The following is a 57,671-nucleotide window of genomic DNA, read 5'->3' on the forward strand; positions in this document are numbered from 1 at the left end:
TCTCTCCGCTCTCTCCGCTCTCTCCGCTCTCTCCGTGCTCACGCCCGACCTCCTCGTCGCCGCCTACCGTGCCGGCGCGTTCCCGATGGCCGACCCCGACGACGGCGACCGCGTCGGGTGGTACGCGCCGGACCCGCGCGCCGTGCTCCCGCTCGACGCGTTCCACGTGCCGAAGACGCTCGCGCGGACCGTCCGGGCGGGGCGGTTCCGAGTCACGACCGACACGGCGTTCGAGGCCGTCGTCCGCGCGTGCGCCGCGCCGGCGCCGGGCCGCGAGGAGACGTGGATCTCGGACGAGATCGTCGCCGCCTACACGGCGCTCCACGAGCACGGGCTCGCCCACAGCGTCGAGTGCTGGACCGACGGGCCGGAGGGGGCGCGGTTCGCGGGCGGCCTCTACGGCGTGGCCCTGGGCGGGGCGTTCTTTGGCGAGAGCATGGTCTCGCGCGAGCGCGACGCTTCGAAGGTGGCGCTCGTGTGGCTCGTGCGGCGGCTCCGGGCCGGCGGGTTCGTGCTCCTCGACACGCAGATGTCGACGCCGCACCTCGCGCGGTTCGGGGTCGTCGAGATTCCGCGCGCCGAGTACGAGCGGCGCCTCGACACGGCCCTCGCCGTCCGCGCCGACTGGCACGCGCTCGACGCCGCGGGCGGGGCGGGGTAACACGGCGGCCCGCCGCGCGTTCTCACGCCGCCCCGCCCCCGCGCCCGTCCATGCCGACCTCGCCGCCCGTCCGCCTCGCCCTCGTCTTCAGCCTGACCGCGCTCGCCGCGTGCGGCTCCCGCCTGGACGAGGCGCCCCCCGCCCCGCCCGCCGAGGCGGTGGCGGCCGAGGTCGTGCCCACTGCGGCGCCCGCCCCGCCCTCTGCGGCCGCCCCGCTCGCCCCGCCCGCCGAGGCGGCGCCCCTGGCCGCGGTGGACTCGGTCGAGGCGCCGGACCCCGAGACGGCCGCCGCGTTCCGCCAGATCCTCGCCGACGCCCAGGCGCAGGACGTCGCCGCGCGCCCGTTCGGCGAGGTCGTGCAGTGGGTGGGCGAGCAGCTGATCGGGCGGCCCTACGTGGCCGGCATGCTCGACGCCCCGCCCGAGGAGACGCTCGTGGTCGACCTGCGGGCGTTCGACTGCGTGCTCTACGTCGAGAACACGCTGGCGCTGGCCCGCGCCGTCGCGCTCGGCCAGGACGACTACGCCGACTACGCCCGTCACGTCGAGGCCATGCGCTACCGCGAGGGCCAGATGGACGGGTACTGCTCGCGGCTCCACTACTTCTCGGACTGGATCGACGAGAACGAGCGGGGCGGGCGCGTCCAGAACGTGACGGCGGCCGTCGGCGGCGAGCCGTTCGACAAGGAGGTCACGTTCATGACCCAGAACCGCGACGCCTACCCGAAGCTGGTCTCGGACGAGACGTTCGCGTGCGTGGCCGACATGGAGGCCGGGCTCCGCGGCGTCGAGCTGTTCTACGTCCCCCAGGACCGGATCGCCGAGGCGTACCCGCTCCTCCAGGCCGGCGACGTGATCGCGACGGCCACGTCGATCGGCGGGCTCGACGTGACGCACACGGGCTTCGTGCACCAGACGCCCGAGCACACCGGGTTCATGCACGCCTCGCTCTCGTCCGACCGCGTCAAGATCTCGGACGACCTCGCCCGGTACGTCCAGGGCATCCCCAGCCAGATCGGCGTCGTCGTCGCGCGCCCCGTCGACCCGCGCCCGACGGCGGGCTCGTAAGGGGCGGGGCGGCTTCGGGCCGACGGGGAGACCGCCCCGCCCCAGGGCGCGGCGGGCGGGGTGGCGTCCGCTCGCCTCGCCTTTTTCTCGTTTCCTCGTCCCCCGGCCCCTCGGCTCCGGCCCCGCAGGGCGCTCCGCGTGCGACCTTCCGAGGCCACCCCGCCCCCGCCTATGACGTCCCACGAACTCACCCGCATCGGGGTCTTCACCTCCGGCGGCGACGCCCCCGGCATGAACGCGTGCATCCGCGCCGCCGTGCGCCGGGCCGTCGCCGAGGGGCTGGGCGTCGTGGGCATCCGGCGCGGCTACGCGGGGATGATCGAGGGGGACTTTGTCGAGATGGACCGGCAGTCGGTCTCGAACATCTTGCAGCAGGGGGGCACGATCCTCAAGAGCGCGCGGAGCGACGAGTTCCGGACGCCCGAGGGCCGCGCGAAGGCGGCCGCGAACCTGAGGGCCGAGGGCATCGACGCCCTCGTGGCCATCGGCGGCGACGGGACGCTCCAGGCGTCGACCCACCTCGCCACAGAGCACGACGTGGTCGTGGTGGGCTGCCCCGGCACGATCGACAACGACCTGTTCGGGACCGACGAGACGATCGGGTTCGACACGGCGCTCAACACGGCGCTCGACTCGATCGACAAGATCCGCGACACGGCCGACGCTCACGACCGCCTGTTCCTCGTCGAGGTCATGGGCCGCGACACCGGCTTTATCGCGCTCGCGTGCGGGATCGGGGGCGGGGCGGAGCTGGTCCTGATCCCTGAGATGCTGACCGACGTGGGCGCCATCAAGGAGCGGATCCTGTCGCTCATGGCCGCGCAGAGCCGCTCGTCCATCGTGGTCGTCGCCGAGGGCGACGAGCTGGGCGGGGCGCACATGATCCGCGAGGCGCTCTCCGAGGACCCGGCGTTCGACCAGATCGACACGCGCGTGTCGGTGCTCGGCCACATCCAGCGCGGCGGCTCGCCCACGGCCCGCGACCGCGTGCTGGCCTCGCGCCTGGGCGCCGGCGCCGTCGAGGCGCTCCTCGAAGGCCACGCCGGCGTCATGGTCGGAGTCGTCAACGGCGACCTCAAGCTGACGCCGATGCGGAACACGTGGAGCCGGAAAAAGACGATCGACTACGATCTTGTCCAGCTCTCGGCGCTGCTGAGCTGAGGGATGGGGCGCGCGGGCGGGGTGGCGCCCGTTTTGTTCCGCCCCGCCCGTGGGGCCAGCGAGCAGGGGGCGGGGCGGTCAGCGTGGAGGTGGACCCGAGGCGGCGTCGGTCCCCCTCCTGGTCACCGCGCAGCGTCGGCGCAGCCAGGAGGGGATAAGGGTGGTTGTCGGGCGGGCGGGGTGGCCTGACTCCGCCCAGCGCCGCGCCGCCCGTCCTGCCCTGCCTACGGGCGACCGCCGGTCGCCCCTACGGGTGCCCAACGGCGTTGCGACGGCGGCCGCCCCGCCCGTACCGTGGGCGGGGCGGTGATCTTTGCTGCCCGCTGCCCGCTGCCCGCTGCCCGCTGCCCGCTGCCCGCTGCCCGCTGCCCGCTGCCCGCTGCCCGCTGCCCGGCAAAGCACGGAGGCGTGGGCTCGCACGACGGACCGCGCCCGACGCGGAGGCTCCTATCCCGCGCTCTGGCCCCGCCCCGCCCGGCGGCGGGTAGTTTCTCCACCCCGCGACCCCGCCCCACGTTGACAGACGCCCGCCCCGCCGCGCCCGACGACGGCGACCGCCCCGACGACGGGAGCGCCGGTCTCCGCCCGGCGGGCAGCCCGGCGGGCGAGACCGAGGGCGGGGAGCGGCTCGCGCTCGCGCTCCGGGCCGGCCGCATGGGGACGTGGCACGTCGACGTGGCGACCGACCGGGCGACGGTCGACGCCCAAGAGGCCGAGCTGCTCGGGCTCGCGCCCGGAACGCAGACCATCGCCGTCGCCGACTTTTTCGCCTGCATCCACCCCGACGACCGCGCCCAGGTCGCCGAGGCCGTCGCCCGGTCCGGGGACCGCGACCAGGACTACCAGGCCGAGTTCCGGGTGGTCCGCCCCGACGGGAGCGTCCGGTGGCTGAGCGCGGCCGGCCGGACGCTCCGCGACGCCGGCGGCCAACCCGCGACGGTCGTCGGGATCAACGCCGACGTCACCGAGCGGAAGCGGGCCGAGGCCGAGCTCCGCCGGGTCTCGGCGCGGCTCGTCCAGGCCGGCGAGGACGAGCGGCGGCGGATTGCCCGCGACCTCCACGACGAGTTGGGCGGCCTACTCACGTCGCTCCAGATGAGCCTCCGCATGAACCCGGCCCGGCTCCCCGAGGCCCGCGCCGAGCTGGCCGAGTCCGAGGCACTCGTCAAAGCGATGGCCCGGCGCGTGCGCGAGCTCTCGCTCGACCTCCGGCCGAGCCTGCTCGACGACCTCGGGCTCGGCCCCGCGCTCGACCAGCTGACGGCCCGGTTCGCGCGGCGCACCGGCGTCGCCGTCGACCTCCGGTGCGAGGTCGAGTCCGGCGAGCGGTTCGCGCCCGAGGTCGAGACGACGGCGTACCGGATCGTCCAGGAGGCGCTCACGAACGTGGCCCGCCACGCCGGGGCGGACCGGGCGCAGGTCCTCTGCCACCGCGAGCCGAGCGGGCTCGTGGTCCACGTCGTCGACGAGGGCCACGGGTTCGAGGAGGGGGCGGGCGGGGCGGCGTCCTCGACCGGGCTCTCGGTCATGCGCGAGCGGGCGGCGCTCGTGGGCGGGGCGTGCGAGGTGGTCTCGGACCCCGGCGCCGGCACGCGCGTGACGGCCCGGCTCCCGCTCCCGTGACCGCCCCGCCCCTGCGCGTCGTGCTCGCCGAGGACCACCGGATCGTCCGGGCCGGGTTCCAGGCGCTCCTCGCCGCCGAGCCCGGCGTCGAGGTCGTGGCCGAGACCGGCGACGGGGCCGAGGCCGTCGCCCTCGTCGCCGAGCACCGGCCGGACGTGCTCGTGGCCGACCTCGCGCTGCCGGGGCTCGACGGCGTCGAGGTCATCCGGCGCGCGCGCGCGGCCTCGCCCGGGACGGCGGCCGTGGTCCTCTCGATGCACGACCACGAGGCGTACGTGGCCCGCGCCGTCGGGGCCGGGGCCTCGGCGTACGTCCTCAAAGAGTCGGGGCCGGAGGACCTCGCCGCCGCGCTCCGCGCCGTCCGCGCCGGCGGCCGGTTTTTCAGCGACGGCCTCGCCGACCCCGCCGGGCGGGGCGGCTCGCGGCCGCTCGACCGCTACGACGCGCTGAGCCCGCGCGAGCGCGAGGTGGTGCACCTCGTGGCGGAGGGGCTCACGGCGCCGGACGCCGCCGAGCGCCTGTTCCTGAGCCCGCGGACGGTCGAGACGCACCGGGCCAACGCGATGGCGAAGCTGGGGCTGGGCTCGCAGGCCGAGCTTATCCGGTACGTCCTCGAGCGCGGGCTCGTCCCGCCCCGCCGGCCCGAAGCGTAGCGCCCCGCCCCGCCCACGCGTTCGGCCGCCCCGCCCGTTCGGGTAGGACTACGGAGGCGCCGGGGCGGGGCGGCCCCTACCCTGGCGCCAGTTCTTGGCCCCACCCCGCCCGGCAATGACTGCCCCTGCCGTCCTCCTCGTCGACGACGACGCCACGTTCCTCCAGCACGCCGCCCGGTTTCTCGGGCAGGGCGGGGCGGTCCGCGTCGTGGGGACCGCCCGCAGCGCCGATGAGGGCGTCGCGCTCGCCCAGTCGGTCCGGCCGGACGTCGTGGTCCTCGACCTCTCGATGCCCGACACCGACGGGTTCGCGGCGCTCCCGATCTTCCGCGCGGCGGCGCCCGGGGCCGCCGTCGTCGTCGTCACGACGCACGAGGGCAGCCACTACCGGACGCGCGCGCTCGCGCTCGGCGCCGCCGGGTTCGTCCCGAAGCGGCGGCTCGTCGACGACCTGCTCCCCGAGATCGTCCGTCTTTGCCCGCCGCTGCCCCGAGCGGCCCCCGCCCCGCCCGCGCTCGGCACCGCCCCGCCCGCCCGCCCCGCCTAAGCCATGGCCCCCCAATTCCCCGACCGCGTCCCGCTCGGCGTCGCCGGCCTCGATCACATCCTCCGCGGGGGCGTGCCCCGCGACGAGGTGTACCTCGTCCAGGGCGGCCCGGGCACGGGCAAGACGACGCTCGCTCTCGAGTTCCTCCAGGCCGGCGCCGCAGTCGGAGAGGCGGCCCTCTACGTCACGCTCTCGCAGACGCGGCCGTCGCTCGAACGGATCGCCTGGTCCCACGGGTGGAACCTCGACGGCGTCGAAGTCCGCGAGGTGGGGGTGACCGAGGACGCGGCGCAGACGGTGTTCCACCCCTCCGAGGTCCAGCTAAGCGAGACGCTGGCCGCGATCCGGGAGGCCGTCGAGGAGGTCGGCCCCGCCCGGCTCGTGATCGACACGGTCGCCGACCTCCGCGTGCTCTCGGTCGACCGGACCCAGTACCGGCGCGAGCTGTTCGGGCTGAGGCGGTTCCTGTCCGAGCGGTCGTGCACGGCCCTGTTCCTCGACGACTCGCCCGAGAACGGGGGCGACCGCGAGCTCCAGAACCAGGCCAACGGCGTCCTCTCGCTTCGCCAGGAGTCGCCCGAGTACGGCGAGGTCCGGCGGTGGCTCCAGGTCGTCAAGATGCGGAGCACGCCGTTCCCCTCGGGCGGCCACAACTTCCGCATCCGAACCGGCGGGCTCGCTGTGTTCCCGCGCGTCGAGGCCGACGGCGAGAACGGATACGAGACGTGGGAGCCGCTGTCGAGCGGCGTCCCCGAGCTCGACGCCATGCTCGGGGGCGGGCTCCGCGAGGGGACGACCTGCCTCGTGGCCGGACCGACGGGGAGCGGGAAGTCGGCCGTCGCGTTCCGGCACGCCCACGCAGCGGCCGAGCGGGGCGAGACGGCCGCCGTGTTCCTGTTCAACGAGCGGCTCGAAACCTTCTACATGCGCGCGCGCGGGCTGGGCATGGACATGGAGGCCCACGTCGAGGCCGGCCGGCTCGTCGTGCGCCAGGTGAACACGGGCGCTCTGGCCCCGAGCGAGTTCGCCCAGCAGGTCCGCGAGGCCGTCGAGGACGACGGCGCGCGCGTCGTCGTGATCGACTCGCTCAGCGGGTACATCAACGCCATGCTCCGGCGGGACCTCCTGGTGTCGCAGCTCCACGAGCTCGTGACGTACCTCAGCCAGCACGGCGTGCTCACGCTCCTCGTCGTCGACCGCCACGGGACGCTCACGGGCGACGACCCGGCCGGCCCGGCCCACGTGAGCTACCTCGCCGACAGCGTGCTCCTGCTCGGCTACCACGAGGAGGACGGCGTCCGCCACCGGACGATCACGGTCCTCAAGCAGCGCCACGGCGACCACGCCAAAGACGCCCGCGAGCTCCACCTGAGCGCGGCCGGGCTCGCCATCGGCGACCGCATCGGCGGCGTGGGGCTCACGCTCGACCCGCACCTGTTCGCCACCCTCCACGCCGCCGACGGTCCGAGCAATGGACGCCCGCCCGCCCGCGCCTGACTCCGAAAGGCCACCCGGCGGCCCGCCCGGCGGACGCCCCGCCCCGCCCTGGGACGAGCGCGTGGGCGTGGCCGCGCCCGTCGGCCGCGACGGGCCGCTCATCGCCTCGCGGCTGAGCGCCGCCGGCGTGCCGGCCGAGGTGTGCGCCGACCTGGGCGCGCTCGGCGTCGGCGTGGGGGCGGGGCGGCTCGGCGTCGTGATCCTGACGACCGAGAGCGTGATCGGGGCGAACGGGGCGGCCGACGCGTTCCGCCGCACGCTGGCCGAGCAGCCGCCGTGGTCTGACGTCCCGGTCCTGCTCCTCGCCGCGCCGGGCCAGACTGCCGGCGACAGCGCCCGCGCGCTCGGCCGCGCCGTGCCGTCCGGCGCGACCGTCCTCGACCGGCCGCTCTCGTCGTCGTCGCTCGTGGCCGCGGCCCGGCTCGCCGTCCTCGCGCGGCGGCGCCAGCTCGACGTCCGCGACCTGCTCGTCGCGCTCGGCGACGCCAACGCCACGCTCGAGTCCCGGGTCGAGGCGCGGACGGCCGAGGTCCGCCGGCTGGCCGCCGCGCTCACGCTGGCCGAGCACGAGGAGCGGCGGCGCGTGGCCCACCTGCTCCACGAGGACCTCCAGCAGCGGCTCTACGGGCTCCAGATCAAGCTCGGCCTGCTCGGCCGGCACGTGGCCGCCGACGGGGCCGCGCTCCTGGACGAGGCCGAGCGGGTGCTCGACGAGGCCGCCCGCCTGACGCGGACGCTCTCGCACGAGATGGCCCCGCCCGTGCTCGGCGGTGGCGACGTGGCTGAGCTTCTCGAATGGCTCGCCGAGCAGGCCGGGAGGCTCCACGGGCTCCGCGTCGATGTCGACGTGGCCGACGGCCTCATGGTCGGCGAGGACGACCTCCGGGTGCTCCTCCACCGGGTCCTCCAGGAGCTCCTGTTCAACGTCTCGAAGCACGCCGGGACCGGCCGCGCGCGCCTGACGGCCGAGCCGGTCGGCGGCGCGGGCGGGGCGGTCCGCGTCACGGTCTCCGACGACGGGGCCGGGTTCGACGCCGCTGGCGGGCGGGGCGGGCTCGGGCTGGCGTCGGTCCGCGAACGGGTCGGGCTCGTCGGCGGCCGGCTCGCCGTCGACTCGGCGCCCGGGGCCGGCACGCGCGTGACCGTCGAGGTCCCGGCGGGCGGGGCGGACCGGGCGGTCTCCTGACGCGCCGCCCCGCTCGACCACCCCGCCCCGCCCGCTCCTGCCCCCGACTCCGGTGTCTCCCGGCGCCTCCCTCGACCCTTCTGCTCTCGACAACCCCGCGTTCCGCGCGCGCTCAGTCGCCGCGCGACGCCCGCGGGGAGTGGGTCTGAATCCGGGCCGCCTCCGAAGCGGCCGGGCGAGGCGGGCGGCGGGCCGAGGCCGCGATGGGCGACAGGGTCCGCTGTCCGCTGCAATGAAACCGGGGCGAAGCCTCCTAGGCGGTCCCTTGCGCCCCGCCCCGCCCCGTACTTTCTACGTTCGCCGCAGCCGCCGAAGGAGCGGGGCGGTGCCACCACTTTTGCGGGAGCCGAGCCGCCCAGAGCGCCGGCGTTTGCACCGCCCCCAGCTATGGCAAAGAAAGTAGACGGCTACATCAAGCTGCAGATCAAGGCCGGGCAGGCCAGCCCCGCCCCGCCGATCGGCCCCGCGCTCGGCCAGAAGGGCGTCAACATCATGGAGTTCTGCAAGGCGTTCAACGCCGCCACGCAGGACAAGATGGGCCTCGTGATCCCGGTCGTCATCACGGTCTTCGGCGACAAGAGCTTCACGTTCGTCACGAAGAGCCCGCCGGCCGCCGTCCTGCTCAAGCAGGCGGCCAAGGTCCAGAAGGGGGCCGGCGACCCGCTCCGCGAGAAGGTCGGCAAGGTCTCCTGGGACCAGTGCCGCGACATCGCCGAGCAGAAGCTCGAGGACCTCAACGCGACCGACCTCGACAACGCCGCCCGCATGATCGCGGGGACGGCCCGGTCGATGGGCCTCACCGTCACCGGCGCGCCCGTCGCTTAGGGTTTGAGGGTCTGTGGGTTCGGAGTTCAGGGTTTGACCCCTAAACCCTGGACCGTTCGACCCTGAACCGTTTCACCCCGCGGGAGCCGGGCATCCGGCGTCTGCACCGCACAACCCACACGCATCATGGCAAGAGGCAAGCGTTACCGCCAGGCGGCCGAGCTCGTCGCCGCGGCGACCGAGGAGGCCGGCGGCCCGCTCCCGCTGGAGCAGGCGGCAAAGCTGGTCAAGGAGACCGGCCGCGCCAAGTTCGAGGAGTCCGTCGACATCGACATCCGATTGGGAGTCGACCCCAAGCACGCCGACCAGATGGTCCGCGGCTCGGTCGCCCTCCCGCACGGGACCGGCAAGTCGGTCCGCGTGCTCGTCCTCACGAACGAGGGCAAGCAGGCCGAGGCCGAGGCCGCCGGCGCTGACATGGTCGGGCTCGACGAGTACGTCGACAAGATCCAGAACGAGGGGTTCACCGACTTCGACGTCCTCATCGCGTCGCCCGACGTGATGCCGCAGGTCGGCCGGCTCGGGCGCGTGCTCGGCCCGCGCGGGCTCATGCCGAACCCGAAGTCGGGGACCGTCACCAACGACCTCACCGAGGCCGTCGAGGCCGTCAAGGCGGGGCGGATCGACTTCCGCGTCGACAAGACCGGCATCGTCCACACGTCGATCGGGAAGTCCACCTTCACCGAAGACCAGATCCGCGAGAACGCCGACGCCTTCCTGAAGGAGATCGTCCGGCTCCGCCCGGCGGCCGCCAAGGGCGGCTACGTCCGCAGCGTGACGCTCTCGACGACCATGGGGCCGGCCGTCCCCGTCGACCGCGGCGCCGCCGTCGTCTCCACCCGCTAACCCGAGACCCCGACACACCATGCCGCTCACCAAGCAGCAGAAGCAGGAGGCGCTCGGTGCCATCGCCGACCAGTTCGAGGGCGCCAACACCGTCTACCTCACCGACTACCAGGGCCTCTCCGTTGAGCAGGTCACGGACCTCCGCCGCGCCTTCCGCGAGGCCGACGTCCAGTACAAGGTCCTCAAGAACACGCTGCTCCGGCGCGTGATGGAGGAGCGGGGCGGGTTCGACGAGCTCTACGACGAGCTCCACGGGCCGACCGCCGTCGCCTTCACGAACGACCCCGCCGGGCCGGCGAAGGTCATCAAGAAGTTCCTGGACGACAACGACCTCGAGATCCCCCGCTTCAAGGGGGCCTACATCGACGGGTCGGTCTACGGCAACGACCAGCTCGACGTGCTCGCGAAGCTCAAGAGCCGCGACGAGCTTCTCGCCGACATCCTGGGCCTCCTCATGGCCCCGATCACGAACGTCGCGTCGGCCCTCGGCGCGCAGGGCTCCGGCCTGGCGAGCGTGATCCAGCAGATCGCAGAGAAAGGGGAAGAGGGATAGGGGAGGAGGTGAGGGGGCACGTTCCCCCTCGCTGACCACCCCGCCCCGCCCCGCCCATTCCCTTAATCAGCGGCGCAGCAGCCCGGTCCGACTCGCGGACCGCCGCCGAGACCGCCGCAGGAACACCCCAAAAACATGGCAGACGTCAACACCATCGCCGAGAGCCTCGTCAACCTGACCATCAAGGAGGCCAACGAGCTTCTGACGGTCCTCAAGGACGAGTACGGCATCGAGCCCGCCGCCGCCGCCGCCGTCATGGCCGGCCCGGCCGGGGGCGACGGCGCCGCCGCCGCCGAGGAGCAGTCGGAGTTCGACGTGATCCTCTCTGGCATCGGCGGCAACAAGATCGCCGTCATCAAGGAGGTCCGCGGCATCACCGGCCTCGGCCTCAAGGAGGCCAAGGAGCTCGTCGACAACGCGCCGTCCCCCATCAAGGAGGGCGTCTCGAAGGACGAGGCCGACGAGGTCAAGGGCAAGCTCGAGGGCGCCGGCGCCGAAGTCGAGCTCAAGTAGTCCGGCCACCCCGCCCCCGTCTCCCCGCGTCCGCGGGCGGGGCGGGGTGGTCCCGCCGTCCGCCCGCTCTCCCCGGCCCAGCCGTGCGGAGGGCGGGCGGTCGCGGCATAGGCGCATGCGTTCTTCGCAGGCGTCTCCGCACGGGTCGCGGCGTCACGCCGTTGATCTCTGTCGCGCCGGGCGGGGTGGTCCGAGTCCGCCCCGCCCGTCGGCCGGAACCCCGGGTTCCAGCCCGAGTCCTAGCCCGCCCCGCCCGCACACATCGTGCCGGACCAGGCGGCCGCCCCGCCCGGGCGCATACGGGCGCCGCCCCCAGAGCCTCGGACTCTGCGCGGGCCTCTCGCACGAACGGTCACCAAACCCAGGGTACGCCTTGAGCAAAAGCAACGGCACCACCGTCCAGAACACGCCGGCGCCCAGCGGCGAGTCCACGCGCCAGTCGTTCGCCGACATCGCGCCGGTCCTCGACTTCCCGGACTTCCTCGAGATCCAGCTGAAGAGCTACCACGAGTTCCTCCAGGCGGAGCTCGTCCCCGAGGAGCGGGACGGCAACCGCGGGCTCGAGTCGGTCTTCCAGGAGCACTTCCCGATTTCGGACACGCGCGAGCGCTACACGCTCGAGTACCTCCACTTTACGCTCGAAGCGCCCAAGCACTCGATCGAGGAGTGCCTGGCCCAGGGGCTGACGTACGCGCTCCCGCTCAAGGCCAAGCTCCGGCTCTCGGCCAAGGAGGACGAGGACGAGGACGAGCCCGAAGAGGCCGTCCAGCAGGACGTCTACCTCGGCACGCTCCCGGTCATGACCGACAAGGGGACGTTCGTGGTCAACGGCGCCGAGCGCGTCATCGTCAGCCAGCTCCACCGCTCGCCGGGCGTCTTCTTCTCGCAGTCGGTCCACCCCAACGGGACGGACCTCTACAGCGCCCGCGTCATCCCCTTCCGGGGGTCTTGGATCGAGGTGTCGACCGATGTCGCGAACGTGATGTGGGCCTACATCGACCGCAAAAAGAAGCTGCCGGTCACGACGCTCCTCCGCGCGCTCGGGTACTCGTCCGACGCCGAGATCGTCTCGCTCTTCGACCTGGCCGACCAGGAGGAGATCACGAACAAGCGCGACTTCAAGAAGCTCACCGGCCGCACGCTCGCCGCCTCGGTCACGGTCGAGATCAAGCACGAGACGATCGACGAGGACACGGGCGAGGTCCTCGACGAGACCGTTGAGCGCGAGGTGATCCTCCCCGCCGAGCACGTGCTCGAAGAGGACGACTACGGCACGCTCAAGGAGGCGAACGTCCCGTCGGTCATCCTCCGCCGCGAGGCGTCCGAGGACGACGATGACCAGGGGCTCGACATGTCGACGCTCCTCAACACGCTGAAGAAGGACCCGACGCACTCGTCGAACGAGGCGCTGATCTACCTCTACGAGCAGCTCCGCGGGTCCGAACCGCCGGACGTCTCGGCCGCCGAAGCGCTCCTCGACCGGCTCTTCTTCTCCGACAAGCGCTACGACCTGGGCGACGTCGGCCGCTACCGCATGAACAAGCGGCTCGGGCTGGACGGCGAGAACACGTCGGTCACGCTGTCCAAGGAGGACGTCGTCGCCATCATCACCGAGCTCGTCAAGCTCCAGAACGGCAAGAGCACGGTCGACGACATCGACCACCTCGGCAACCGCCGCGTGCGGACGGTCGGCGAGCAGCTCGGCCAGCAGTTCTCGCTCGGCCTCGCGCGCATGGCCCGCACCATCAAGGAGCGGATGAACCAGCGCGACGCCGACAAGTTTACCCCGCAGGACCTGGTCAACGCGCGGACAGTGTCGTCCGTGATCAACACGTTCTTCGGGACGAACCAGCTCTCGCAGTTCATGGACCAGACCAACCCGCTCGCGGAGCTGACGCACAAGCGTCGGATGTCCGCGCTCGGGCCGGGCGGTCTGACGCGCGAGCGGGCCGGGTTCGAGGTCCGCGACGTCCACTACACGCACTACGGTCGGCTCTGCCCGATCGAGACGCCGGAGGGGCCGAACATCGGCCTCATCTCGTCGCTCTGCACGCACGGCGTCGTCAACCAGTTCGGGTTTATCGAGACGCCGTACCGGAAGGTCAAGAACGGCAAGGTCACGAAGGAGATCGAGTACCTCTCGGCCGAGGACGAGGACCGCTACGTGATCGCCCAGGCCAACGCCCCGCTCAACGACGACGGGACGTACGCCAACGATCAGATCCGCGCCCGCATCTCGGGCGACGTGCCCCTCGTGGCGCCGGACGAGATCGACTACATGGACGTGGCGCCGAACCAGATCATCTCGCCGGCCGCCTCGCTCATCCCGTTCCTTGAGCACGACGACGCCAACCGCGCGCTCATGGGCTCGAACATGCAGCGGCAGGCCGTCCCGCTCCTCCGCCCCGAGTCGCCCTACGTGGGCACGGGGCTCGAGGGCCGGATCGCCCGCGACAGCCGCGCCGTCCTCGTCGCCGAGGGCGCCGGGACGGTCGAGTACGTCGACGCCACGCAGATCACGGTCCGCTACGACGAGACTCCCGAGGACGCCGACGCAGCGTTCGAGGAGCCCGTCCGCACGTACCACCTCGTCAAGTTCCGCCGGACGAACCAGGACACGTCGGTCACGCAGAAGCCGCTCGTCAACGCCGGCATGCGCGTCGACAAGGGCGACCTCCTCGCCGACGGCGCCTCGACGGACAAGGGTGAGCTCGCGCTGGGCAAGAACGTGCTCGTCGCGTTCATGCCGTGGAAGGGCTACAACTTCGAGGACGCCATCGTCATCTCGGAGCGCGTGGTGTCCGAGGACGTGTTCACGTCGGTCCACATCGAGGAGTTCGAGCACCAGGTCCGCGACACCAAGCGCGGCGAAGAGGAGCTCACGCGCGAGATCCCGAACGTCTCCGAGGAGGCGACCAAGGACCTCGACGAGCGCGGCATCGTCCGCATCGGGGCCGAGGTGGGGCCGGGCGACATCATCGTCGGCAAGATCACGCCGAAGGGCGAGACCGACCCGACGCCCGAGGAGAAGCTGCTCCGGGCCATCTTCGGCGACAAGGCCGGCGACGTCAAGGACGCCAGCCTCAAGGCCAAGCCGGGCATGAACGGCGTTGTGATCGACACGATGCTCTTTAGCCGCCGCAAGACCGACGCCATCACCAAGAAGGCGGAGGAAAAGCGGCTCGAGGAGATCGAGAAGCAGCTGGGCCGCGAGATCGACTCGCTCCAGTCGTCGTTCTTCGAGCGGTTCTACGCCCTCATCGGCGGCCTGAAGGCGGGCGGGGCGGTCGAGCTCCGCGACGGGACCGTCGTGGTCTCGGAAGGCGCCAAGCTGACCAAGAAGGCGTTCTCGGCGATCGAGCCGGCTGATCTGAAGATCCGCCAGGCGTTCACCCAGGACGACGAGACGAACCGGCAGGCGTGGAAGCTGCTCGCTAACTACCAGCGGCGCCACCAGGAGATCACCGGGGCCGCTGAGCAGGAGACGTACCGGATCCAGATGGGCGACGAGCTCCCGCCGGGGATCGTGTCGCTCGCCAAGGTCTACATCGCCAAAAAGCGCAAGCTCCAGGTCGGTGACAAGATGGCCGGCCGCCACGGCAACAAGGGCGTCGTCGCCCGGATCGTCCCGCAGGAGGACATGCCGTTCCTCGAGGACGGCACGCCGGTCGACATCTGCCTCAACCCGCTCGGCGTCCCGTCGCGCATGAACCTGGGCCAGATCTTCGAGACCCTCCTCGGGTGGGCCGGCGAGAAGCTCGACGAGACCTACGCGACGCCGGCGTTCGACGGCGCCTCGATGGACGACATCGCCTCGAAGCTCCGTGAGGCCGGGCTCCCCGAAGACGGCCGGACTCAGCTCTACGACGGCCAGTCGGGCGAGCCGTTCGACCAGCCGACGACGGTCGGGCAGATCTACATGCTCAAGCTGTCGCACCTCGTCGACGACAAGATCCACGCCCGCTCGATTGGGCCGTACAGCCTCATCACGCAGCAGCCGCTCGGCGGCAAGGCCCAATTTGGCGGCCAGCGGTTCGGCGAGATGGAGGTGTGGGCGCTCTACGCCTACGGCGCCTCAAACGTGCTCCGCGAGCTCCTGACGGTCAAGTCCGACGACGTTCAGGGCCGCTCGAAGGCCTACGAGGCGATCGTCAAGGGCGACAACATCCCCGAGCCCAACGTGCCCGAGTCGTTCAACGTCCTGCTCCGCGAGATGCAGGGCCTCGGCCTCGAAGTCAAGATCGATTAGGGGGCTAGGAGCGAGGGCGGGGTGGTCCAGACGCCACCCCGCCCCGCCCGCGATCCCCAGTCCCCAGCCGCTAGGCAGGCGAAAGCCAACCCCTAATCCCAACTATTGAATATGGCCTTCGGAATCCAGCAGACCCAGCCCGCCCAGAAGTCCTACTACAACTCGATCACCGTCAGCCTCGCCTCGCCCGAGTCGATCCTTGAGCGGTCGTTCGGGGAAGTGCTCAAGCCGGAGACGATCAACTACCGGAGCTTTAAGCCGGAAAAGGACGGCCTCTTCTGCGAGAAGATCTTCGGTCCGGTCAAGGACTGGGAGTGCCACTGCGGCAAGTACAAGCGGATCCGGTACAAGGGCATCATCTGCGACCGCTGTGGGGTCGAGGTGACGCAGAAGTCGGTCCGGCGCGAGCGGGCGGGGCACATCACGCTGTCCGTCCCGGTCGTCCACATCTGGTACTTCAAGAGCCTCCCGAACAAGATCGCGGCGCTCCTGGGGCTCAAGTCGAAGGAGCTCGACAAGATCATCTACTACGAGTCGTACGTGGTCGTCCAGCCGGGCGGGGCGTCGGCACTCGGGATCGAGCAGGGGACGCTGCTGACGGAGAACGAGTACTTCGACGTGCTCTACCAGATCCGCGAGGACAACAACCGGCTGCCCGACGAGGACCCGGAAAAGTTCGTGGCGATGATCGGTGGCGAGGCTGTCGAGGAGCTCCTCAAGCGGCTCGACCTCGACATGCTCGCGACCGAGCTCCGCTTCCAGGCGCGGACGGAGACGAGCCAGGCCCGTAAGGCCGAGTCGCTCAAGCGGCTCGGCATCGTCGAGGCGTTCCGCGGCTCGCGCGACCGGACCGAGAACAAACCGGAGTGGATGGTCATGAAGGTGATCCCGGTGATCCCGCCGGAGCTCCGCCCGCTCGTGCCCCTCGAAGGCGGCCGGTTTGCGACGTCGGACCTCAACGACCTCTACCGGCGCGTCATCATCCGCAACAACCGGCTCAAGCGGCTCATCGACATCAAGGCCCCCGAGGTCATCCTCCGCAACGAGAAGCGGATGCTCCAGGAGGCCGTCGACAGCCTGTTCGACAACTCGCGCAAGGCCAACGCCGTGCGTAGCGACTCGAACCGCGCGCTCAAGTCCCTGAGCGACATGCTCAAGGGCAAGCAGGGCCGGTTCCGCCAGAACCTGCTCGGCAAGCGCGTCGACTACTCGGGCCGGTCGGTCATCGTGGTCGGGCCGGAGCTCCAGCTCCACCAGTGCGGTCTCCCAAAGGAGATGGCGGTCGAGCTGTTCAAGCCGTTCATCATCCGCAAGCTGATCGAGCGCGGCATCGTCAAGACGGTGAAGTCGGCCAAGAAGGTCGTCGACCGCCGGACGGCCGACGTGTTCGACATTCTGGAGCGGACGATCGACGGACACCCCGTCATGCTCAACCGGGCGCCGACGCTGCACCGGCTGGGCATCCAGGCGTTCCAGCCGGTCCTTATCGAGGGCAAGGCGATCCGCCTGCACCCGCTCGTCACGACGGCGTTCAACGCCGACTTCGACGGCGACCAGATGGCGGTCCACGTGCCGCTGTCGCACGATGCGATCCTGGAGGCGCAGATCCTGATGCTCGCCTCGCACAACATCATGAGCCCGGCGCACGGCGGCCCGATCGCGGTCCCGTCGCAGGACATGGTCCTCGGCATGTACTACATGACGAAGGACCGGGCCGGCCAGAAGGGCGAGGGCATGATGTTCGGCTCGACCCGGGAGGTCCGTCAGGCGTTCGACCAGGACCGTGTGGCGCTCCATAGCCGGATCAAGCTCCGTCTCAACGAGCCCACGTTCGACGGCGCCCACCAGGCCGGTGAGGTGATCGACACGGCCGTCGGCCGCGCGCTCTTCAACGACATCGTGCCGAAGGGCGTCGGGTACATCAACCAGGTCCTGACCAAGAAGAACCTCCGCGGCATCATCGCGGGCGTCTTCAAGGCGACCGACTTCCCGCGGACGGCGGCCTTCCTGGACGAGGTCAAGGACCTCGGGTTCGGGCAGGCCATGCTCGGTGGGCTGAGCTTCTCGCTCTCGGACATCGTGGTCCCGGACGCGAAGCAGACGCTCTTGAAGGAGGCCGAGGACCGCGTCGACGACATCCGCTCGAACTACGAGATGGGCTTCATCACCGAGGCCGAGCGGTACAACCAGGTCATTGACGTCTGGACGTCGGCGAACAACGAGATCTCGAACGTCCTCTACGAGACGCTCCAGAACGACGACGAGGGGTTCAACGCCATCTACATGATGGCGGACTCCGGCGCCCGTGGCTCCCGCGAGCAGATCCGCCAGCTGGGCGGCATGCGCGGGCTCATGGCGAAGCCGCAGAAGTCGACGGCCGGCGCGGCCGGGTCGATCATCGAGGACCCGATCAAGTCCAACTTCAAGGAGGGCCTGTCGGTCGTCGAGTACTTTATCTCGACGCACGGTGCCCGCAAGGGCCTGGCCGACACGGCGCTGAAGACGGCCGACGCCGGCTACCTGACGCGCCGGCTCGTGGACGTGGCCCAGGACGTGACGATCATGGAGCCCGACTGCGGGACGCTTCGCGGCGTGCGCATGGAGGCGCTCAAGGACAACGAGGACGTGGTCGAGTCGCTCCGCGACCGGATTGTCGGGCGCGTCTCGGTCCACGACGTTCGCGACCCCGAGAGCGGGGAGGTGATCGTCTCGCGTGACGACCAGATCACGGACGAGATCGCAGACCGCATCGACGCGACCTCGCTCGAGACGGTAGAGATCCGGTCGGTGCTGGCGTGTGAAGCCACGCGCGGCGTGTGCGCCCTGTGCTACGGCCGCAACCTGGCCAACGGCCGCCTGGTAGAGACGGGCGAGGCGGTCGGCGTCATTGCGGCGCAGTCGATTGGCGAGCCGGGCACGCAGCTCACGCTGCGGACCTTCCACATCGGTGGGACGGCGAGCCGCATCGCGGCCGAGTCGACGATCGAGGCCAAGTTCGACGGGACGATCGCGTTCGAGAACCTCCGCACCGTGGCCTCGGGGTCCGGCGACACGGCGAAAGCGATCGCGCTCGGTCGGTCCGGCGAGGTCCGCATCCTCGACCCGGACGGGAAGCAGCGGATCGCGTACACGATCCCCTACGGCGCCGACGTGGCCGTTACGGAAGGCCAGTCGGTGACGAAGGGCGACGTGATCGCGTCGTGGGACCCGTACAACTCGGTCATCGTGGCCGAGACGGCGGGGACCATCCGCTTCCAGGACATCATCGAGGGGACGACCTACCGCGAGGAGTCCGACGAGCAGACGGGGTTCCGCGAGAAGGTCATCACCGAGACGCGCGAGCGCTCGCTCACGCCGGCCCTCGTGGTCGAGGGTGAGGGCGGCCGCGAGTACACGATGCCCGTTCGCGCCCGCCTCCAGGTGACGACCGGCGACGAGATCGAGGCGGGCAGGGTGCTCGCTAAGCTCCCGCGCCAGTCGGCCGGTACGCGTGACATCACGGGCGGCCTGCCGCGCGTGATCGAGCTGTTCGAGGCGCGCCAACCGTCCGACCCCGCGGTCGTGACGGAGATCGACGGCGTGGTCTCGTTCGGCGGCCGCAAGCGCGGTTCGCAGGAGGTGATCGTGACGAGCCGCGACGGGGAGACGGAAAAGACGTACCTCGTCTCGCTGAGCAAGCACCTGCTCGTTCACGAGAACGACTTCGTGCGGGCTGGCGAGGCGCTCTCTGACGGTCAGATCTCGCCGCAGGACATCCTCGCGATCCTCGGGCCGACGGCGGTCCAGGAGTACCTCGTCAACGAGGTCCAGGAGGTGTACCGGCTCCAGGGCGTCGGCATCAACGACAAGCACATCGAGACGGTCGTTCGTCAGATGATGCAGAAGGTTCGGATCACGGACCCCGGCGACACGCCGTTCCTCGAGGGCAACCTCGTGGACCGGATCCAGCTGGAGCGGACGAACGACGAGCTCTACGACACGTTCGTGGTCGTGGACCCGGCTGAGTCCGACCTCCGGATCGGTGAGCCGATCACGCGGCGCCAGCTGCGCGAGACGAACTCGCAGATGACGCGCGAGGCGAAGCCGGCCATCGAGGTCCGTGACGCCGAGCTCGCCGTCGCCGAGCCGGTCCTGCTCGGGATCACGCAGGCGGCGCTGGCGACCGACTCGTTCATTTCGGCGGCCTCCTTCCAGGAGACGACGAAGGTGCTGACCGAGGCAGCGATCGCGGCCAAGCGCGACGAGCTCCTCGGCCTGAAGGAGAACGTCATCATCGGCCACCTCGTCCCGGCCGGGACGGGCCTGCGGAAGTACCGCGACGTGGTCGTCGGGAGCCGCCAGGAGCTCGAAGCGCTCCAGGCGACGAACGACGCGCTCGACCGCGGCATGTCGACCGGCGACGGCGACATTCTCGGCACGCCGTCCCCGGCCGCCGACGACGAGACGCTGGCGGAGATCAACCGCCGGCTGGGGTAACCGCCCCGCCCGCTTCTCGCTGGGTCTGCCGCCCCGCCCGCCTCTGCGGGCGGGGCGGTGTCGTTGTGTGGGGGCGGGGCGGAGGTGCCCCGCCCGCGTCGTGCTTGGCTGGAGGAAACCCGCACGCGAGCGTCTGGGGCGGGGCGGTGCCTGAGCGTTTGGTGAGGGCGCCCGCTTTCCCTTGTATTTGCTGGGCGGACGGACTACCTAGACCGTCCCCTGCCCACGCCTGCCATGTCCACGACCCCGCCCGCCGGGCTCCGCCCCGCCCTGTTCCTCGCCCTCGCCCTGACCCTCGCCGCGTGCGATGCGTCGGACTCCGCCCCGCCCGTCGAGGCCGGCTTCCAGGCCGATGTCCGCGGCGCGTTCTCGCGGACCGTTCAAGGGGCGGCGGCCGTGGACCCGCTCGCGGGCGCCGCCGTCGTCGCCGACCTGGGCATCGAGGCCCACGGCCAGACGCTGACCGCGCTCCGCCTGGGCGAGTCCGAGGCCGACGACACGTTCACGATCGTCGGGACGACCGCCGGCCCGCTCGTGCCCGGGACGTACCCGATCCGCAACGCGGCGGAGAGCCCGGTGGAGCCCGCGCCGTCGCGGTTCGTCGTCCTCTACCGCTACGACGGGCCGGAGGGCGGGGTGGCGCTGAGCACGTCGGGGACCCTGACGATCACGGCCGTCACGGCCGACGGGATCGACGGGTCGTTCGCGTTCGACGCGCAGGTTCTGGACGCCGACGTCAAGGATCCGGCCTCGGAGCCGGACCTGGCCGTGAGCGGGGCGTTCCAGGCAGAGACCTTGGACCGCCCCGCCCGGGCGGACGGCTAAACCAGACGGCTAGAAGCGGTAAAAGGCGCCGACGCCCGTGTTGACGCCCGTCGAGAAGTCGGCGAAGCCGTCATCGATGCCGACGTCGAGGCCGACCTCGCCGACCAGGCTCACGCGGCTCCCCAGGTCGTACTCGACGCCGACGATGCCGCCCGCGAACGCGACGTCCTCGAAGTTGACGAACGTGACGCTCGGCCCGACGAAGACGGCCACGCGGCGGACGGCGGGGAAGCGGAGCGGGACGGCCACCGTTGAGGTGCCGAAGGCGTCGTCGTTCCCGACGGTGAGAGACGTGAGGAGGCGGAGGCCGACGGTCTCGCCAAGGTGGAGGTCGAGCCCGACCTGCGGTTCGACGCCGACCTTAACGCCGACGCCAAGGGGGCGGGGCTGTGCGGCGGCGGAGCCGGCGAAGACGAACAGGAGGGCGAGGGCGGCGAGAACGTGCGGGGTACGCGACATGGGATCGGGGGGTGGGGGGAGCGCGCAAGCTAGGCCCGCCCCGCCCGTGCGCCCGCCACCAGCCCCGTTCGAGCCTGGGGCGGGGTGGAGGTCGCCGGTCCGTCGCGCCTGCTCACGCCGCGTTGTCGAGCGGCCTCTGGCATCCGCCCCGCCCCGGGCGTCACCCGTCGTCTAGGCGGGGCATCGCCTCGCGGCGGTCGCGCTCGATCTCCCCGACCTGCTCTTGCAGCTCGTCGTCGCCCCACCCGCGCGTGATGAGGACGGTCGCCAGGACGGAGAGCCCCAGCATCAGGGCGACGAAGACGATGACGAACCGGCGGGTTTGAGTCGAGGTCATGGTCGGGGCGGGGCGGTCGGAGCCGCCTCGCGGCCCCACGTCTGGACGAGCGCGTGGGTATAGGCCAGCGCGCGTTCGAGGTTCTGCACCGTGTTCCACTCGAACCGGCTGTGGAAGTCGTAGCCGCCCGTGAACACGTTGGGCGTGGGCAGGCCGCGCTCGCTGAGCCGCGCCCCGTCGGTCCCGCCCCGAACGGGCTCCAGCTCGAGCTCGACGCCCAGAGACCGCCCCGCTGCGAGCGCCAAGTCGATGACGCGGCGGTCGGTCTCCTCGATGTACGAGAGCATGTTCCGGTAGCTCTCCCGGATCTCCAGGCCGACCGTCGCGCCGGGCCAGTCGCGGCGCGCTCGGTCCGCGAGGTCGCGCACGAGCCGCCGCTTGGCCTCCATGCCGTCGTCGGTAAAGTCGCGGAGGAGGACGCGGAGCTCGGCCCGCTCAGCCGTCCCGCTGAGCGTGTGGGGGTGGAGGTAGCCCTCGCGGCCCTCGGTCGTTTCGGGCGCCTCGTCGCGGGGCAGCGCCGCCACGAACTCGGCGGCGACGCGGAGCGCGTTGACGAGGACGCCCTTCGCGTACCCCGGGTGCACGCCGACGCCCTCGACCACGAGGCGCGCCTCGGCCGCGTTGAACGTCTCGACGTTGAGCCGGTCGACGCCGCTCCCGTCGAGCGTGTAGGCGACGTCGGCGCCCAGGCGGTCGAGGTCCAGCTTCTCGGTCCCCCGCCCGACCTCCTCGTCCGGCGTGAACAGGACGCGGATCGTCGGGCGCGGGGCGGGGCGCTCGCCGCGGCGCCGGGCGTCCTCCTCGGCCCGCGCGAGGTCGGCGGCGAGCTGCACGATGACGGCCACGCCCGCCTTGTCGTCCGACCCCAGGAGCGTCGTCCCGTCGCTCGTGAGGAGGTCCTCGCCGACGTGCTCGCGGAGCGCCGGCTGCCGCTCGGGGTCGAGCACGAGGTCGGGCGCGCCCGGAAAGGCGACCGCCCCGCCCGCGTACGCCTCGTGGACGTGCGGGCGGACGCCCTGCCCCGGCGCGTCGGGCGACGTGTCCACGTGGGCCACGAGCGCGACCACCGGCAGGCCCTCGGACCCGGGCGGGGCGGGGAGCGTGGCCGTCACGTAGCCCCACGCGTCCATCTCGGCGTCGGCGGCGCCGAGCGCGCGGAGCTCGTCCACGAGGATCCGGCTGAGGTCCTTTTGGCGCTCGGTCGAGGGGAACGTGGTCGCGTCGGGGTCCGACGTCGTCCACACCTCGGCGTAGCGGCAGAACCGGCGTACGACGGGCGGGAGGTCGGGGAGGTCGTCGTAGGGGACGGGCACGGGGCGGGGGCGCAGAGTGACTTGCGGGGTGGGGCGGGGCGGCGGAGGTTGTCCACCCCGCCCGACCTCTACCTCCGACAGCCATGCGTATCGCCACGCTCTCGCTCGCGTTCCTGCTCTCCGCCTGCGACGGCGGTCTCGACGGCGGCGGGACGCCGTTCGTCTACGCCACAGACGGGACCGACATCGCCCTTGACCTGGCGCAGGGCGTCGACGGCGCCCTCGTCGTGGTCGGATCGACCGAGGGCGTGCCCCGACCGGCCGATGGGACGCTCGCGCTCCCGACCGTCCTCCGGTTCGGGCTCGACGGCGCGCTCCTCTCGTCGGAGGTCTACCGCGACGTCGGGTTCGGCGACGCGACGGCCGCGCTCCCCATGAATGGCGGCCTCGTCGTCGCGGTCGCCGCCGAGCCGGACGACGGCAGCGGGCGCTCGGTCCGGCTGTACCGGACCGACGGGCGGGGCGGGCGCGAGCGCGTCCTGATCCAGCCCGAGACGGCGTCGTTCGCCCCGCCCCGCGCGCTCCTGCCGGCCCCGGGCGGCGGCGTCTACGCGGCCGTCTACGCCACCCTGGCCGGCGCGCCGACGCTCTACCGCGTGGGCAGCGACGGCGGCGTCGTGTGGGCGGGGCGGCTCGAGGGCGCGCAGGACGTGCGTACGCTGGCCCCCGCCCCAGACGGTCTCTACGTGATGGGGCCGCAGAGCGCCGGGGGCGGGACGGTCGTCGCGCGCCTGGACGCCGACGGCGCCGAGCGGTGGCGCGTCGTGCGGCCGGAAACCGACGGGGCGGGGTGGCGGGCGACGCACCTCGCAGCGACCGCCGACGGCGTCGTTCTTCTGGAGAGCCGGGCCGGGTTCGCCGACGGCAGCGCGGTCCGCGTCGTCCGTGTGTCGGCTGAGGGCGAGGTGGGGGCGGCGGCGGTTCTCGCGGAGGCGGCCGGGGCGGACGGTCCAGACGGCGAGCCGGAGCCCGTCGTGCGCGGCGCGGCGCTCGCCGCGCTACCGGGCGGAGGCCTCGCGGTCGGCGTCGTTCGGGGGGGCGACTTTGACGGGCCGCCCCCGGAGGCTACGGTCGTGACACTGGACGCGGGCGGGGCGGCCGTGGCGCGGCGCTCGTTCGGGGTCCGCGGTCGGTGGACGAGCCTCAATGCGCTCCTCCCCCTCGCCGACGGGCGCCTCGCCGCGGCCGGCGCCGTCGGGCCGCGGACGGTGAGCGGGTACGGCGGCGACGACTTCGACGTCCGCGTCGAGATCTACCCAGCCGATTGAGCGGGGCGGGGCGGTACCTTTTCGGGCTCCCCGCCCCGCCTGTCTGAGCCCGCCCGTGACCGACGCCGCCCCGCCCGCCGCCCGCACCGAGACCGGCGCCGACCTCCGGCGCCTCATCCTCGACCACACGCGCCGGCTGCTGGTCACCGGCGGCTACGACGGGCTCTCGATGCGGAAGATCGCCCGGGGCGTCGGGTGCTCGGCGACGAGCATCTACCTCCACTTCGAGGGCAAGGACGCGCTCACGCACGCGCTCATCGACGAGGGCATGCGGCGGCTCTACGCCGAGTTGGACGCCCAAGCCGAGGACCGCCCCGCCCGCCGGCTCGACGCGCTGTGCCGGGCGTACGTCCGCTTTGGGCTGGCCAACCCGGAGTACTACCAGGTCATGTTCCAGCTCCACCCCGAGCGGATGGCCCGGTACCCGCCCGAGGACTACCGCCGCGCGCGGCGGAACGTGGAGCTGTTCGGGGAGGCGCTCGCCGACGGCGCCGCGGCCGGCGTGCTCCGCCTCGTGAGCTCCCCCGACGTCGCCGCGATGGCGCTGTGGACGGCCCTCCACGGCCTGGTCTCGCTCCTCCTCGCCGAGCGCGTCGACGCGCGCGTGGCGGGCGACGCGTTTATCGACGCCGCGGTCCGGCAGGCGCTCGCCGCGTTCGAGGTGCAGTAGGGGAGGGGGCGGAGGGAGCGGGAGAACGTGGGGCGGGGCGGTCGCGACCGCAGAGGCTGAGCGCCTCTTTCTCCTCCTCCCGACGCGGGCGGGGCGGGGGAGCCCTCGGGGCAGAGGCCGTGGCGGCGGACCTTCGGCCTACCTTCACCCGTTCAGGCAGAAGCCCTTTCGACTCCGGTCTCGCCCTCCTCCCCTATGGCTCTCCAGATCCACACCGCCCCGCCCGCCTCGCCCGGGCGCGTCGTCCTCGGCGTCACGCTGCCGGCGCTGCTCGACGAGGCCGTCGAGCAGCACCCCAACCCGAAGGCCTTCAACCAGCCCCGCGCGGGCGGCGGGTGGACGACCATGTCGAACGCCGCCTTCCGCGACGCGGCCGACGAGGTCGCGCTCGGGCTCCTCGCGCACGGGATCGAGCGGGGCGACCACGCCGCGCTCTTTATGGAGAGCGACCTGTACTTCTCGCTGTGCGACTTCGGGACGCTCATCGCCGGCGTCGTCAACGTCCCGCTCTACACCACGTACGCGCCCGAGAACCTGGTCTACGTGACCCAGCACAGCGAGGCCAAGGCCATGTTCGTCTCGGACGAGGCCATGCTGGCGTCGTTCGCCGGGTGGGCCGGCGAGGTCCCCGACGTGACGCTCGTCGTGCTCGCCCAGGGGAGCGGGGAGGGCGTCTCGCTCCCCGACGGCGCCCGCCTCGTCACGCTCGACGCGCTCCGCGAGGCGGGGCGGGCGGCAAAGGCCGAGGCCCCGAACCGGCCCGACGAGCTCCGCGACCTGATCGACGCCCAGGACCTGGCCACGCTCATCTACACGAGCGGGACGACCGGCATGCCCAAGGGCGTCATGCTGACCCACGAGAACATCTCGGCCAACGTCTACGCCGCGTACTCGGGGATCGAGGGCATGGGCGAGCAGGAGGAGGTGGCGCTCACGTTCCTGCCGCTCACCCACGTCTACGCGCGGATGCTCTCGTTCGCCGATGTCGCGTGGGGCCACCAGGTGTTCTACTCGAACCCCGACCAGCTCGTCGAGCACCTCCCCGAGATCCGCCCGACCGTTTTTGCGACGGTCCCGCGCGTGCTCGAGAAGGTGTTCGACAAGGTGCTCCTGGGCATCCAGCAGTCCGACGGCGCCAAAAAGAAGATCGGGACCTGGGCGCTCGGGCTCGCCCAGGACTACGACCTCTCCGCCCCGCCCTCGGGGCTCGGCGCCGTCAAGCACGCGCTGGCCGACCGGCTGGTCTACTCGACGATCCGCGAGAGGCTGGGGCTCACGCGCGTCCGCCTCGTATCGGTGGGCGGGGCGGCGCTCCGGGCCGACCTCGCGAACGCGTTCTCGGCCTTCGGCATCCCGACGGCCCAGGGCTACGGGCTGACCGAGACGAGCCCGGTGCTCACGACGAACACGCCCACGCGCAACCAGGCCGGCACGACGGGCCAGCCCATCGCCGGCGTCGAGATCGCGATCGCCGACGACGGTGAGATCCTCGCCCGCGGCCCGAACGTCATGAAGGGCTACTACAAAGCGCCCGAGAAGACGGCCGAGGTCCTCGACGACGACGGGTGGTTCCACACGGGCGACATCGGCGAGTTCACGCCCGAGGGCTACCTCAAGATCACCGACCGCAAAAAGGCCCTGTTCAAGCTCTCGACGGGCAAGTACGTGATCCCGCAGCCCATCGAGAACAAGCTGACCGAGAGCCCGCTCATCGAGCAGGCGGTCGTCGTCGGCCACAGCCAGAAGTACTGCACGGCCCTCCTGTTCCCGAACATGGAGGCCCTCCCGCTGTGGGCCAAGGACCGCGGCGTGACGGGGAGCGGCGAGGCGCTCCTGGAGGCCCCCGCGGTCCAGGAGGAGTTCGAGCGCCTCGTGGCCGAGGCCAACGAGGGCATGGACCACTGGAGCCAGGTCCAGCGCTTCCGGCTCGTGCCCGAGGCGATGACGGTCGAGAACGAGCTGCTGACGCCGACCATGAAGGTCAAGCGCCGAGCGGTCAGCGAGGAGTTCTCGGACGACATCGAGCGGATGTACAACGCGTCGGTCGAGGACCACGGGCGCGGCGCCTCCGTCGTCGCCTAGCCGCCCCGCCCCACACGGCGCGGCATGGGCGGGGCGGCGTGCCGATCTGCGCAGGTCGGTCTGCGTGGGGCGGGGCGGAGGCGCCGTCAGACCACCCCGCCCCCGGCGGTCGGCTCTCTCCTGCCGCTCGGGTCCTGCCGCGTGGGCGGGGCGGTCAGAGGCGGCGGGGAACGCCCGCGCCGGGGCGGCATCCAATACCGAGCCCCGGGCGGGCCCACCGGACGGACCCAAAGGGCGGGGCGGCCGCGACCGCTCAGACCCGGCGGCTTAACACTGTTAACCGAGACCCGCTATGGACACGAACACTCAGGCCGCCGGCCCCGCCGGCGACGGACACACCGCCGACGCCTCGCCTGACGCCGCCGCCGCGCTCCGCGAGCGGGGCGTCGACCTCGACGCCGTCGCCGCGCTCGCCGACCGGCTCGACGTCAACGCGCTCGTCCAGCAGTTTGCCGGCATGGACGAGGCGAGCGTCGCGCAGGCGCAGAAGTCGCTCGCAGGGGCGGGGCGGCCGAAGGAGGCCTTCACCCCGCCCGAGCCCAACGGCGACTACTACGACATCGAGGGGCTGATCACGGGCGAGCAGCACCGGAAGATGGCCGAGGTGCGCGAGTTCATGGAGACCGAGGTCGAGCCCGTCATCAACGAGGCGTGGCTGGGCGACCGGACGCCGCTCGACGTGCTGGTCCCGGGCTTCCGCAAGCTCGACCTCCTCACGCCGGTCTACGGCGAGGACCTCTCGACGCGACGGCCCAACGGGTCGGTGATGGAGGGCCTCCTGACGATGGAGATCGCCCGCGTCGACGTGTCGACGGCCACGTTCTTCGGCGTCCACTCCGGGCTCGCCATGCAGTCGATCCTGGTCTGCGGGAGCGAGGAGCAGAAGGCGGAGTGGCTGCCCAAGATGCGCAACTGGGAGACCATCGGCGCCTTCGGGCTCACCGAGCCCCACGTGGGCTCTGCGATCGCGGGCGGGGTGGAGACGACGGCCCGCCGCGAGGGCGACGAGTGGGTCCTAAACGGGCAGAAAAAGTGGATCGGCAACGCGACCTTCGCTGACATGGTCGTGATCTGGGCCGTCGACGAGGCGGACCGCCAGGTCAAGGGGTTTATCGTCCGGCCCAAGGAGAACCCGGGCTACTCGGTCGAGAAGCTCCGCGGCAAGGTGGCGCTCCGGGCCGTCGAGAACGGCGAGATCACGCTGACCGACTGCGTGGTCCCCGAGTCCGACCGGCTCCAGGAGGCCCACTCGTTCAAGGAGGTCGCCGAGATCCTCAAGCTCACGCGCGCCGGCGTCGCGTGGCAGGCCGTGGGGTGCGCGATGGGCGCCTACGAGCGGAGCCAGCGCTACGCGACGACGCGGATGCAGTTCGGGAAGCCCATCGCCTCGTTCCAGCTTATCCAGGACAAGCTGGTCCACATGCTGGGCAATGTGACGGCGCTCCAGACCATGTGCCTGCGGCTGAGCCAGCTCCAGGACGCCGGCGAGATGTCGGACGCCCAGGCGTCGCTGGCCAAGGTGTTCACGGCCGCCCGCTGCCGCGAGGTCGTAGCACTGGCCCGCGACCTCCACGGCGGCAACGGCATCCTGCTCGAGAACCACGTGGCCCGCTACTTCTGCGACACCGAGGCCATCTACTCCTACGAGGGCACGAACGAGGTCAACTCGCTCATCGTCGGCCGCGCCGTCACCGGCATCGGCGCCTTCGTCTAGATCCGGGTACGGGGTGCGAGGTACGGGGTACGCCGCCCCGCCCGCCTCGCGCCCCACCCCGCCCTCACCGTACCCCGTACTCAGTACCCCGTACCGACCCATGGAAACCCCGACCCTTACCCAGAACGGCTCCCGCGAGTCCGCCGCCGAAACGCCCGCGTGGGCCTACGCCCCGTTCCGCACGGCCGCCGTGTTGGGCGCCGGCGTGATGGGGAGCCAGATCGCCGCCCACCTCGCGAACGCCGGACTGGAGGTGCTCCTCCTGGACGTGACGCCGGAGTCGATCGGGCGGGAGGGCGGCAAGAACTCGCTCGTCGAGGGCGCCTTCAAGGCGGCGACCAAGATGAAGCCGGCCCCGTTCATGTCGGCCGACGCCCAGAAGCGGGTCACGCTGGGCAACTTCGACGACGACTTCGACCGGATCGGCGAGGCCGACTGGATCATCGAGGTGGTCGTCGAGCGGATGGACGTAAAAAAGGAGGTGATGGAGCGGATCGAGAAGGCGGCCAGCGACACGGCCGTCATCTCGTCCAACACGTCGGGCCTGCCCATCGCCGAGATCGCCGAGGGGCGGGGCGGCGACTTTAAGCGGCGCTTTCTGGGCACGCACTTTTTCAACCCGCCCCGCTACCTCAAGCTGTTCGAGGTCATCCCGACCGAGGATACGGACCCCGAGGTCGTCAACCGCGTGACCGCATTCGCGCGCGTCCACCTGGGCAAGGGGATCGTGGTGGCGAAGGACACGCCGAACTTTATCGGCAACCGGATCGGGACGTACGCCATGCTCGGCGCCGTCGAGCAGTTCGAGTCCGGCGACTACTCGATCGAGGAGATCGACGCCCTCACCGGCACGCTCATCGGCCACGCGAAGTCCGCCACGTTCCGCACGGCCGACGTCGTCGGGCTCGACACGCTCCGCCACGTCACGGCGAACCTCTACGACGCCATCCCGGACGACGAGAGCCGCGAGCGGTTCTCGGTCCCCGACGTGCTCCAGCGGCTCGTCGACCTCAAGTACCTGGGCTCGAAGTCGAAGGCCGGGTTCTACAAGAAGGAGGGCAAGACGATCAAGAGCTTCGACGTCGGGAGCGGCGAGTACGTCGACCCGAAGGAGGTCGGCTTCGACGTCTCGACGTTCAAGAAGGCCGGCGGCCTCCCCGCCCGCCTCCGCGCGCTGTGGGACGACGACGGCCGGGCGGGGCGGTTCTTCCGTGAGACCACGCTCGACCTTATCGGCTACTCGGCTCGGCGGACGCCCGAGATCTCGGACAGCCCGGCCAACACCGACCGCGCGCTCCAGTGGGGGTTCGGCTGGCAGATGGGGCCGTTCCAGGTCTGGGACGCGCTCGGCATCGACGCCGTCCGCGACGCGCTCCGCGAGGGCGGGGTGGAGGTCCCGGGCTGGGTGGCCGACGTGCCGTCCGAGGGGTTCTACCGCGACACCGAGAGCGGCATCCCCCAGGTGTGGACGCCCGGCAGCGGCCAGTACAAGGACGACCCCCGCCCCGCCGACGAGTGGGGACTGACGTACATCAAGGAGGACGAGAACAACACGCTCTGGCAGAACGACGACGCCGCGCTCCTGGACGTGGGCGATGGCGTGGCGCTCTTCGAGTTCCGGTCCAAGTCGAACAGCCTGGGCCAGGAGGTGATCTCCGGGCTTGAGGAGGCGATCCAGAAGGTCGAGGACGACCGCAATCTCCGCGGCATGATCATCGGCAACGAGGGGTCGAACTTCTCGGTCGGCGCCAACCTCGGTGAGGTGGCGATGGCGCTCGCAATGGGGGAGACGTCGGACCTGGGGCCGTTTATCGAGGCGTTCCAGAAGGCCGTCTTCCGCATCCGCTACGCGGCCAAGCCGGTCGTCGTGGCGGCGCACCAGCGCGTGCTGGGCGGCGGCTGCGAGATGACGATGGCGTGCCCGCACCCCGTCCTGGCGGCCGAGACTTACATCGGCCTCGTCGAGCTGGGCGTCGGTCTCATCCCGGCCGGTGGCGGGACGACCATGATGACGGCGCGGGCGGCCGAATTGGCCCACGACGGCGACCGCCCGAGCGAGGTGCAGGCGTTCCTCCGCCAGCACTTCGAGCAGATCGCGATGGCGAAGGTAGCCGAGAGCGCGTTCCAGGCTCGCGAGATGCACTTTGTGGACGACAAGGCGACGATCGTGATGAACGACGCGCGCCGGTTCCACGTCGCCAAGCAGGAGGTCGTGCGGTTGAGTGAGGAGGGCTACCTCCCGCCGCCGGTCCGCTCGCACATCCCGGTGCTCGGTGCGCCGGGCCGCGCGCAGTTCGACGTGGCGCTCCGCCAGTTTGTCGAGGGCAACTACATCTCGGAGTACGACAGCCACCTCGCCGGGCGTCTCGCGTGGGTCATGACGGGCGGCGACCTCAGCGCGCCGGCCGAGGTCCACGAGGACTACCTCCTGGAGCTTGAGCGCGAGGTGTTCCTCTCGCTCTTGGGCGAGGAGAAGACGCAGGCCCGCATCCAGAGCATCCTCACGACCAACAAGCCGCTCCGCAACTAGACGGTTCGGGGCGGGGTGGTTCGGTGTTCAGGGTTTCTGAAGCCGACCACCCCGCCTACGCCCGGAGACCTCTGAACCCCGAACGCTGAACCTATCAACCCATGCAATTGAACGAAGCCTACATCGTGTCCTCCGTCCGCACGCCCGTCGGGAAGGCGGGGCGGGGCGCTCTCAAAGACGTCCGGCCCGAGCACCTGGGCGCCACGGCCGTCACCGGCGCCATCGAGCGCATCAAGGGGTTGGAGCACGCCCGGATCGACGACCTCGTCATCGGGTGCGCCTACCCCGAGGGACCGCAGGGCAACAACATGGCCCGCGCGATCGCGCAGGTCGCCAAGATGCCGGACTCGGTGCCCGGTGTGACCGTTAACCGCTTCTGCTCGTCCGGCGTGCAGACGATCGCGCAGGCCTACAACTCGGTCTCGATGGGGCAGGCCGACTGCATCGTCGCGGGCGGGGTGGAGTCCATGTCGTCGGTCCCGATGGGCGGGTTCTACTTTGCGCCCGACCCCGAGCTGGCCGACACCGACCCCGACTTCTACACGTCGATGGGGACCACGGCGGAGAACGTGGCCGAGCGGTTCCACGTCGAGCGCGAAGCTCAGGACGCGTTTGCTCTCCAATCGCACCAGCGGGCGTCCGAGGCAATTGCCGCGGGCCGGTTCAAAGACGAGATCATCCCCGTCCACGTCCACGAGGTCGTGTACGACGAGGAGGCGAAGTCAACGACGACGCGCCAGTTCACGCACGACACCGACGAGGGGCCGCGTCCCAACACCAGCCTCGAGGTGCTCGCGAAGCTGCGTCCTGTGTTCAAGCAAGGCGGGAGCGTGACGGCCGGAAACTCGTCGCAGACGAACGACGGCGCTGCCGCGACGGTCGTTATGTCGAAGGCGCTCGTGGACGAGCTGGAGGCCGAGCCGATGGCCCGGATGCTCGGCTTTGCCGTGGCTGGCGTGGCCCCTGAGATCATGGGGATCGGGCCGATGGAGTCGATCCCGAAGGTGCTCAAGCAGGTCGGGATGACGCTCAAGGACATCGACCTCATCGAGCTCAACGAGGCGTTTGCGAGCCAGTCGCTCGCCATCCTCCGCGAACTTGAGATCGACCAGGAGAAGGTCAACGTGAACGGCGGCGCGATCGCGCTCGGCCACCCGCTCGGCTGCACGGGCGCCAAGCTGACGGCCACGCTGCTCCACGAGATGAAGCGGCGCGGGAACCGCTACGGGATCGTGACCATGTGCATCGGGGGCGGGATGGGGGCCTCGGCCGTTTTCGAGAACCTCCTGCGCTGACAAGCCCCGCCCGCCACGGCCGGCGGTTCTTCTACCCCTGGGACCGCCCCGCCCCGCTCGGGCGGGGCGGTCCGCTTTTGGCAAGTGTGGGGGCTCGTCTCAGATGTGACGCCTGCGTGCAGAGGACGAGGGGCGGGGGGATCCTCCGGCTCGCTTGGAGTCGAGGCAGGACCAAACGGTGATCGCTCGTAGGGTTATTCCCTAGTTTGGGGCGGGGGGGAAGTACGAAGCAAAAGTGCATAGGGACCTCTGTCGACGCCTTTCGGTACTGAGTAGGAGGCCCGGCGGGTGGCCCCCCCCCCCCTCTTCTCTTCTCCCCTCATCCTCTGATGGCAAATATCCCCGTTGAACACAAGAGCGGTACACCCTGGTGGCTGTGGCTGCTAGGCCTGCTCCTGCTGCTTGCGCTCATCTTCTTCCTCATCAACGCCTTCGATGACGACGAAGAAGCGGTCGCGGTTGTCGACCCAGTTGAGACCGTCGACCCCGTCGTCACGCCTCCGGTCACAGAGGTCGCCCTTGATCTGGCCAACGTCTACGTTACTCGAGTCCCAGGGGACCGGACGTTCTTCGTGGCCCCGAGCGAGAGCGAGACGGGCAACGAGACGCTCGTGATTCTGGACGAGGAGCCGTCGAGCGCGCCGGGGATCGAAGGGCAGGTCGACATCAACGAAGGCCAGTACGTGGACCTGTCTGCTGGGCGGATGGAGCCGCTCGGGGACATGAACCTTGCCGGTCTCGGTCTTAGCGACAGCGAGGCGAGCATGATGAACCCGGCGACCGAGATCGTGCGCATCGATGGCACGAACGTTCAGATCCTGGAGGCGCCGATGGGCGTCGACAACGTCGAGGTGGGTACCTAACCCCCTCGTTTGACAAGCTCCCCCTTCTCCCCCTCATTCCCATACCCTCTCTTCTATGTCTCGCATCGCACTTTCTGACTCTGGTGACTGGCAGCTCGAATTTCCCGACGACCAGGACGTTCGCGGGTACCCCGCCCTCGACGCCGATGGCAACCGGGTTGGCACAGTCGACACGATGATTGTCAACACGGACGAGGAGCGCGTTGACGCGATCCTCCTGGACGACGGCACGGAGTACCCCGCCCGCGACCTCTCGATTGGCGACGACGTTGTCTACCTGACGACCGTGAACGCTGCCGACGACGACGTTGACGGGACCGTCACCGTCTTTGGCGACTCCGGTCAGGTTCTCCGCCGCGAGCGTGTCGAGGACGCCGATTTCGACGCCCACGCTGACTCCTTCCGCACCCACTACGGGTCCACCTACGGCACGTCGGGTGGAGCGTACGAGGACTACGAGCCGGCGTACCGCTACGGCTACGAATCGGCCTACGACGACTCCTACAAGAACCGGCCGTACCTCGATGCGGAGGACGACCTCCGCACGGGCTACGGGACGGACTACGCTGACCGCGACTTTGACGCCGACCGCGATGCGGTCCGCTACGGGTACACGCGGGCGCAGCACGCCAACCGATGAGCGTGGACTCCATCGTCCTCGACCGTGACGGCGAGTCCGGCGCGGTCGAGTCGGTGGCGGACGGGCGCGTCCGCGTCCGGCTCGCGGGCGGGGCGGTCCTGGATCTCCCGGAGGGTGCGCTCGACGCGCTCCCCGACGGGACGTACCGGACCGACCTCGCGTTCGGAGCGCTTGCGTCAGGCGAGTCGACGACCCTCCAGGAAGTCGAGGAACGCCTTGCCATAAGCTCTCGCGTCCGAGAGACCGGCCGCGTCGTGGCTCGAACGGTCACAGAGACCGTCGACGAGCCCGTCGACGGGGCGGGGTGGCGCGAGACGGTCGACGTCGAGCGTGTCCCGGTCGGCCGCGAGGTCGACGCCGCCGAGCCCCCCCGCGAGGAGGGGGACGTGACCATCATCCCGGTCTACGAAGAAGTCCTCGTTGTTCAGAAACGCTTGGTTCTCCGCGAGGAGATCCGGCTTACAACGCGCCGAACGCCCACCGACGGGCCGACGCACGTCACTCTCCGTCGCCAGCGCGTCGAAGTCGAGCGGCTCCCGCCGTCCGACGCTGGTCCTGCGGACGGGTAGCCCTCGGGGCTGCCCCCCTCTCGACACCCCCTCTACTCACACCACTTCCCACCTATTCCCATGGCTAAGACTATTGTCGGCCTTTACGACGACCGAGCCACTGCACATGCCGTCGTCAACGATCTAGAATCCATCGGCTTCGGCCAAGACCACCTGCGTTTCGCCTCCAACGAGGAAGGCAAGACGACGGGGTACGACATCGACGCAACCAACGACGCGAGCCCCGACTCGCTCGAGAGCTACGGCGTCGCCAACGAGGAGGCCCGGTTCTACTCCGAGGGCGTCCGCCGCGGCGGCTCGCTCGTCATTGCCCGCGTCCACGACGACGACGTCGAGCGTGCCGTTGACATCATGGCGCGTCACAACCCGGTCCGTTTCGAGGACCGCAAGGAGGAGTACCTCACTGACTATGACGAGTCGGCGGACGCGTACGACAAGGCTCAGGTCGTCGAGAACCGCGACCGCTACGCCGATCAGCAGCAGCAGCGGCTCCAGGAGATCGAGGAGCACATCAAGATCGGCAAGCGTGAGGTCGTCCGCGGCGGCGTTCGCGTGCACCAGTACGTCGACACCGAGATGGAGCAGGAGACGCTCCGGCTCCGCGACGAGGAGATCCGCGTTGACCGCCAGAACGTCAACCGGACGCTCTCGCCCGACGAGGCGAACGCGGCGTTCCAGGACAAGACAGTCGAGGTCGTCGAGCGCGACGAGGAGGCCGTCGTCGAGAAGACGGCCATGGTGACCGGCGAGGTCACGGTCGGTAAGGACGTCAACGTCCGCGAGGAGACGGTCGGCGGCGAGGTTCGCCGGACGCGTGTCGAGGTCGAGCAGATCGCGGCCGACACGTTCACGACGGTCGAGCCCGAGTTCCGCAAGCACTACGACTCGACGTACGCGAAGTCGGGCAACGAGTACAACACGTACAAGCCGGCCTACGAGTACGGGTACGCGGCCGGGACGACGTACAAGGACCGCGACTACAACGCGATGGACAAGGACCTTCGCGCCGACTACGAGAGCCGTCACGGCAACGACAGCGCGTGGGACGACGTGAAGGACGCCGTCAAGCACGGGTACAACCGCGCCCGCGCGGCCGTCTAAATACGGACGCACCGCTGCTCACGTAGTAGCCCGTTTTACGGGCGGGGCGGGAGGTCTCTGAGATCTCCCGCCCCGCCCATGTCGCTCACTCGGCGCGGGCCATCACCCACCCCGCCCTCGCCTCACACTTGTATACACTATGGCTAACATCCCTGTCGAAAAACGAGACGCCGGCACCCCGTGGTGGGTCTGGCTTATCGGCCTCCTCCTCCTGGCCCTCCTCATCTGGTTCCTCGTCGGCCTGTTCAGCGACGACGACGAGGTCGTCACCGACGAGCCCGTCGTAGCCGTCGTCGACGAGCCGGGCCTCGACCTTTCGGACGTCTACGTCTCGCGCGTCGTGGGCGACAATACGTTCTTCGTGACGCCCGAAGACGGTTCGGGTCCTGAGACGCTCGTCTACCTCGAAGAGGAGCCCACGCCCGGAGACGACGTCGAGGGCCGCTACGATGTCACCGAAGGACAGCACATCGCGATCAACGGCATGATGGAGCCGGTCGGCAACACGGACCTCTCGCAGTGGGGGCTCACGCCGGACCAGACCAACCTGGTCGGCGACGAGTACGTCCGCGCTACGAGCCTGACGATCCTCGACGGTGACGCGGGGATCACGGAAGCTCCCCCCGCCATCGACCCGTCCTCGGGAGAGCTCACGTCGCTCACGGAGCTCCACGAGGCCATCGAGGCCGGTAACGCGGGCGAGCCTGTAAACCTCGTCGGCGCCCGCGTGTCGGCGCTCGCTGGTGACAGCACGTTCTACATCGGCGATGGCGCTCAGAGGACGCTCGTCGTCCTTGAGAACCTCGGCGAGAGCCAGCACGGCGACGGGACGGGCGAGGACGGCCGGTTCAACGTCAACCAGGGCGACATCGTCACGGTCCGTGGCACGGTCCGCCCCTACGCCCCCGCCATGCGCGGGACGTCGTCGCTGAGCGACGCCGATCAGGCGGCGGCTACCAGCCGCCGTTACGTGGTCGTGGTCAACCAGCCCAACGAGTTGACGATCCAGTAAGGCCCCGCTCGACGGACCGCCTTGGGGGCGGGGCGACGCCGCCCCGCCCCCTCTTTTTTTGCCCGCCCCGCCCCGCCCGAGCGCTCGGGCGGGGCGGGTGCTGTTTGTCGTACCGGCCTCGGGGAAGACCGCCCCGCCCCGAACTGTGGGGCGACTGGGGGCGGGGCGGGTCCGATCAGTCGTCGCCGCCGAGGAGGCCGGCGATGGCCCACGTGAGCAGGCCGTACACGATGGCGCCGATAAACACGGAGCCGAACCCGTCGGCCCCGAAGCCGGGCACGAGCCAGGCCGCGAGCGCGAACAGAGCCGCGTTGATGACGAGCGTGAACAGGCCGAGTGTCAGCAGCCGGATCGGGAGCGAGAGGAGCTTGAGGACCGGCTTGATCGTCGCGTTGATGAGGCCGAGCACGACGGCCGCGACGAGCGCCGCACCGATGCCGTCCAGTTGGACGCCGGGGACGAGGGTTGCGACGAGGAGCAGGGCCGCGGCGCTGGCGACCCAGCGGAGCAAGAGGGACATGAGGAAACGTGAGCGGGGTGGAGGAGAGCCAACCCTACGCGCCGCCCCGCCCGAAGGTGCTGCGCCGATCCCCTAGCTGCGAGCGCCCAACGCGGCGTATCCAGCGCGGACGCGGCTCGTGAGACTAGGCGGGGTGGGGCTCCCGTGGACGCCGCCCCGCCCGCCATGTCGGCCGCCCGGTTCTGCGTCGCGCTCCCGGCGCGCCCGCCCCGCCCGTCTGCGCCCGGCGGCTCGTCTTACAAGACGCTCCGCCCGCGCGGGCGGGGCGGGCTTGCTTCTTCAGAGCGAAAGGTTTACACTGTTAAGTCACCTTGAAGTTTGCTGGCCGCCGCCCCGCCCGCGGAGCCCGGCCGATCTGACCGGCTCGTTCCTCTCCCGTCTAGCCCCCCTCCCGATGGACGCCCTCGCCTTTTTTGCCGGCACGCCGGTTTGGGCCGCCGTGCTCGGCGTGCTCCTCGTCCTGTTCGCGCTCGGCTTTACGGGCGCACCGCTGTGGGCGTGGGCCGCGGCCGGCCTCGTCGCCCTCGTCGGGTTCGGCGCTCCGCTCTGGCTGACGGCCGTGTTCGTCGTGCTAGCCGCTGTCTTCCTCATCCCGCCGATCCGCCGGCAGGTGTCGCTCGCGGTGATGAAGGCGATGAAGGCGCTCAACTTCCTCCCCGTCATCTCGCGGACCGAGCAGGAGGCCATCGACGCCGGGACCGTCTGGGTCGAGGGCGAGCTGTTCTCGGGCAAGCCCGATTTCGAGCGCATCATGGCCCAGCCCTACGCCGGGTTGACCGAGGAGGAGCAGGCGTTCCTGGACGGCCCCGTCGAGGACCTCTGCCAATCGGTCGACGACTGGGAGGTGTGGCAGCGGCGGGACCTCCCAGAGAGCGTGTGGCAGAAGCTCCGAGACGGCCGCTTTTTCGGGCTCATCGTGCCCAAGGAGTACGGCGGTCACGGGTTCAGCCCGTCGGCCAATAGCGCGATCGTGTCGAAGGCGTCGAGCGTGTCGAGCGCGCTCGGGATTACCGTCATGGTGCCCAACTCGCTCGGCCCGGCCGAGCTGCTGGCCCACTTTGGGACGCCGGCGCAGAAGGACCACTGGCTGCCGAAGCTGGCGACCGGCGAGGCCATCCCGGCCTTTGCGCTCACCGAGCCGGGGGCGGGGAGCGACGCCGGCGCGATCTCGTCGCGCGGCACCGTCTTCCGCGGCGACGACGGTGACCTCTACCTCCGGCTCAACTGGCGCAAGCGCTACATCACGCTCGCGGCGATCTCGGACGTGCTCGGGCTCGCGTTCAAGCTCGACGACCCGGACAACCTGCTGGGCAAGGGCACGGACCTGGGCATCACGTGCGCCCTCGTCCCGAGCGACACCGAGGGCGTCGTGCTCGGCCAGCGCCACGACCCGCTTGGGGTCCCGTTCTGGAACTGCCCGACCGAGGGTCACGACGTGGTCGTAAAGCTGGAGGACGCTGTCATCGGCGGGGCGGCCGGGGCGGGGCGGGGGTGGACCATGCTCATGCAGTCGCTGGCGGCGGGGCGGGGCATCTCGCTGCCGGCGTCGGCGACGGCCGGGATCAAGCAGGCGGCGCGCGTGGCGGGCGCCCACGCGCTCATCCGCAAGCAGTTCGGGCTCTCGATCGGCAAGTTCGAGGGCATCGAGGAGCCGCTCGCGCGCATCGGCGGCTGGGCCTACATGATGGAGGCGGCCCGGCGGTACACCTGCGGCGGGCTCGACCAGGGCGCCGCCCCGGCCGTGGTCACGGCCATGATGAAGTACAACACGACCGAGCTGTTCCGCAAGGGGATCAACGACGCGATGGACGTGCTCGGCGGCAACGCCATCAGCCGCGGCCCGCGCAACCCGCTCGCGGCGGCCTACATCGGAACGCCGGTCTCGATCACGGTCGAGGGCGCCAACATCCTCACGCGGACGCTCATGGTGTTCGGGCAGGGCGCCATCCGGTGCCACCCGTACGCGCTCAAGGAGATGCAGGCGCTCATGGCGTGGGACGTCCGGGCGTTCGACGCCGCCTTCTGGCCGCACATCGGCCACGTCGTCCGCAACGGGTTCCGGGCCGTGGGCCTGAGCCTCTCGCGCGGGCTCCTCGCGGGCGCGCCCGTGGGCGGGGCGGCGGCCGGCTACTGGCGGAAGCTGTCGTGGTCGAGCGCCACGTTCGCCTTCCTCGCCGACCTCGCAATGGGCACGCTCGGCGGCGACCTCAAGCGGAAGGAGAAGCTGACGGGCCGGTTCGCCGACGTCTTTATGTGGATGTACTTCGGCGCCGCCGTGCTCCGCCGCTACGAGGCCGAGGGACGACTGAAAGAGGACGAGCCGTTTATGCGGTGGTCGATGGACTACGCGTTCGCCCAGATCCAGGACGCCTTCGACGGCCTGTTCGCCAACCTGGCGGTCCCCGGCGCGACGTGGCTGTTCCGCGGCCCGATCGCCGCGTGGAGCCGCTTCAACCGGCTCGCCGCCCCGCCCTCGGACCGGACCGGGCACCGCGTGGCCGCGGCCATGCAGGTCCCGGGCGAGCAGCGCGACCGCCTGTTCGGCGGCGTCTTCTCCACGCTCGACCCGGACCACACGCTGGGCCGCTTCGAGCACACGATGCGCCTCGCGTACGAGGCCGAGGGCGTGGTCTCGAAGGTGAAGGCGGCGATCCGCAGCGGGGCGCTCCCGAAGGCCCACCCCGCCACGCTCATCCCGCAGGCCGTCGAAGACGGCGTGCTGACGCCCGAGGAGGCCGCGCTCTTGCAGCGCGCCGAGGAGGCCCGCAACGACGCGATCCAGGTCGACAGCTTCACGACCGAGGAGTACTTCGAGAGCGCCGTCGCGCCCGACGAGGTGGGCGGCGACGGGCAGGCAACCGGCGACGGCCTGGGCGACGGCGCCGCCCCGCCCGTGGGCGCCGTCGGCTTTGGCGGTCCGGCCCGGACCGACGCCGGCGCGTCGACGTGGACGGGCGCCGTGGTGACCGAAGATCCGGCCGCCGAGGACGACGCGGTCTAGGCGTCCCCCGCGCATCGGCGTCGGGCGGGGCGGTTCCTCTGGGGGCCGCCCCGCCCTCGCGTGCGGGACGTGCGCCCGCCCCGCCCGATTCCGCCAACGCTTGGGTTGACGCGGGCGGGGCGGCCGGGCACCTTCCGAACCCCGAACCCCGAACCCCGAACCCCGAACCCCGAACCCCGAACCCCGAACCCCGAACCCCGAACCCCGAACCCCTACAGCACCGGCGCGAGGAGGCGCGTGGCATTCGCCGCGAACCGGAACGGGAACGACTTGTCCTCCAGGTCCTCGTACGAGATCTCCGTCGCCCGACCCAGGTCGCGCACGAGCATGGACTCCACGTCGTCGCAGAAGCCCTCGTCGCGGACGACGGCCGTGACCTCGAAGTTGAGCCGGAACGAGCGGTTGTCGAAGTTGGCCGTGCCGATGGCCGCGAAGTCGCGGTCGACGAGGGCCACCTTCTGGTGCATGAACCCGTCCTCGTAGAGGAACGTCCGGACGCCGGCCCGCGCCACCTCGTCGAGGTAGGCGTAGGGGACGTACTTGAAGAGGAGGCTGTCCGACGTGCGCGGCATGAGCACGCGGACGTCGACGCCGCGCAGCGCCGCCAGCTGGAGCGCCCCCAGCACGCGGCCGTCGGGGACGAAGTACGGCGTGGCGATCCAGATCCGCTCCTCAGCGCTCTCGATGGCGTGGGCGTAGAGGAGCCCGCACGTTTCGAGGTCGTCGGCCGGGCCGGAGGCGAGGACCAGCCCGCACTCGTCGCCGTCGGGGGCCGCCGCGGGCTCCCAGACCAGCCCGTCGAGCTGCTCGCGGGACCCGTAGAACCAGTCGCGCGCGAACGAGAGCTGGAGGCCCTGGACCATCGGCCCCTCGACGTCCAGGTGCGTGTCGCGCCAGGGGCCGATGTCGGGGTCGCGGCCCAGGTACTCGTCGCCCACGTTGAGCCCGCCCACGTAGGCCCGGCGCCCGTCGACGACCACGATCTTGCGGTGGTTGCGGAAGTTGAGCCGCAGCTTCTTCAGCCAGTTCCGCGGCCCGGTAAACCGGCAGACCTCGACGCCGGCCTCGCTCAGCTCACGCTTGTAGCGCCGGGGCAGCTTCCAACTCCCGACCGAGTCGTAGAGGAAGCGGACCTCGACGCCCCGCTGCGCCGCCGCGATCAGCCGCTCCTTGAACGCCGTCCCGATCCGGTCGTCGTGGACGATGTAGAACTGGGCGAGCACGTAGCGCTCGGCCGCGTCGATGCCGGCAAAGATGGCCTCGAACGTCTCGTCGCCGTCGACCAGCAGGCGGACCCGGTTGCCGCTCGTGAACGGGGTGGTCGAGAGGGCGCCGAACGCGCGCATCTCGCCGGCCTCGCGGGCGTCCTCCGCCCCGCCCTCGCCGGCGTCCTCGCCGGGCTCGACGAGGAACGGGGCGAGCGGCCCGTGGCGGGCGCCCTCGACGCCCTCCCGGACCCGGACGTTGAAGTCCTGGAGAGCCTCGACGTAGTCCTCGAACTTGCTCCGCCCGAACACGAGGTACAGCGGGAGCGCCACGAGCGGGAGCGTGGCGAGCGCGAACACCCAGGCCGTCGCGCCCTGCGGCGTCCGCGTGTTCATGACCGCGTCGATGACCGCGAGGAAGCCGAGGCCGTAGACGACAAGGCCGATGCCGACGGCCCAGACGCCGTCGAGCCCAAACAGGGTAAAGGAATCCATGCCCCAATATCGCCCGCCCCGCCGCGCGCAGGGGCGGGGAGGAGAGGGGTCAGGACACCACCCCGCCCCGACCGTGGGCGGGGCGGGGTGGCGTGTAGGACGAGCGGCCCCAGCCCCGGCTTGGCCGCCCCGCCCGCACCGTCTCTTCGCGCGCTCGTCGCCCGGACCGCGCACGGCGGGCGGGGCGGGGCCGTAGCCTGTGCACGTTGGGACCATACGTGACCGGCGGCCCGGAAGGGCGCGGCCGGACGGAGCCAGGCGACGATCAGAGGTGCCCGCGCAGCCCGCCCCGAGAGGGCGGGGCGGGCGGAATCGGAGCGTGGACCGCGTGGCGGAAACGCCCCCGCACACACCGATTCCGGCGACCCCCACGGTGGGGCCGCCTTCTCCAGCCGCCCGCTGCGCGCGGGCCGATCTCGCTATGACGTTCTCCGACCTCGGCCTCCACCCCGCCCTCGTCCAGACGGCCGCCGACCTGGGCTACGAGGCGCCCTCCCCGATCCAGGAGGCGCTCGTGCCCACGCTCCTCGCCGGCCGCGACGCCATCGGCCAGGCCCGCACGGGCACCGGCAAGACGGCCGCCTTCGCCCTCCCCGCCCTCCACAAGATGGCCGGGACCGCGGGCGGGGCGGTGCAGGTCCTCGTCCTCACGCCGACCCGCGAGCTGGCCGTCCAGGTCGCGAGCGCCGTCCACACCTACGGCCGCGCGTTCGACGTGCGGACGCTGCCCATCACGGGCGGCCAGCCGTACCACAAGCAGATCAAGCGGCTCCGGCGCGGGGTCGACGTCGTCGTCGCCACGCCGGGCCGGCTCGTGGACCTCGTGGGGCAGGGGGCCATCGACCTGGGGCACGTCCACACGGTCGTACTCGACGAGGCCGACGAGATGTTCTCGATGGGCTTCGCCGACGACCTCGACGCCATCTTCGACGCGCTCCCCGACGACCGCCAGACGGCCCTGCTCTCGGCGACGATGGCGCCGGCCGTGAAGCGGCTGGCCCAGAAGCGGCTCCGTGACCCCGAGGTCGTCTCCGTCACCGACGGCGACCGGACGGCGGCCGACGTCGAGCAGCGTGGGTACTACGTGAACGGCCGCGACAAGCTGAACGCGCTCGTGCGCCTGCTCGAGACCGAGGACGTGACGAGCGCGCTGTGCTTCGTGCGCACGCGGGCCGGCGCCTCGGCGCTCGCCGCCGACCTCTCGCGCCGGGGCTACGCGGCCGAGGAGATCTCGGGCGAGCTCAGCCAGTCCCAGCGGACGGCCGTGCTCGCGCGGTTCAAGAACAAGACGGTCCGCATCCTGTGCGCGACCGACGTGGCCGCGCGCGGGCTCGACATCGACCACGTCTCGCACGTGTTCAACGTCGACCTCCCGCACGACCCCGAGGCCTACGTCCACCGCGTCGGGCGGACGGGCCGGGCGGGGCGGGACGGCGTGGCGCTCTCGCTCGTCACGCCGCAGGACCGTGGCCTGCTCAAGCGCGTCGAGCGGGCCGCCGGCCGGGCCATCCCGCAGGCCGAGCTGCCGTCGGTCGAGGACGTCGAGGCGGTCCGCGCCCAGCGCCTCCAGGCCGACGTCGTGGCGGCGTTCGAGACGGCCACCGACGCCGACCGGCAGCTGGTCCTCGACCTCGTCACCGAGGGCCGCGACCCGATGGAGGTGGCCGCGGCCGCCTTCGCGCTCGCCCGCCGCGAGCGGGGCCAGGCGCCCGTCGAGCGCATCCAGCTTCCCGGCGCGCGGCGCGACCACGGCCACCGCCCCGCCCCCAGCCGCGACCGCGGCGCACCCCACCGTGGCGCCCGGAGCGAGGGCGGGGAGGCCGGCTACGTCCGCCTCGCCATCGACGCGGGCTACGACGCGCAGGTGCGCCCGGGCCAGGTCGTGAGCGCGATCGCGCGGACGGCCGACATCCCGGGCAAGGCGCTCGGCAAGATCCTCATCCACGACGCCCAGACGCTCGTCGACGTCCCGGCCGACCTCGTGGACCAGGTGCTCGCGCAGTCGGGCGACCTCCGGTTCGGCAAGCGGCTCGCCCAGATCGAGCGGGCCTAGAGCCGGCGGGGCGGCAGGCCGGTCCGTCAGCGGGTCGGCGCCCCAATCACGTTCCGACGGACCTCCGCCCCGCCCGCGTCGTGTACGCGGGCGGGGCGGCCGCATGGAGGCCGGCGCCTTCTTCGTCCCGCGCACGCGCGAGGGCGGGGCGGTCGCCCGTTGCGTGCCCACGTTTCCCCGCCCCGCCCATGCCCACGACCCCGCTCACGGGACGCCTCGCCGCCGGCCTCGCCGGCCTCGCGCTCGCCGCCGGGTGCACGCCCGCCCCGCCCCTCTACGCCTCGGAGCCCGTCGCCGAGACCGCCCCGGTCGTCGTCGACGGCGCGGCCGGCGAGTGGCCGCAAGCGCTCCGGCCGGTGCCCCGCGAAGGCGGCCTGACCGTCGGCCTCCGCCACACGGACGACGCGCTCTACGTGGTGCTCGTGGCCGGCGACGAGCGGCAGATCCGGCGCGTCTCGGCCGGCGGCCTCCGCCTGTGGCTCGACCCCGAGGGCGGGACCGAGCGCGTGCTCGGGATCGGCTACCCGCTCCCGCTCCCGACCGGGATCGCCCGGGGCGGTTCGGTCGAGAAGCGCCGGTTCGAGGAGCGGCTGGACCGGGTCGCGGTGCAGCGCGGGGGCGGGGCGGAGCAAACGTTCGCGGTGGACCGCCTCGACGGGCTGGAGGCGGCGGCGCAGTGGACGGACCGCGCCCTCGTCGTCGAGCTCCGCGTCCCGCTCGGGGCGGACAGCCCGGTCGCCGTCGCGCCCGGCGAGGCGCTCGGCGTGGGCGTCGAGCTGCTGGCTTCGGGGGCGCCGCCGCCGACCGCCCCGCCCCGCCGCGGGCCGGGGGCCGAGGCGGAGGAGCGTGAGACGCCCACGGTCACGAGGTGGCTCCGCACGGACCTCGCGCGCTAGCGCGCCCTTCGGGTGGGTACGGGGTGCGAGGTACGGCCCGATCCGACCTCGGCGCGCGTACCGCGAGTACCCTGTGCCTCTACCTGTGCTTTGCGCTAGCTCTGCGGCGGCGCGACCGAGAGCCGGACGCCGGGCGCCCCGGGCCGCGCGAGGACCTGACGGGCCGGGGCGCCGGCTTGAAGGAACCGGCGCCGGAGGCCCTCGACGCCAGCCGAGTCGGCGGTGACGGTCAGACGGAGGCTGGGGAACCGGGCGGCGAGGCCAGCCAATCCCATCACGCCGACCGAGTCGGCCGGGACCGGCCGGGCGCCCACCACGACGGACTGCACGCCGACGGAGGCCGGGGGGAGCTCGAGGGCGGCGGCGGCCTGGCGGACGACGATGGCCTCGGCCTCGGGCGGCAGCCGCCGCGCGGCGGCGTAGGTCACGACGACGCGCGTCGGCCCCGCCCCGACGGACACGTCGGCGCCGAGGGGGCGGACGCCGTCGGGGAGCGCGAGGTCGCCCAGCACGTCCGTGACCTGCCCGCCCAGCCGCTGCAGCGTGACCGAGGGCGGGTCGGGTGCGACGACGGACTCGGTCGGGGCGAGGCTCGTCGAGAACCGGGAGGCGATCGCGTCGAGGTCGCCGTCCGACGCCAGGAGCTGCTCGAACCGCACCGTCACCGGCTCGCCGGCCCCCGACGAGATCAGCCGCTCGACGCCGCCCCGCTCGTCTTCGTCGATCCACCCCGTCGTCGCCACGCGGAACCGGACGTCCGAGGTCCCCACCCCCAGCGTCACGTCGCGCGAGAGGACCGACGCGTCGCCCCGGGCCTGGATCTGTGCGGCGGCGGCACTGACGGCCCGTTCGACCCGAGTCTCGCGCAGGAACTGCATGAGCGACGTCGTGAGCGGGAACGAGACGACGGCGATAAACGCGACGACGAGCCCGACGCGCGCCCACGTCGACTCGAACACGCGGACCGACGAGAGCGACGGCGACCTGTCGATCCGCCCCGCCAGGCCGGGCAGCGACGTGTTGCGGTGCCAGTCGCGCGCGGCCGCGAGCACGTCGTCGCGGTGCATCCCGACGAGGAGGAAGGCGCCCATCCCGCTCAGGACGATGCCGCCGAGGTTGGCCCCGAACAGGAGGAGCGGCCCTTCGAGCAGGTCCCACCGCTGCGTCCCGATCGCGAACCCGGCCACGCCGAGCGGCGGGATGAGCGCGACGGCGATCGCCACGCCTGGGATTGACGCCGAAAGCCGCTTTTCGCGCGAGACCGTCACGACGGCGCCCGCGAGGCCCGAGAACACGGCGATCCCCAGGTCCAGCGTGGTCGGCCGCGTGCGCGAGGCGATCTCGGGCGTCACGTCTTGGAACGGGAGCACGAACACGAGCACAGCCGCCAGCGCGACGACGCTCGCGGCCCCGATGATGATCGTCAGCGCGGTCTGGAGCGCGAGGCGCCCGTCGCCGACGGCGAGCGCGAGCGAGAGCCCGAGCAGCGGCCCCAGCAGCGGCGCCACGAGCATGGCCCCGATGACCACGGCCGTCTGGTTGAGCCCGAGCCCGAGCGTGGCGATGGCGCCCGAGAGCAGGAGGACGAGCCAGAACGGGAGGTCGGTGTCGGTCGCCGCGTCGGCCGTGTCGCGGTAGAGGGCGGGGCAGTCCCACCGGCGGAGCCCGAACTTTTCGCGGGCGGCCTCCTCGATCCTCGTGCCGTCGTTCGTGCCGTCGGCCTCCGGGGCGGGGCTGTCGAGGGCGGGGTGGCGGTCGTCGGCGGGCGGGGCGTCGGGCATCGATGGGGGAGGGCGGGGCGGCCAGAGACGCTACGCACAAGATGCCCACCCCGCCCCCGCGACCGTCCGGCAGACGGGGAACGATAAAGGAAATCGGCCCGGGGACGCCGCGCAGCGCCGGGCGAAAACGGGGGCGGGGCGGCGCACGCGGGCGGTAGTTTCGAGCATGAAGACACTTGCTGATCCCGCCGTCCAGTTCGACATCTTCGGGGGCGTGAGCCGGAGCGGGGCGGTCGAGGCGGCAGTGGAGGCGATGGCGACGGCGCCAGCCGAGGCCCGTGGTGCCGTTCACACCAAGCCCGATATCGCCCGGTTCGTCCTCGACCTGGCGGGGTGGCGCACGTCGGCGGACCTCCTGCGCATGAGGCTGCTCGAGCCGTCGTTCGGGACGGGCGTGTTTTTGATCGCCGCCGTGCGGCGCTTGCTGGACGTGTGGGAGCAGACGCCAGACCGGACCATCGACCAGCTCAGGGGGCGCATCCGGGCCGTCGAGGTCCACCGGGCAACGGCCGCGGCGACGCGGTCCCGGCTGCTCGCTCTGCTTGCGGACCGCGCGATCCCGGAGGGCGAGGCCTACGCGCTCCTGGACGAGTGGCTACGGCAAGACGACTTCCTGCTCACCCCGCTCGACGGACCGTTCGACGTGGTCGTAGGGAACCCGCCGTACGTCCGTCAGGACGCCGTCGCCGCCCCGCTCGTCGCGCGCTACCGAGCTGATTACGAGACGGTCTACGACCGAGCCGATCTCTACGTCCCGTTTATTGAACGTGGGCTTCGCTTGCTGAGCGACGGCGGGCACTTGACGTACATCTGCGCGGACCGCTGGATGAAGAACCGCTACGGCGGCCCACTCCGCGAGATGGTGACGCGCGGCTACGCGCTCCGCCACGTCGTGACGCTCCACGGGGCCGACGTGTTCGACGCAGAGGTGGACGCTTACCCGTCTGTGTTCACGATTCAGCAGGGCAGAGCGCAGCGTACCCAGATTGCAGTCGTAGAGAACCCGTCTGTCGGACCGGCTGACCTTGCGCGTCTTGCGAAGATCGTCACCCGAGGAGGGGAGGCCCCAACGGGGGAGGGTGACGACGTGCGAATGGTGACAAGCGTAGGGTCGGGTTCCGCTCCCTGGGTCCTCGAAGCGTCCGACGCGCTGGACCTCCTCCGCCGGCTAGAACACGAGCACCCGACCATCCAGGATGCCCAGTGCCGAGTCGGGATTGGGGTAGCGACCGGGGCTGACCGCGTGTTTATCCGCCCCGCCCCTGACCTCCCCATTGAGCCGGACCGCGTCCTCCCCCTGGCTGTTGCGAAGGACGTCCGGGAGGACGGCACGCTCCAGTGGTCCGGCCGCGCGCTCGCCAATCCGTTCGACGACGAGGGTGCGCTCGTAGACATTGGCGCCTACCCCCTCTTGCGCGCGTACCTCGAGAGTCATGGCGAGGTCGTTCGCAACCGGCACGTCGCTCGCAAGGCACCTCAAAGGTGGTACCGCACCATTGACAAAGTGCGCCCCGGACTCCGAGAGACCCCGAAGCTCCTGATCCCCGACATCAAGGGCGGGGCGGTCGTCGCGTATGACCCGGGAGAGCTGTACCCGCACCACAACCTGTACTTCGTCACGTCCGACGAGTGGGACGTGCGCGCGCTCCAGGCCGTCCTGCGCTCGCGGGTGGCCGAGTTCCAGGTCGCCGCGTACGCGGTGCGGATGCGGGGGGGGTACCTCCGGTTTCAGGCCCAGTACCTCCGCCGCATCCGTCTTCCCCGCTGGTCTAGGGTGCCTGCCCTGCAGCGCAGGGCGCTGGCGGCCGCCGCGGTCGGGCCGCGCGAGGCGTGCGACCAGGCAGCTCGGGAGCTGTTCAGTGTGTCAGACGCGGAGTGGGCTACCATCTGCGAGACACTTGAGAACTGATGGCTGTTGACCTCGCGGATTTCGAACGGCGTGCTACAGAGGCTGTGCAGGTATTCTGGAGTACGCGGAAGCGTGCATCGGCAGCATCGGGCACGACCGACATCGGGAGCCGGGGGGCTGTCACGGCAGGAAAGAACCTCGACGGGTTCCTCGACCTGATCCGGGCTGTCGTCGTGGCGAATGGGCTCGGGGAAGACACCGTCTACTGCGGCACGCAAGGGACGCCTCGCCTGCGGCACACGGTCTTGCCCGGGTACTACCGCCCGAGCAAGGACTGGGACGCTCTCGTCGTCCACGGCGACGAACTGGTGGCCGCCGTCGAACTCAAGAGCCAGGTCGGGAGCTTCGGCAACAACTTCAACAACCGAGCGGAGGAGGTCGTCGGAATGGGAGAGGACCTGCGCGTGGCCTTTCGAGAGGGCCTTATCGGCGACGCGCCCCGCCCTTTCACTGGCTACCTCATGCTCCTCGAAGAGGCTCCCGGGTCGTCGTCCGCCGTCCGTGTGTCGTCGGGCCACTTCGAGCCGGACGCTGTGTTCGAGGGGGCGTCCTACGCCGAGCGCTACGAGATCCTGTGCGGGAGGCTCGTCCGCGAGGGCCTCTACGACGCTGCGACCGTCCTGCTGTCAGGCGCTGAGGGCGGGGCGGAGGGCCGGTTCCGCGACGTTAGCCCGACGACGAGCCTCCGCGCGTTCGTGGCACGGCTCGCCGCGCGTGTGGCCGAGGTCGCCGCCCGCGGATAGACCCACCCCGCCCCGCCCTCCGGTGAGCGCCGGGCGAAAACGGGCACGGCGCGGCGCACGCGGGCGGGGCGGCCGAACGTTCGCGTGCCGCCGCCGTACCCTCCGAGACCCACCCCGCCCCGCCCACGGGGCCGCCCGCATGGAGCTGTCCACAGAAGAATCGCAGCAGGCCGGCCAGGCCCCGCAGCGCCCGCGCCGCCACAGCCGCCAGGTCGTCCTCCGCCACACGGTCGACGGCGAGGAGCGTGAGGTGCGGATCGGCGGCGGCGCCCCGATCTCCGTGCAGTCCATGACGACGGGGAAGACCCACGACGTGCCCGGCTGCCTCGCCGAGATCCGCGGGCTCGCCGAGGCCGGCGCCGACGTCGTCCGCGTGGCCGTGCCGCGGCCTGAAGACGCCGACGCGCTCGCGGCGGTCGTCGCGGGGAGCCCGGTGCCCATCGTGGCCGACATCCACTTCAACTACCAGTACGCCCTGCAGGCGCTCGAGGCCGGCGTCGCCAAGGTGCGGATCAACCCGGGCAACATCGGCAAGCCCGAGTGGGAGCGCGAGGTGCTCCGCGCGGCGAAGGACCGGGGCGTGCCCATCCGGATCGGCGTGAACTCGGGGTCGCTCGAAAAGGACATCCTCGACAAGTGGGGCTTCCCGCGGCCCGAGGCCCTGTTCGAGAGCGCGATGCGCCACGTCGAGGTCTGCGAGCGCGAGGGGTTCGAGGACGTCGTGATCTCGGTCAAGCACTCGGACGTGTACTTCATGATCCAGAGCTACCGCCTGCTCGCCGCCGAGACCGATTACCCGCTCCACCTGGGCGTGACCGAGTCGGGCAGCCTCAAGACCGGGCCGATCAAGTCGTCGATCGGGATCGGCTCGCTCCTCGCCGACGGCATCGGCGACACGATCCGCGTCTCGCTCGCGGCCGACTCGGTCAACGAGGTGCTCGTGGGCCACCAGATCCTCAAGTCGCTCCGGCTCGGGCGCCCCGGCGTCAACGTCATCGCGTGCCCGACGTGCGGGCGCCTCGCGGGCGACCTCTTTTCCGTGGTCGACGAGGTCGAAGAGGCCGTCGCCAAGCGCGGGTTCGAGAAGGACCTCAACGTGGCGCTCATGGGCTGCGCCGTGAACGGGCCGGGCGAGGCGGCCGGCGCCGACCTCGGCGTGTCGCTCGGGCGGGGCCGCGCGCACCTGTTCAAGCACGGCAAGATCGTGGGGACCGTCGACCAGGGCGAGATCGCGGACGCCGTGATCGACCTCATCGAGCGCTGGGACGACGAGGCGTAGCGCACCGCCGACTCGCCCTCCCGCACCCGCGGGCGGGGCGGCCCTCACCGGCCTCTCCGGGTTCGTTCTGCTGCTCCGCCTCGTGTCCGGGCGGGGCGGGACGTATTCTGCTCGTTGAAAGCGCTTTCGCTCACCGCCCCGCCCCCGTTTTGGCCGTCACCATCTACGACATCGCCGACGAGGCCCACGTGTCCATCGCGACGGTCTCGCGCGTGTTCAACGAGCACCCCCGGGTGTCCGAAGACACGCGCCGCCGCGTGTTCCGCGTGGCGGAGCGGATGGGGTACGAGCCGCACACGGGCGCGCAGAGCCTGGCCCGGAAGGGGACGAACCTGGTCTCGGCCGTCGTGCCGGTGATGACCTCGTTCTTCTTTATGGAGGTGCTCCGCGGGGCGCAGGGCGGGCTCGACGGGAGCCCCTACGACCTCCTCGTCTACCCCAGCCGGACGTTCTCCGGCGTCGACGCCCAGCTCGGCCGGGCGCTCCAGCGCGGGCGCTCTGACGGGCTCCTCCTCGTCTCCGTCCGCCCGACGCCGGACCGCGTGCGGCGGCTCCAGGCGACGTCCCAGGCCGTCGTCCTCGTCGACGACGCCCACGAGGCGTTCGACTCGATCACGGTCGACAGCCGGTGGGGCGGGCGCGTGGCCGTCGAGCACCTGATCGAGCGGGGTCACGAGCGCGTCGGCCTCCTGCTGCCCGTGCCCGGCACGACGCCCGGCGACGAGCGGCTCGCCGGCTACCACGACGCGCTGGCCGCGGCGGGGCGGGAGCCCGACCCGGACCTCGTCGTCTCCGCCGACTGGCACCACGACCTCCAGGGCTTTACGCGGTTCGCGGGCTACCGAGCCATGCAGGTCCTGCTCGACCGCTTCGCCGACCGCCCCGCCCAGCGGCCGACGGCCGTGTTCGTCGCCGCCGACATCATGGCGTTCGGGGCGCTCCGGGCCGCCCACGAGGCCGGCCTCCGCGTCCCGGGCGACCTCGACGTCGTCGGGTTCGACGACGTCGACGCGAGCGCCTACCTCGGACTCACGACGCTCCACCAGCCGATGGTCGAGATGGGCCAGCTGGCGACGGAGAAGCTGCGCCGCCGCCTCGACGACCCGGGCGCCCCGCCCTCGCACACCGTCTTCGCGCCGCGCCTCGTGGTCCGCGAGACGACGGGCGGGGCGGCCACGGCGCCCTCGGCGTAGCGGGCCGCCGCGCGATCTCAGCGCGCCGCGCGTTCTACGCGGCCCATCCCGCCCGCCCGTGACCGCTGCCCGCCCCGCTCCGCTCGTCCGCCCCGCCGGCCGCTCGGCCCCGTTAAGGCGCCTTCGCCTGGGCGGGGCGGTCGCGCTGAGCCTCCTCCTCGCAGCCGGGGCGGCGGCACAGACCGCCCCGCCCGCCGACCTCGCGCGGGCCGAGGCCGCGTTCGCGGCCGTCACCGCCGACCGCCCCGCCCCGTGCGCGCCGGGCGGGGCGGCGTGCGCCGACCTCGCCGCGCTCTGCCGCGCCGACGCCGCCCTGTGCCGCGGCGGCTTCGCCCCGTTCGCCGGCGACGACTCGACGTTCGCCGTCGAGCGCGTCGTGGACGGCGAGCGCCGGCTCGTGGCCCTCAACCGGAGGGGCGAGGACCGCTTTCTCGCGCTCCCCGGCGGCGCCCCGCCGGCCCCGTTCGTCGCCGTGTTCGCGTCGTCGGGCGGGGAGGACCTGCCGGGGCTCGTCGTGAGCGTGGGCGAGGCCGACGTGCTGTACGGCCTCCGCGTCCCCGCCCGCGCAGCCGTCGTCTTCCGCCCCGCCCGCGCACCCGACGTCCGCCCGCGCGGGCTGGACGAGTAGCCCGCCGCTCGGGCGGGGTGGGCAGCGGGGGGCGCCGTGTGCATCTTGCGCCGGACCGCCCCGCCCCGGACCCCGACGCTGGAGACCGGGTACCACCCGCACAAGCGGGGCGGGTTCGTTCTACACCCAGTTCCACACGAGGTCGTCATCCCTGCGCAGGTGGGGACCCATCCGATTCCCCCCACAGAGTGGCTCGTCCCGGGTTCGTCTACATCCTCGCCAGCAAGCCCAACGGGACGCTCTACGTCGGCGTGACGAGTGACCCCGCACGCCGGATCAGTGAGCACCGGAGCGGGGCGGCCTCCCGGTTCACGACCGAGTACGGCGCGGACCGCCTCGTCTACGTGGAGCGCTACGACAGCATTCAAGACGCGATCGAGCGGGAGAAGCGGCTGAAAAAATGGAACCGGGCGTGGAAGCTGCGGATCATCCGCGAGCAGAACCCGACGTGGCGGGACCTGTGGGCGGACCTGGAGAGCCAGCCGGGCAGCCGGGGTTCTTCGTGGGAAGGCCGCATGGGTCCCCGCCTGCGCGGGGATGACTCGTCTGGAAAGGGCGGGAAGGTGAAGGGTGGGTCCGAGCGCCAGGGCGGGGCGGTCGTGCCACCCCGCCCCTCCGCCCCCAGCGACGGGCGGGGCGGGGCGGTCGGGCGGGCCGCCGCGCTGCTCGCCCTGCTCCTCACGTTCGCCGCGTGCGGCGACGAGCCGGCCGAGACCCGGCTGGCGGGCGAGGGGCCGGCCGTGCTCGCCGCGCTCGCCGTCGAGGTCGAGGCGCCGGCCGAGGGCGACTCGCTCGCCGAGGCCCGCGCCACGTTCCAGGCCGACGAGGCCGGCTCCGTGTGGTACGACGCGCTCGCGGCGCCGGGCGACGACGCCGCCATGGGCTACACCGTCGACGGCCGGCCGGTCCTCGACGGGTGGCGCTGGTGGACCGATGCCGACTCGACGACGCTCGGGCCGCGCGAGCGTGTCCGCGGCGTGGCCCGGCCTGACGTGGCCCTCCGGTCGTACCTGGCGCGCGACACGTCGGGGTTCCTCGTCAAGCTGTTCGACCAGATCCGCGGGCGCCGCCCCGCCCGGCTCAGCGAGCGCGTGACGCTGCTCGACGGCGGGGCGGGGCGGCCGGGCGCGCTGCTCGTCGAGGTCCCCGACGAGATGGGCGTCGTCGCGTTTCGTCCGGTCCGCGGCGACCGCGGGGCGGCCGGGCTGTACCGCGTCGAGCAGGCCGGCGACGCGCTCGCCTTCGCCCCGGCCGACCTCGCGGCCGACTCGGCGGCGACGGGGCCGGTGTGGACGGCCGCCGTGGCCGCGGGCGGGGCGGTCCGGTCGGTCTCCGTCGCGGCCGACGTGCCGGAGGGCGGCCGCGACGCCGCGTTCCGCCTGGGCGAGATCGCCTTCGAGACGCCCGGCGCCGTCGCCGTGTCGACCGGCCCGACGGCGGCGGCGGCCGTCGCCGAGGCCCGGCGTGCGCTCGCCAACGCCGGCGCGCTCCGCGAGCGCCGGAGCCGCCGGCTGGCGGCCGTCGTCGACGACATCGGGTTCGAGACCGAGGACGAGGCGACTAACATGGCCTTCCGCTGGGCGGCCCTCTCGCTGGACGCGCTCGCCCGGCGCGACTCGGGCCGCGTGTACCTCGCGCCCGGGCTGCCCGGCGCCGAGCCGGCTTCGTACCCGTCCGCCGCGTGGACGGTCGGGGCGTTCCTCGACCTGGGGCAGTGGGACACGGCCCGCGACCTGGTCACGACGCTCGGGGCGGCCCAGCGGTTCGACCGCCGGATCGACCTGCTGGGGCGCGCGCCCGACCTCGTCCCTTACGACGGCGACCCCGTGTTCGCGTCCGCCGACGGGACGCCCCTGTTCCTCGGCGCCGCCGGCGACTACGTTCGCACCACGGGCGACCGCTCGATCGTGACGGGCGGGTCGGACTTCTGGTTCAAGACGGTCTTCGCGCTCCGCGGCATCTACGAGCCCGATACCCGCAACGGCAGCGCGACCGACGACCAGGGCTTCCTCGTGTCCCGCGGCCCGCGCGGCACGTTCCTCGACGGCGATCCCGAGCGGGGCGGGGCGGTCCGCCGTGGGGCGACGGCCGAGGGGCAGGGCGCGCTGTACCAGGCGCTCGAGACGGCTACGCAGTTTGCCCGCATCATGGGCGTCTCGCAGCGGTCGTCGGCGTCGTGGTATGCCGACACGTCGGATGTGCTGCTCGACCAGTTCCAGCGCCGGTTCGTGCGCGCCGGCGACGTCGCGGACCGGGTCGACGGTGGCCGCCCCGCCCCCGGCGAGCGGCCCGGCGGCCTGCTCGCGCTCGCGCTCCTCGACGGGCTCCCGACGGAGGAGCGCGGGGCGCTCGCGCAGCGGCTCGCCGAGCGCCTCGTGTTCCCGTACGGCGTCGCGTCGCTGGCCCAGACGGACACGCTGTTCCACCCGTACCTCGACGCCCCCGACTACTACCCGGCCGAGGCGGCGCGCACGGGCGGGGCGGTGTGGACGTGGCTCGCGGGTCCGGTCGCGACGCTGTTCGCGGAGACGGGCGGGGCGGGGGCGGCGGCCGAGCTCATGCGCAACCAGACGGTGCTCCTCCTCGACCGCGACGTGATCGGGGCGATCCCCGAGCTCGTGGCCGGGCACCCGCGCACGGCCGAGACGCCGCCGGCGGTCGGCGGGGCGCCGGTCAACCCGTGGAGCCTGGCGAGCTACGTCCGGGGGACGGTCGAGGGGCTGGTCGGCGCGCGCTACCAGAGCGCCGACACGCTCGTCGTGGCGCCCAGCCTGCCCGAGTTCTGGGGCGAGACGACGGTGCGGATGCGCCTGGGGGGCGGGGCGGTCCGCCTCACGCTCGCGGGCACGGCGACGGGCCTGGACGCCCGCGTCGAGCCCGAAGGCGACCTCCCCGCCGGGGCGGCCATCGTCTTCGAGGAGTCCGGGCGTCGCGTCGTGGTCCCCCTCGGGCGGAGCCAGGGCGACACGCTGACCGTCGCGCGCGACCCGTTCGACGTCGCGGTCACGCCCGAGGGCGCCACGCTCGACGGCGAGCTGACGGACTCCGCCCCGCTCGCCGACCGCGCCGCCGACTGGAGCGCGTTCGCGTTCGCCACGCCCGACCTCCGCGACGAGTACCCGGTGATGCGCGCCGTCGAGAGCCGGCGCGATCTCGGCCCCGACCAGATCCTCCGCGACAACCCCCGCGCGCGCGTCGTGCTGAGCCAGACCGACCCCGACGGCGACGACTGGGGCGCGACCAGCACGTTCGTCTACCCCGAGGGCGTGGCCCGGGGCGCCCTCGACGCGACCTATCTCGAGGTGGCCCGCGACGACTCGACGACCTACGTCCGCGCCGAGTTCGCGGCCCTCCCGCGCGACCCGCAGACGATCGTGGCGTTCGCGATCGACACCGAAGATGGCGGCCAGACCACGGTGGGCAACGGGGCCGACTACGCGTTCCCCGAGGACCAGGGTTACGAGTACGTCGTGTTCGTCGGCGACGGGCTCGTCGTCGAGGACGCCGCGGGCCGCCGCGTGGGCGAGCTGGCGGGGCAGTCCGTGTTCGAGCCGTCCACGGGCTCGCTCCGGTTCGCGCTGCCGTCGTTCGTGGTCCCCCCGCTGGGACGGGGCGCGACCGTGACCATGCTTGTCGGCGCGCTCGAGCCGGGCGAGGGGGCGGGGCGGTTCCGGCGCGTCGCCGAGGAGGTCTCGGCGACGACCGGCGGCGGCCGCGTGGACCGGCGGGCGCCGAACGTGTACGACGTGGTCGTCGGGCGCGTCCGGTAGGCCGCCCCGCCCCGCCCACCAGCCGTAGGGGCGACCAGCGGTCGCCCTGGAGACGGAATGCGCCACCCCGCCCTGGGCGGGGCGGTCTGCTACCACCGCGTCGGGCCGGGCAAGGCGCCGAGCACCGCGAGGACGGCGTGGTACCCCGCCGAGAGCCCGTCGAGGACGGGTTGCCACAGGCGGAGGTCGCCCGCGGCCTCGAAGGCGTCGAACGCCGGCAGCAGCGCCGTCCGCTGGACGAGCAGCTTGGCCGCGAGCAGTCCCCAGCCGTACGGCGCCCCGCCCAGGACGTGCAGGAGTGGGGCGCCGAGCCAGAGCGCTAGGTTCGCCGTGTGGAACAGGCCGAGCGCCGCCAGCACGCCGGCCGGGTAGTGCGCGCCGGCCCCGGCGTGCCGCCGCTTCTGGCGCCAGAACGCGCGCGGCGAGGGCGGGGCGGGCGAGGGCACCGCCGCCCGCGCGTCGAGCACGTAGTCGACCGGCGCGGCGTCCGCCCGCGCGACGGCTTGCACGAGCAGGTCGTCGTCGCCCGAGAGCGACGCGGCCGAAAAGCCGCCGACGCGGGCGGGGAGGCCGCGCGGGTACGACAGGTTGCGGCCGACGGCGTGCCACGGCCGTCCCCACCCCGCCCCGGCCGCGGCCAGCGTTGCCGTCTGGACCGTCTCGTAGCGGGCAAAGCGGTTGGTCCACCCCGCCCCCGGCTCCATCGGCCCGTAGCCGACGAGGACGGCGCCGTCGTCGGGCGCGCCGTCCGCCCCGCCGGCCCAGAGGGCGAGCGCGGCGAGCCACGTCGGCGGCGGGCGCCCGTCGGCGTCGGTGAGGGCGAGGCGGTCGTGGCGGGCGGCCTCCACGCCCTGTGCGAGCGCGTGCTTTTTGGGCGGGAGCCCGGCCGCCTCGGGCTCGCCCGGCGCGACCGCCACGAGCCGGAGCGCCGGCCCGCCCTGGCGCTCCCACACCTGCGCCCGCCGCGCCACCACGTCGGCCGTGGCGTCGGTCGAGCGGTCGTCGACCACGACGACCTCGAAGGCGGGGCGGCCGTCGGCGCCGTCGTACCGCTGCCGCGCGAGGGCGTCGAGGAGCGCCGGCAGGCGCGCGGCCTCGTCGTGCGCCGCCACGACGACGCTCACCGGGAACGGGGCGGGGTGGGGGAGCGGCGCGTCGGGCTCCACCCCGCCCTCCTGGACGCGGCGGAGGCCGGCCCCGGCCCACGCCCACCCCAGCGCCTGCACGACGAACGCGGCGACGAGAACGGCGAGCCAGACAGACAGCGACATCAGCGCAGGGCGGGTGGAGCGGGCGGACCCCTCAGGCAGACCCGGCGCTCAGGCCAGCGGGCGGGGCGGGAACTCGGGGGGACGCCCAAGATCGGTCCGCGGGCGCCCGGCTATCTTCGCCGCCCCGCCCGCGTGCGGGAGTCCGCCCATGCCCACGCCGCCCGCCCCGCCCGCTCCCCCCCGCCCGGTCACCGTCGGGCGGTTCCCGGAGATGGGCACGTTCTGGACGGCGGCCAACGTGCTGAGCCTGTCGCGCGCCGTGCTCGTGGTCCCGATCGCGAAGCTCGTCTACGACGGCGGCCCCATCGGGTGGATGTTCGCGCTCATCGGGCTGGCGATCGCGACCGACTGGTTCGACGGCCGCGTGGCGCGGTGGAGCGGGACCGTCAGCG

Annotated in this window: 43 protein-coding genes (1 of these 43 running past the window's edge); 36 read left to right on the forward strand and 7 right to left on the reverse strand. The window is 72.2% G+C overall.

Annotation, left to right across the window (positions count from 1 at the left end):
* The first annotated feature begins 34 nt into the window (after positions 1-34).
* The 15 genes from aat to RM540_RS10830 all read left to right on the forward strand — a co-directional run bounded on the left by aat (position 35) and on the right by RM540_RS10830 (position 20,682).
* The gene (gene aat, locus RM540_RS10760; RefSeq protein WP_311664011.1) at positions 35-661 is read left to right on the forward strand and encodes a leucyl/phenylalanyl-tRNA--protein transferase; all 627 of its coding nucleotides are present in this window, start codon (positions 35-37) and stop codon (positions 659-661) included.
* Positions 662-711: 50 nt separating this feature from the next.
* Positions 712-1,728: an N-acetylmuramoyl-L-alanine amidase-like domain-containing protein gene (locus tag RM540_RS10765; protein WP_311663937.1), complete on the forward strand. Its 1,017-nt coding sequence runs from the start codon at positions 712-714 to the stop codon at positions 1,726-1,728.
* A 171-nt stretch (positions 1,729-1,899) separates the two neighbouring features.
* Complete coding sequence (pfkA, locus tag RM540_RS10770) at positions 1,900-2,889, forward strand: 6-phosphofructokinase (protein WP_311663939.1); 990 nt, start codon at positions 1,900-1,902, stop codon at positions 2,887-2,889.
* Between the two features lie 516 nt (positions 2,890-3,405).
* A complete protein-coding gene (locus RM540_RS10775; protein WP_311663941.1) occupies positions 3,406-4,512 on the forward strand; it encodes a sensor histidine kinase in 1,107 nt (368 codons plus the stop codon).
* Complete coding sequence (locus tag RM540_RS10780) at positions 4,509-5,165, forward strand: response regulator transcription factor (protein ID WP_311663943.1); 657 nt, start codon at positions 4,509-4,511, stop codon at positions 5,163-5,165. Before RM540_RS10775 ends, RM540_RS10780 begins: the two co-directional genes overlap by 4 nt.
* 115 nt (positions 5,166-5,280) lie before the next feature.
* Positions 5,281-5,712, forward strand: a complete 432-nt coding sequence (locus RM540_RS10785) for a response regulator (RefSeq protein ID WP_311663945.1) — start codon at positions 5,281-5,283, stop codon at positions 5,710-5,712.
* A gap of 3 nt (positions 5,713-5,715) precedes the next feature.
* The gene (locus RM540_RS10790; RefSeq protein WP_311663946.1) at positions 5,716-7,209 is read left to right on the forward strand and encodes a DUF7125 family protein; all 1,494 of its coding nucleotides are present in this window, start codon (positions 5,716-5,718) and stop codon (positions 7,207-7,209) included.
* Complete coding sequence (locus RM540_RS10795; RefSeq protein ID WP_311663948.1) at positions 7,184-8,395, forward strand: sensor histidine kinase; 1,212 nt, start codon at positions 7,184-7,186, stop codon at positions 8,393-8,395. Before RM540_RS10790 ends, RM540_RS10795 begins: the two co-directional genes overlap by 26 nt.
* Positions 8,396-8,782: 387 nt before the next feature.
* Positions 8,783-9,220 carry a 50S ribosomal protein L11 gene (rplK, locus tag RM540_RS10800; RefSeq protein WP_311663950.1) on the forward strand — a complete coding sequence of 146 codons (438 nt, stop codon included), beginning with the start codon at positions 8,783-8,785 and terminating at the stop codon, positions 9,218-9,220.
* A gap of 126 nt (positions 9,221-9,346) precedes the next feature.
* A complete protein-coding gene (gene rplA, locus RM540_RS10805; RefSeq protein ID WP_311663952.1) occupies positions 9,347-10,066 on the forward strand; it encodes a 50S ribosomal protein L1 in 720 nt (239 codons plus the stop codon).
* Between the two features lie 19 nt (positions 10,067-10,085).
* A complete protein-coding gene (rplJ, locus tag RM540_RS10810) occupies positions 10,086-10,619 on the forward strand; it encodes a 50S ribosomal protein L10 (protein WP_311663954.1) in 534 nt (177 codons plus the stop codon).
* Positions 10,620-10,754: 135 nt separating this feature from the next.
* Positions 10,755-11,132, forward strand: a complete 378-nt coding sequence (rplL, locus tag RM540_RS10815; RefSeq protein ID WP_311663956.1) for a 50S ribosomal protein L7/L12 — start codon at positions 10,755-10,757, stop codon at positions 11,130-11,132.
* 373 nt (positions 11,133-11,505) lie between these two features.
* The gene (rpoB, locus tag RM540_RS10820; protein WP_311663958.1) at positions 11,506-15,381 is read left to right on the forward strand and encodes a DNA-directed RNA polymerase subunit beta; all 3,876 of its coding nucleotides are present in this window, start codon (positions 11,506-11,508) and stop codon (positions 15,379-15,381) included.
* A gap of 111 nt (positions 15,382-15,492) precedes the next feature.
* The gene (gene rpoC / locus RM540_RS10825; protein ID WP_311663960.1) at positions 15,493-19,857 is read left to right on the forward strand and encodes a DNA-directed RNA polymerase subunit beta'; all 4,365 of its coding nucleotides are present in this window, start codon (positions 15,493-15,495) and stop codon (positions 19,855-19,857) included.
* A gap of 234 nt (positions 19,858-20,091) precedes the next feature.
* Positions 20,092-20,682, forward strand: coding sequence for a hypothetical protein (locus RM540_RS10830; protein WP_311663962.1), 591 nt, complete (start codon positions 20,092-20,094; stop codon positions 20,680-20,682).
* A 9-nt stretch (positions 20,683-20,691) separates the two neighbouring features.
* On the opposite strand, the gene RM540_RS10835 is transcribed toward RM540_RS10830, so the two are convergent.
* From RM540_RS10835 to pepT, 3 genes are all read right to left on the reverse strand, one after another.
* On the reverse strand, positions 20,692-21,141 hold the full coding sequence (locus RM540_RS10835) for a hypothetical protein (RefSeq protein WP_311663964.1): 450 nt from the start codon (positions 21,139-21,141) through the stop codon (positions 20,692-20,694).
* Positions 21,142-21,301: 160 nt separating this feature from the next.
* Positions 21,302-21,478 carry a hypothetical protein gene (locus tag RM540_RS10840; protein ID WP_311663965.1) on the reverse strand — a complete coding sequence of 59 codons (177 nt, stop codon included), beginning with the start codon at positions 21,476-21,478 and terminating at the stop codon, positions 21,302-21,304.
* Positions 21,475-22,791 (reverse strand): peptidase T, encoded by a 1,317-nt coding sequence (gene pepT / locus RM540_RS10845; protein ID WP_311663966.1) that lies wholly within the window; start codon positions 22,789-22,791, stop codon positions 21,475-21,477. Before pepT ends, RM540_RS10840 begins: the two co-directional genes overlap by 4 nt.
* An 83-nt stretch (positions 22,792-22,874) precedes the next feature.
* Between pepT and RM540_RS10850 the strand changes: the two genes are divergently transcribed.
* The 11 genes from RM540_RS10850 to RM540_RS10900 all read left to right on the forward strand — a co-directional run bounded on the left by RM540_RS10850 (position 22,875) and on the right by RM540_RS10900 (position 36,535).
* Positions 22,875-24,059, forward strand: a complete 1,185-nt coding sequence (locus RM540_RS10850; RefSeq protein ID WP_311663967.1) for a hypothetical protein — start codon at positions 22,875-22,877, stop codon at positions 24,057-24,059.
* Positions 24,060-24,114: 55 nt separating this feature from the next.
* Positions 24,115-24,729, forward strand: coding sequence for a TetR/AcrR family transcriptional regulator (locus RM540_RS10855; protein WP_311663968.1), 615 nt, complete (start codon positions 24,115-24,117; stop codon positions 24,727-24,729).
* A 195-nt stretch (positions 24,730-24,924) separates the two neighbouring features.
* The gene (locus tag RM540_RS10860) at positions 24,925-26,811 is read left to right on the forward strand and encodes an AMP-dependent synthetase/ligase (RefSeq protein WP_311663970.1); all 1,887 of its coding nucleotides are present in this window, start codon (positions 24,925-24,927) and stop codon (positions 26,809-26,811) included.
* Between the two features lie 292 nt (positions 26,812-27,103).
* On the forward strand, positions 27,104-28,525 hold the full coding sequence (locus RM540_RS10865; protein WP_311663971.1) for an acyl-CoA dehydrogenase family protein: 1,422 nt from the start codon (positions 27,104-27,106) through the stop codon (positions 28,523-28,525).
* Between the two features lie 100 nt (positions 28,526-28,625).
* Positions 28,626-31,055 (forward strand): 3-hydroxyacyl-CoA dehydrogenase/enoyl-CoA hydratase family protein, encoded by a 2,430-nt coding sequence (locus tag RM540_RS10870; RefSeq protein ID WP_311663972.1) that lies wholly within the window; start codon positions 28,626-28,628, stop codon positions 31,053-31,055.
* A 107-nt stretch (positions 31,056-31,162) separates the two neighbouring features.
* A complete protein-coding gene (locus RM540_RS10875; RefSeq protein WP_349256322.1) occupies positions 31,163-32,350 on the forward strand; it encodes a thiolase family protein in 1,188 nt (395 codons plus the stop codon).
* A gap of 329 nt (positions 32,351-32,679) precedes the next feature.
* Positions 32,680-33,213 (forward strand): hypothetical protein, encoded by a 534-nt coding sequence (locus RM540_RS10880; protein ID WP_311663974.1) that lies wholly within the window; start codon positions 32,680-32,682, stop codon positions 33,211-33,213.
* A gap of 55 nt (positions 33,214-33,268) precedes the next feature.
* The gene (locus RM540_RS10885; protein ID WP_311663975.1) at positions 33,269-33,853 is read left to right on the forward strand and encodes a PRC-barrel domain-containing protein; all 585 of its coding nucleotides are present in this window, start codon (positions 33,269-33,271) and stop codon (positions 33,851-33,853) included.
* A complete protein-coding gene (locus RM540_RS10890; protein WP_311663977.1) occupies positions 33,850-34,422 on the forward strand; it encodes a YsnF/AvaK domain-containing protein in 573 nt (190 codons plus the stop codon). Before RM540_RS10885 ends, RM540_RS10890 begins: the two co-directional genes overlap by 4 nt.
* 60 nt (positions 34,423-34,482) lie before the next feature.
* The gene (locus RM540_RS10895) at positions 34,483-35,523 is read left to right on the forward strand and encodes a YsnF/AvaK domain-containing protein (protein ID WP_311663979.1); all 1,041 of its coding nucleotides are present in this window, start codon (positions 34,483-34,485) and stop codon (positions 35,521-35,523) included.
* 139 nt (positions 35,524-35,662) lie between these two features.
* Positions 35,663-36,535 carry a hypothetical protein gene (locus RM540_RS10900; RefSeq protein ID WP_311663981.1) on the forward strand — a complete coding sequence of 291 codons (873 nt, stop codon included), beginning with the start codon at positions 35,663-35,665 and terminating at the stop codon, positions 36,533-36,535.
* A 175-nt stretch (positions 36,536-36,710) separates the two neighbouring features.
* Here the strand turns inward: RM540_RS10900 and RM540_RS10905 are convergent, their stop codons facing one another.
* Complete coding sequence (locus RM540_RS10905; RefSeq protein ID WP_311663983.1) at positions 36,711-37,055, reverse strand: phage holin family protein; 345 nt, start codon at positions 37,053-37,055, stop codon at positions 36,711-36,713.
* Positions 37,056-37,449: 394 nt separating this feature from the next.
* Between RM540_RS10905 and RM540_RS10910 the strand changes: the two genes are divergently transcribed.
* The gene (locus RM540_RS10910) at positions 37,450-40,056 is read left to right on the forward strand and encodes an acyl-CoA dehydrogenase (protein ID WP_311663985.1); all 2,607 of its coding nucleotides are present in this window, start codon (positions 37,450-37,452) and stop codon (positions 40,054-40,056) included.
* A 212-nt stretch (positions 40,057-40,268) separates the two neighbouring features.
* Here RM540_RS10910 and cls read toward each other — a convergent pair whose 3' ends face one another.
* Entirely contained in the window at positions 40,269-41,756 is a 1,488-nt protein-coding gene (cls, locus tag RM540_RS10915; RefSeq protein ID WP_311663987.1) for a cardiolipin synthase, read from the reverse strand.
* A 421-nt stretch (positions 41,757-42,177) separates the two neighbouring features.
* Between cls and RM540_RS10920 the strand changes: the two genes are divergently transcribed.
* Entirely contained in the window at positions 42,178-43,809 is a 1,632-nt protein-coding gene (locus tag RM540_RS10920) for a DEAD/DEAH box helicase (protein WP_311663989.1), read from the forward strand.
* Positions 43,810-43,997: 188 nt separating this feature from the next.
* Positions 43,998-44,705 carry a hypothetical protein gene (locus RM540_RS10925; RefSeq protein WP_311663991.1) on the forward strand — a complete coding sequence of 236 codons (708 nt, stop codon included), beginning with the start codon at positions 43,998-44,000 and terminating at the stop codon, positions 44,703-44,705.
* 95 nt (positions 44,706-44,800) lie between these two features.
* Here the strand turns inward: RM540_RS10925 and RM540_RS10930 are convergent, their stop codons facing one another.
* Positions 44,801-46,486, reverse strand: a complete 1,686-nt coding sequence (locus RM540_RS10930; RefSeq protein ID WP_311663993.1) for a TIGR00341 family protein — start codon at positions 46,484-46,486, stop codon at positions 44,801-44,803.
* 166 nt (positions 46,487-46,652) lie between these two features.
* On the opposite strand from RM540_RS10930, the gene RM540_RS10935 reads away from it, so the two are divergent.
* The 6 genes from RM540_RS10935 to RM540_RS10960 all read left to right on the forward strand — a co-directional run bounded on the left by RM540_RS10935 (position 46,653) and on the right by RM540_RS10960 (position 56,008).
* Complete coding sequence (locus RM540_RS10935; protein WP_311663995.1) at positions 46,653-48,395, forward strand: Eco57I restriction-modification methylase domain-containing protein; 1,743 nt, start codon at positions 46,653-46,655, stop codon at positions 48,393-48,395.
* Positions 48,395-49,138 (forward strand): PaeR7I family type II restriction endonuclease, encoded by a 744-nt coding sequence (locus tag RM540_RS10940; protein ID WP_311663997.1) that lies wholly within the window; start codon positions 48,395-48,397, stop codon positions 49,136-49,138. The genes RM540_RS10935 and RM540_RS10940 overlap by 1 nt, the downstream gene beginning before the upstream one ends.
* A 139-nt stretch (positions 49,139-49,277) precedes the next feature.
* Complete coding sequence (gene ispG, locus RM540_RS10945) at positions 49,278-50,417, forward strand: flavodoxin-dependent (E)-4-hydroxy-3-methylbut-2-enyl-diphosphate synthase (protein WP_311663999.1); 1,140 nt, start codon at positions 49,278-49,280, stop codon at positions 50,415-50,417.
* 149 nt (positions 50,418-50,566) lie between these two features.
* Positions 50,567-51,610 (forward strand): LacI family DNA-binding transcriptional regulator, encoded by a 1,044-nt coding sequence (locus RM540_RS10950; RefSeq protein ID WP_311664001.1) that lies wholly within the window; start codon positions 50,567-50,569, stop codon positions 51,608-51,610.
* Between the two features lie 58 nt (positions 51,611-51,668).
* Positions 51,669-52,238 (forward strand): hypothetical protein, encoded by a 570-nt coding sequence (locus RM540_RS10955; RefSeq protein WP_311664003.1) that lies wholly within the window; start codon positions 51,669-51,671, stop codon positions 52,236-52,238.
* 188 nt (positions 52,239-52,426) lie between these two features.
* Positions 52,427-56,008: a GIY-YIG nuclease family protein gene (locus RM540_RS10960; RefSeq protein WP_311664005.1), complete on the forward strand. Its 3,582-nt coding sequence runs from the start codon at positions 52,427-52,429 to the stop codon at positions 56,006-56,008.
* 89 nt (positions 56,009-56,097) lie between these two features.
* On the opposite strand, the gene RM540_RS10965 is transcribed toward RM540_RS10960, so the two are convergent.
* Entirely contained in the window at positions 56,098-57,279 is a 1,182-nt protein-coding gene (locus RM540_RS10965; protein WP_311664007.1) for a glycosyltransferase, read from the reverse strand.
* Between the two features lie 148 nt (positions 57,280-57,427).
* On the opposite strand from RM540_RS10965, the gene RM540_RS10970 reads away from it, so the two are divergent.
* Positions 57,428-57,671, forward strand: the 5' end (the start) of a protein-coding gene (locus tag RM540_RS10970; protein WP_311664009.1) for a CDP-alcohol phosphatidyltransferase family protein. The gene runs 440 nt beyond the window's last position; 244 of the gene's 684 nt are visible here — the first part of the coding sequence; it begins with the start codon at positions 57,428-57,430; its stop codon lies off the right edge, out of view.

It is taken from the genome of Rubrivirga litoralis, assembly GCF_031846415.1.
GTDB lineage: Bacteria > Bacteroidota > Rhodothermia > Rhodothermales > Rubricoccaceae > Rubrivirga > Rubrivirga litoralis.

Excerpts from the sequence above, each read along its gene's own strand:
- rplL (WP_311663956.1), top strand. The coding sequence starts at position 10,755 with ATGGCAGACGTCAACACCATCGCCGAGAGCCTCGTCAACCTGACCATC.
- RM540_RS10765 (WP_311663937.1), top strand. The coding sequence starts at position 712 with ATGCCGACCTCGCCGCCCGTCCGCCTCGCCCTCGTCTTCAGCCTGACC.
- RM540_RS10935 (WP_311663995.1), top strand. The coding sequence starts at position 46,653 with ATGAAGACACTTGCTGATCCCGCCGTCCAGTTCGACATCTTCGGGGGC.
- RM540_RS10920 (WP_311663989.1), top strand. The coding sequence starts at position 42,178 with ATGACGTTCTCCGACCTCGGCCTCCACCCCGCCCTCGTCCAGACGGCC.
- RM540_RS10930 (WP_311663993.1), bottom strand. The coding sequence starts at position 46,486 with ATGCCCGACGCCCCGCCCGCCGACGACCGCCACCCCGCCCTCGACAGC.
- RM540_RS10850 (WP_311663967.1), top strand. The coding sequence starts at position 22,875 with ATGCGTATCGCCACGCTCTCGCTCGCGTTCCTGCTCTCCGCCTGCGAC.
- RM540_RS10860 (WP_311663970.1), top strand. The coding sequence starts at position 24,925 with ATGGCTCTCCAGATCCACACCGCCCCGCCCGCCTCGCCCGGGCGCGTC.
- RM540_RS10965 (WP_311664007.1), bottom strand. The coding sequence starts at position 57,279 with ATGTCGCTGTCTGTCTGGCTCGCCGTTCTCGTCGCCGCGTTCGTCGTG.
- rplK (WP_311663950.1), top strand. The coding sequence starts at position 8,783 with ATGGCAAAGAAAGTAGACGGCTACATCAAGCTGCAGATCAAGGCCGGG.
- RM540_RS10835 (WP_311663964.1), bottom strand. The coding sequence starts at position 21,141 with ATGTCGCGTACCCCGCACGTTCTCGCCGCCCTCGCCCTCCTGTTCGTC.
- pfkA (WP_311663939.1), top strand. The coding sequence starts at position 1,900 with ATGACGTCCCACGAACTCACCCGCATCGGGGTCTTCACCTCCGGCGGC.
- RM540_RS10895 (WP_311663979.1), top strand. The coding sequence starts at position 34,483 with ATGGCTAAGACTATTGTCGGCCTTTACGACGACCGAGCCACTGCACAT.
- RM540_RS10795 (WP_311663948.1), top strand. The coding sequence starts at position 7,184 with ATGGACGCCCGCCCGCCCGCGCCTGACTCCGAAAGGCCACCCGGCGGC.
- rplJ (WP_311663954.1), top strand. The coding sequence starts at position 10,086 with ATGCCGCTCACCAAGCAGCAGAAGCAGGAGGCGCTCGGTGCCATCGCC.
- RM540_RS10880 (WP_311663974.1), top strand. The coding sequence starts at position 32,680 with ATGGCAAATATCCCCGTTGAACACAAGAGCGGTACACCCTGGTGGCTG.
- RM540_RS10890 (WP_311663977.1), top strand. The coding sequence starts at position 33,850 with ATGAGCGTGGACTCCATCGTCCTCGACCGTGACGGCGAGTCCGGCGCG.
- RM540_RS10905 (WP_311663983.1), bottom strand. The coding sequence starts at position 37,055 with ATGTCCCTCTTGCTCCGCTGGGTCGCCAGCGCCGCGGCCCTGCTCCTC.
- RM540_RS10840 (WP_311663965.1), bottom strand. The coding sequence starts at position 21,478 with ATGACCTCGACTCAAACCCGCCGGTTCGTCATCGTCTTCGTCGCCCTG.
- rplA (WP_311663952.1), top strand. The coding sequence starts at position 9,347 with ATGGCAAGAGGCAAGCGTTACCGCCAGGCGGCCGAGCTCGTCGCCGCG.
- RM540_RS10830 (WP_311663962.1), top strand. The coding sequence starts at position 20,092 with ATGTCCACGACCCCGCCCGCCGGGCTCCGCCCCGCCCTGTTCCTCGCC.
- RM540_RS10870 (WP_311663972.1), top strand. The coding sequence starts at position 28,626 with ATGGAAACCCCGACCCTTACCCAGAACGGCTCCCGCGAGTCCGCCGCC.
- RM540_RS10925 (WP_311663991.1), top strand. The coding sequence starts at position 43,998 with ATGCCCACGACCCCGCTCACGGGACGCCTCGCCGCCGGCCTCGCCGGC.
- RM540_RS10885 (WP_311663975.1), top strand. The coding sequence starts at position 33,269 with ATGTCTCGCATCGCACTTTCTGACTCTGGTGACTGGCAGCTCGAATTT.
- cls (WP_311663987.1), bottom strand. The coding sequence starts at position 41,756 with ATGGATTCCTTTACCCTGTTTGGGCTCGACGGCGTCTGGGCCGTCGGC.
- RM540_RS10790 (WP_311663946.1), top strand. The coding sequence starts at position 5,716 with ATGGCCCCCCAATTCCCCGACCGCGTCCCGCTCGGCGTCGCCGGCCTC.
- RM540_RS10940 (WP_311663997.1), top strand. The coding sequence starts at position 48,395 with ATGGCTGTTGACCTCGCGGATTTCGAACGGCGTGCTACAGAGGCTGTG.
- RM540_RS10900 (WP_311663981.1), top strand. The coding sequence starts at position 35,663 with ATGGCTAACATCCCTGTCGAAAAACGAGACGCCGGCACCCCGTGGTGG.
- RM540_RS10785 (WP_311663945.1), top strand. The coding sequence starts at position 5,281 with ATGACTGCCCCTGCCGTCCTCCTCGTCGACGACGACGCCACGTTCCTC.
- RM540_RS10910 (WP_311663985.1), top strand. The coding sequence starts at position 37,450 with ATGGACGCCCTCGCCTTTTTTGCCGGCACGCCGGTTTGGGCCGCCGTG.
- RM540_RS10865 (WP_311663971.1), top strand. The coding sequence starts at position 27,104 with ATGGACACGAACACTCAGGCCGCCGGCCCCGCCGGCGACGGACACACC.
- rpoC (WP_311663960.1), top strand. The coding sequence starts at position 15,493 with ATGGCCTTCGGAATCCAGCAGACCCAGCCCGCCCAGAAGTCCTACTAC.
- ispG (WP_311663999.1), top strand. The coding sequence starts at position 49,278 with ATGGAGCTGTCCACAGAAGAATCGCAGCAGGCCGGCCAGGCCCCGCAG.